Raw genomic sequence first — 56,632 nt, forward strand, 5'->3', positions numbered from 1 at the left:
GATTTCCGGCAGCAGCGGCAGACGATGCGATTCGGCCAGGATGGCCAGGAAGCGCGAGTAGGTCTCGCCGTGGGACACCGGCGCCAGCAGGGCGACGGCGTCGTCACGACCCAGCTCCGGGTTGGCGAGCAGGGCCGCCACGCGCGGGTCGGCGGCGACGTGGGCGGAGAACGCCAGGGCGTCCGACCACGGCGCGAACGCGCCTTCGTCGCGCGCGGTCGCGAACGCGGCGCGGGCGTACGGGCGGGCAAGCGTGAGGGCCTGGCTCATCCTTAGATCTCCGAGGCCAGCTCGTCGAGCAGCGCTTTGTGGGCGTTGGCGTCGATTTCGCGCTTGAGCAGCTTTTCGGCACCGGTCACGGCCAGCGCGGACACCTGCTTGCGCAGATCTTCACGGGCACGGTTGGCGGCGGCGTCGATTTCAGCCTGGGCCAGCTCCTTCTGACGGGTGGCTTCGGTGATCGCTTCGTTACGGGCAGCATCAACGATCTGGTTGGCACGCGCGTGGGCCTGATCGATGATCTCGTTGGCCTTGGTGCGGGCTTCCTTCAGCGCTTCGTTGACCTTCTCCTGCGCCTGGGCCAGATCTTTCTGGCTGCGGTCGGCAGCAGCGAGGCCTTCAGCAATCTTCTGCTGGCGCTCTTCGATCGCGTTCATCAGCGGCGGCCAGATCTTGGTCGCGATGATCCAGATCAGACCAGCGAAGGCCAGCGCCTGCGCAAGAAGGGTGAAATTGATATTCATGGTTAGCTCGATCGCTGGTTTCGGGGTGGACGCGCCGCCGTAGCGGCGCATCCGGCCTTCATCCGAAACCGGGTGCAGCAGCACCCGGTCGTCTCAAACCGCTGTATCAGCCGGCCAGAGCCTTGGTGACGGCGCCAGCAAAGGCAGCCGACAGCGGGTTGGCGAAGGCCAGCAGCAGGCCAACGGCGACCGAGATGATGAACGCGGCGTCGATCAGGCCGGCGGTGATGAACATGCGGACCTGCAGGACCGGGATCAGTTCCGGCTGGCGGGCGGCCGACTCCAGGAACTTACCAGCCATGATGGCCAGACCCAGACCGGCGCCCAGCGCGGCCAGGCCGATCATGATGCCGACGGCAAGGGCGGTGGAGCTCTGAATCTGCGCGAAGTTGGTCAGGACGGCGAAGTACATGGTTATCTCCAGGAACTTAAGTTGCTAAGGGTGATGAAACGGATGAAGGTTGAAACGCGTTGAAGCTTGAAACTCAGTGAGCGTCTTCCGACAGGCTCAGGTACACGATCGACAGCATCATGAAGATGAAGGCCTGCAGCGGGATCACCAGCAGGTGGAACAGCATCCAGCCAAGGCCGAACGCACCACCGGCAATGGCACCGAAGAAACCGGCACCACCCAGCACCCAGATCAGCAGGAACACGATTTCGCCGCCGAACATGTTGCCGAACAGTCGCATCGCCAGCGAGATCGGCTTGCTCAGCCACTCGACGATGTTGAGGATCAGGTTGAACGGCATCATCCACTTGCCGAACGGCGCCGTCAGGAATTCCTTGATGAAGCCAAGCAGGCCCTTGGACTTCAGCGCGAAGAACAGCATCAGGAAGAACACGCTGATGGCCATGCCGAGGGTGGCATTGACGTCAGCGGTCGGCACCGGCTTCCAGTAGTGGATGCCCGCCCATTCCAGCGGCTTGGCGATGAAGTCGGCCGGGATCATCTTGATCAGGTTCATCATCAGGATCCAGAAGAAGATCGTGATGGCGATCGGCGTGACCAGCTTGCTCTTGCCGTGATAGGTGTCCTTGGCCTGGCGGTCGACGAACTCCAGGCAGATCTCGACGAAGGCCTGCCACTTGCCCGGCACGCCGGCAGTGGCCTTGCGGGTCCCCAGCCAGAACGCGACAACGATCACCAGGCCCATCAGGACCGCGGTGAGGAAGGTATCGACGTGGATATGCCAGAACATACCCTCACCCTTGCCGACCGGTGCGGTCAGGTTGTGCAGGTGATGCTGGATGTAGCTGGTAGGGGTTAGAGCCTCGCCCGCCATGTGTCCGGAACCTTCAGTTAATTGAATTCTGTCAACGCCTGGCCATAGCCAGGACCTGGAACATCAAGCCGACGGCGATACCGGCCAACAGCGCCAGTGCAGGCAGCTTGAAGACCAGGAACCCCACCAGCAGGACGCCGAAAACCACCACCCACTTGGCCACGATCGCAATGATCAGGCGCGCCATCGCCGATCCTGCGGCCACCGCCCCTCCGCCCAGTGCCATCCGTGCCGCCACCCAACCACCGGCCGAAATGGCCACACCGGACGCCAGCGCGCCGAGGGCATATTTCGGACCCACCAGCAGGAAGGCCAGGGCCAGGACAGCCACTGCGGCCAGCGGGTAGACCGCGGCGCGCAGCATCAGTCGCCGACCCGCATCAACGGAGTTCAGCACAGGACGTCCCGCGTGGTTGCAAGTGGAGGGCTGAGGCGGCTACAGCAGGGGGGCCTCATCGAGCCGCCAAATTATAGCAATGGGACAATTTGCGAGACAACCGCTCCCTGTTCATCCCAGGAGGCCGCAAGTTGCGGTAACGGTTACATTTTTGCGTGCCACCCAGGGGACAATGACGTCCGCATGATGCTGCACTGCAGTATTGAACTTTGGTCGCAGGCCGCGGAACTTTCGCCGCAGGCGCCGGTCCGATCTTTCGACCTGCCTGCAGCAACCTCGTCGACGCTCCGCCCCGCAGGTCCCACGATGGCCCCGAAGCCCGGCTCCGGGGCCATCTCTTTGCATCATCGCGACAGCGCTGAACCGTGCACACCCTGTGGACCATACGTTCACGGATGGTGGACGGGCCTGTCCTGCACAGTGATCTTCATTCTGATGAACCACTGCAAGGACTCTTCGATGCGCTCCGTACCCACCCTGCTCGCCCTCTCCCTGCTCGCCACCGGGGCTTCGTTCGCCACTGCCGCCCATGCCGCCGAAGGCGATGACCGCTTCGCCCTGCGCCTGGGTGCAATGAACATCGACTCGGACAATACCCTCCGCGGCAAGACCAACGTGGCCGGCCAGGACATCGGCTTCTCCGAGGACTTCAAGCTGGGTGGCAAGGAATGGGAGCCGCGCATCGACGGCATGTTCCGCATCAGCAACCGCCAGCGCCTGCTGTTCAACTACTTCAAGTACGACAAGGACCGCCGCGAGACCCTCGGCCAGGACATCTCCTTCGGTGACGTCAACGTGCCGTCGGGCAGCTTCGTCAAGGGCGAGCTGAAGTACCAGGTCGCCAGCCTGGTCTATGACTACTCGGTGGTGGACACCGATACCTTCGACCTCGGCCTGCAGCTGGGCGCCGAGTACGCCAAGGTCAGCACCAAGGCCTACGCCGATCTGGGTACCGTCTACGAAGGCCAGTTCCTCAACGAGAAGACCGACGGCGTGGCGCCGGTGGTCGGTGCGCGGCTGAGCTTCACCCCGTCGGAGAAGTGGATGATCACGCTGCAGGGCCAGTACCTCAACACGCGCTGGGGCAGCTTCGATGACTACAAGGGCGACCTGAGCCGCGCCAACGCCATCGTCGATTACCGCTTCACCAAGAACTTCGGCGTGTTCGCCGGCTACGACTGGTTCAAGCTGGACGCGGACAAGAAGGGCAGCGACGGCACCATCGGCCTGAAGCAGGAATTCAAGGGCCCGGTGGCCGGCGTCAGCTTCGTGTTCTGATCCCCCACCCCTTCCACGGCACTCTCTCCTGGCGCGGCCTCCGGAACATCGGGGCCGCGCTTTTTTGTGCTGTTTTTCCCTGCGTGCAGGAGCAAGAGCAGCTGGGTCGAGCGCCGGAGGGAGCGGGGGCTGCGTGCGAATGTCCCCCGGCGCTGGCCTGCGGCCGGCACCTCCTCCTTTGCTTCGCCCCCAGCCCCCGCTCCCTCCGCGTTTCAGGCATCCAGGCGGCCTGGGCAGTGGCGACTGTCCGCCTGCCACCCGCGCAGCGGCCCAGACCCTCGCGATGTGCTGCCGAAGGTATCCCCGCAGCCAACAAAAAACCCCGGCAGAGGCCGGGGCTTTTTGTACGGAATGGCGCGAACGCCTTACTTCTTCTTCGGCATGTACAGATCGGTGATCGTGCCGTCGTAGATTTCCGAGGCCATCGCCACCGATTCGCTCAGCGTCGGGTGCGCATGGATGGTGTGGCCGATGTCCTCGGCTTCCGCACCCATCTCGATCGCCAGGCCGATCTCGGCCAGCAGGTCACCGGCATGCACGCCAACGATGGCACCACCGATGATGCGGTGGGTCTCTTCGTCGAAGATCAGCTTGGTGAAGCCCTCGGTGCGGCCGATGCCGATCGCGCGGCCACTGGCGGCCCACGGGAACTTGGCCACGCCCACCTTCAGGCCCTTGGCCTTGGCTTCGGTTTCGGTGACGCCAACCCAGGCGATTTCCGGGTTGGTATAGGCCACCGACGGAATCACGCGGGCCACCCATTCCTTCTTGTGGCCGGCTGCCACTTCAGCGGCCAGCTTGCCTTCGTGCGTGGCCTTGTGGGCCAGCATCGGGTTGCCGACGATGTCGCCGATGGCAAAGATGTGCGGCACGTTGGTGCGCATCTGGCGATCGACCGGGATGAAGCCACGGTCGGTGACCTGCACGCCGGCCTTTTCGGCATCGATCTTCTTTCCGTTCGGCGAGCGACCCACGGCCACCAGCACGCGGTCGAAGGTGCCCTGCGCCAGCGCAGGCGCCTGGCCTTCCTCGGCGGCGTCGAAGCTCACGGTGATGCCCTTGGCATCGGCGGTGACGCCCGAGGCCTTGGTCTTCAGGTGGACTTCGATGCCCTGCTTCTTCAGGCGGTCGGCCAGCGGCTTGACCAGGTCCTTGTCGGCGCCCGGCATCAGCTGGTCCATGAACTCGACCACGGTGACCTTGCTGCCCAGTGCGCTGTACACGGTGGCCATTTCCAGGCCGATGATGCCGCCGCCGACGACCAGCAGCGAGCCCGGCACTTCGGCCAGCTCCAGCGCGTCGGTGGAGTCCATCACGCGCTTGTCGTCCCACGGGAAGTTCGGCAACTTCACTGCCTGCGAACCGGCGGCGATGATGCACTTCTGGAAACGCAGCAGCTGGGTACTGCCGTCCGCGGCGGTGATTTCCAGCTCGTTGGCCGACAGGAACTTGCCGACGCCCTGCACATTGCGGACCTTGCGCTGCTTGGCCATGCCGGCCAGGCCCTTGGTCAGCTGGTTGACGACTTTTTCCTTGTACTCGCGCAGCTTGTCCAGGGTGATGGTCGGCTTGCCGAACGCGACGCCGAAATCACCGGCGTGGGCCACTTCGTCGATCACCGCAGCAGCATGCAGCAGCGCCTTGGACGGAATGCAGCCCACGTTGAGGCAGACGCCGCCGAGGCTGGCGTAGCGCTCGACCAGCACCGTATCCAGGCCGACGTCGGCGGCGCGGAAGGCGGCGGTGTAGCCGCCCGGGCCGGAACCCAGCACGACCATCTCGCATTCGATATCGGCCGGCTTGCCGCTGGACAGCGCCGGCTTCGGTGCCGCCGGTTCAGCCGGGGCGCGATGCGACGGGGTCACCGGCGGCTTGCTGGCCGGAGCGGCCGCAGCCGGAGCCGGTGCAGCGGCCTTGGCCGGCGCTTCGGCGGCGCCTTCGGCGTCCAGCACCACGACCACGGCGCCTTCGGACAGGGTGTCGCCCAGCTTGACCTTGATTTCCTTGACCACGCCGGCGGCCGAGGACGGCACTTCCAGGGTCGCCTTGTCCGATTCCAGGGTCACCAGACCCTGATCCTTCTTCACCGTGTCGCCGACGGCGACCAACACTTCGATCACCGGCACATCGCTGTAATCGCCGATGTCGGGAACCTTGACTTCAATCGTGGCCATGGTGGGTTTTCCTCGTGCCGACCGGCATGGCCGGCAGGCTGTCACTGCATCTGTTCACACGGCCGCGCCAGGGGCTGCGGCCGCACGGTGGGGGGCGAAGCGGTGCCTTACAGCAGCACGCGGCGCATGTCGGCCAGTACCTGCGACAGGTACGTGGTGAAGCGTGCGGCCAGTGCGCCGTCGATGACGCGGTGGTCGTAGCTCAGCGACAGCGGCAGCATCAGCTTCGGTGCGAATTCCTTGCCGTTCCAGACCGGCTGGATGGACGACTTGGAGACGCCGAGGATGGCCACTTCCGGTGCGTTGACGATCGGGGTGAACGCGGTGCCGCCGATGCCGCCCAGCGAGCTGATCGAGAAGCAGCCGCCGCTCATGTCGGCCGGGCCCAGCTTGCCGTCGCGCGCCTTCTTGGCCAGTTCGCCGGTTTCCTGCGCGATCTGCACCACGCCCTTCTTGTCCACGTCGCGGATGACCGGCACGACCAGGCCGTTCGGCGTGTCGGCGGCGAAGCCTATGTGGAAGTACTTCTTCAGGGTCAGGTTTTCACCGCTGGCATCGAGCGAGGCGTTGAATTCCGGGAACTTCTTCAGCGCCGCGGCACTGGCCTTGATCAGGAAGGCGAGCATGGTCAGCTTGATGCCGGCCTTCTCGTTTTCCTTGTTCAGCGCCACCCGCAGGCCTTCCAGGTCGGTGATGTCGGCCTGTTCGAACTGGGTGACGTGCGGGATCATGGCCCAGTTGCGCGCCAGGTTCGCACCCGAGATCTTCTTGATGCGCGACAGCGGCTGGACTTCGGTCTCGCCGAACTTGCTGAAGTCGACCTTCGGCCACGGCAGCAGGTTCAGGCCACCACCGGCAGCGACAGCAGCACCGCCGGCAGCCGGCACGCCGCCGCTGAGTGCGGCCTTGACGAACTTCTGCACATCACCCTTGGTGATGCGGCCACCCTTCTCGGTGCCGTTGATCTGCAGCAGGTCCACGCCCAGTTCGCGGGCGAACACACGCACCGCCGGGGTGGCATACGGCACCTTGGCCGGCAGCACGCCATCGGCGTTGAACTGCACCGGCGGGCTGGACGGGGTACCGGCCGAGGCGATCTCGCGGGCCGCCAGCTTGTCCGGCTGCGCCGGCACGGCGACCGGCTCGACCTTGGTGGCGGTCTCGGCGGCAGCCGGAGCGGCAGCAGCGGCAGCCTTGGTCGGCGCCGGCGCGGCAGCGCCCTCGGCTTCGATGATGGCGACCACATTGCCCTGCGACAGAGTGTCGCCGACCTTGACCTTCAGTTCCTTCACCACGCCAGCCACCGACGACGGCACTTCCATGGTCGCCTTGTCGCTTTCCAGCGTGACCAGGCCCTGGTCCTTCTTGACCGTGTCACCGACGGCGACCAGCACTTCGATGACCGGAATGCCGGAATAGTCGCCGATATCCGGCACCAGCGCTTCAACCGCACCACCGCTGGCAGCCGGAGCGGCCGGCGCAGCCGCGGCCGGGGCCGGCGCGCTCTGGGTGGCGGCAGCCGGAGCTGCGGCCTTGGCCGGTGCCGGCGCGGCAGCGGCCGGCTTGGCGGCTTCGGCTTCGCCTTCGGTCACTTCGATCAGCGCCACGACCTTGCCTTCGGACAGGCTGTCGCCCACCTTGACCTTGAGTTCCTTGACCACGCCGGCCACCGAGGACGGCACTTCCATGGTCGCCTTGTCGCTTTCCAGCGTCACCAGGCCCTGGTCCTTCTTGACCGTGTCGCCGACGGCGACAAGCACCTCGATTACCGGGATATCGCTGTAGTCACCGATATCGGGGACAAGTGCTTCCTTGATTTCGGCCATGGGGATAACTCCGGCAATCTGGTGTAGGGAAACGTCTATTGTGCGGCCAGCGGGGGCCAGCGCCAACCGTTACAGGTGTTTTCAGTACGCACGCAGCCGGGACACGCTGTTGCTCATGGGCTGCGGCCGCGACCAGTCGGTAGCGTATTGTCCGGACGATGTCCGCTTGATGTCGCCAGTACGTCGGCTACCGGCTGCCAGGCCTGGCGCAGGCGCGGCAGCGACCACCCTGCATTGGCCGGGCTGGTCGATGGCAGTGCGACCACCTTTGGCGGGGCCTGCAGCCGTGGCAGCACCCAACGCTGGAATGCCTGCAGCGAGGCACCGCCATTGCAGCCGATCAGCTTCAGCTCAGGCAGCGTGGCGATCAGTTCCGGCAGCGCATTGGCCACTTCCGTGCCACGCACGATGCCCGCATCCAGGCTGCCACGACGCTCGCAGCGACCGATCACATCCCACAGGCCGATGCCCGCAGCGCCCAACGCCTGCAGCCGCTGCGCGTAGGCCAGACCTGGATCGAAACCGCAGATGTCCGCCATCAGCGGCCAGAAACGATTGCGCGGATGCGCGTAGTAGCGCTGCTCCTGCAGGGACGCCACGCCTGGCATCGAGCCCAGCAGCAGCACCCGGCACTCCGCGTTCACCTGCGCTTGCAAACCCACGCACATCGTTGCCTCGCTCACATCTCCTCCAACTGCATGAATGTCGCCGAAGGCCGAAAGGCCCATGAAAACAGGCTTTCCGCTCCGGTCGCTGAACAAGGAAAACTATTTTTTAACGTGCGTCGGATTCGATTCATGTTGGGGCGACTACGGTGTGCTCGCCCCGCAACCGGGGGCCCAAAACAAGAAACATTAGGAGATACCCCCATGCGCTCCATCCGTATCCTGAGTCTCGCCCTGCTGACCTCCGCCGCCTTCGCGCCGGCCGCTTTCGCCCAGGACAGCAGCACCACCGATACCGCTTCGGGCAAGCATTTTGCCGTTGTTGGCGGCATCTCGCTGCTGGAACCGAAGAACGACCCGATCACCGGCGTGAAGAAGACCGACGGTGGACCGGCGCCGACCGTCAGCTTCAGCTACTACATCAACGACAACTGGGCCGTTGAGCTGTGGGGCGCTGCCGACAAGTTCGACAACAAGTTCAAGGGCCCGAACAACGCCCGCCTGGGCTCGGTCGAGCAGCAGCCGGTCGCGCTGAGCGGCCAGTACCACTTCGGCCAGGCTGACAACGTGTTCCGCCCGTTCGTGGGCGTCGGCTACTACCAGTCGAGCTTCAGCAACGAGAAGCTGGGCAACGGCACTGACAGCGACATCCGCTTCAAGGATGCCAAGGGCGTGATCGGCACCGTCGGCGTTGACATGAACATCAACTCCACCTGGTTCGCCCGTGCTGACGCCCGCTACATGCGCGCCCGCCCGGACATCAAGGTCGGCGGCGAGAAGATCGGCGAAGCCAAGATGGACCCGTGGACCGTCGGCTTCGGCATCGGCGCCCGCTTCTGATCCAGGCAACGCTGCTTCACTGATGTAACGCGACGGGCCCTTCAGGGCCCGTCGTCGTTTCCGTCACCGCAGGCCCGTGTAGAGTCGGCTGTGGCTCGACTCTACCGGCGGATGCGAGGGGCCCCATGCACGAAATCGACCTGCTGGTGATCGGTGGCGGCATCAACGGCGCCGGCATTGCCCGTGATGCCAGTGGCCGCGGCCTGCGCGTACTGCTGTGCGAACAGCACGACCTGGCCGCGCACACCTCCAGTGCCAGCAGCAAGCTGATCCACGGCGGCCTGCGCTACCTGGAACAGGGCCAGTTCGGGCTGGTGCGCAAGGCGCTCGGCGAACGTGAGGTGGTGCGCCGGCAGGCGCCCCATCTGGTCCATCCGCTGCGCTTCGTGCTGCCCTGGGAGCCACACCTGCGCCCGCGATGGATGCTGCGCGTGGGGCTGTGGCTGTACGACCATCTGGGCCGGCGCGGCCCCGCCTTCCCCGCGTCACGCGCGCTGGACCTGCAACGCGACCCGCTTGGCCACTGGCTCTCCCCGACGCTGCGGCAGGCCTTCAGCTACGCCGATGCGCAGGTCGATGACGCGCGATTGGTACTGCTCATCGCCCTGGATGCCGCGCAGCGAGGCGCACAGGTGCGGGTGCGCAGTCGCTGCATCGACCTGTGCCCCATGCAGGGCCGATGGCAGGCTGTTCTGGAGTCCGCCGATGGCCAGTCGCACCATGTGAATGCGCGCGCCGTGGTCAATGCGGCAGGCCCGTGGGCCGGGGGCCTGCTGGAACGGATGCAGGCGCGCAGCGGCGGCCCCGCACTGCGCCTGGTGCAAGGCAGCCACATCGTGCTGCGCCGGCCCTGGCCCGATGACAGCGCCTGCCTGCTCCAGCAACCCGACGGACGCGTGGTGTTCCTGCTGCCCTTCGCGCACGACCACCTGCTGGTTGGCACGACCGACACCGACTATCGCGGTGACCCGGCGCGCTGCAGCGTGCTGCCTTCCGAGGTGGCCTACCTGTGCGAAGCGGCCAATCGCTACCTGCGCGAACCCATCGCACCGGAGGAGGTGGTCTGGGCGTTCGCCGGCGTCCGTCCGCTGTTGGCTGACCCGGATCCGCGCGCAGCAAAACTCAGCCGCGACTACCGCCTGCAGTTGCAGGCGGACCCGGCACCGGCGCTGCATGTGCTGGGTGGCAAGCTGACCACATATCGGGTGCTGGCCGAGGAGGCAGTGGACCTGCTGCGCCCTGCCCTGCCACAGATGGGACCGGCGTGGACGGCACGCGGAGACCCGCTGCCGGGCAGCGACTGGGGTGACGCCGCACAGGCAGGCTCGCGCTTGCTGGCGCTGGCACCGTGGTTGCCCGCAGGTATCGCGCGACGCTGGGCCGGAGCCTATGGCAGTCGCAGCGCGGAACTGCTGCAGGGTGTACAGGGCGTGCACGATCTTGGCGAGGAGTTTGGCGACGGCCTGCATGCGCGCGAAGTGGACTTCCTGCGCGAACACGAGTGGGCATACAGCACCGACGATATTCTGTGGCGGCGGAGCAAGCTGGGGCTGCGGCTGGATGCTGCGCAGGTGACACGGCTGCAGGCGTGGATGTCGCAACGGTAGCGCCGGGCCATGCCCGGCGGACATCATGCAACGCAGCCGAGCATGGCCCGGCTGTACAGAGAGCAAGGTAAATTACCCTGACCGCTCTACCGGAGACGCTGCATGACGCCCCGCTACGTGCTGGCCATCGACCAGGGCACCACCAGTTCGCGCGCGATCCTGTTCGACCGTGCCGGCAACATCGTCGGCAGCGCGCAGCGCGAGTTCGCGCAGATCTTCCCGCAGCCCGGCTGGGTCGAGCATGACCCGCGCGAGATCCTTACCAGCGTGTATGCCACGCTGACCGAGCTGCTCAGCCGCGGGCAGATCGACCCGCGCCATATCGCCGCACTGGGCATCACCAACCAGCGCGAAACCACCGTGGTCTGGGACCGCGCCACCGGCCAGCCGATCCACAACGCCATCGTCTGGCAATCGCGGCAGAGCCACGCCATCTGCGAGCGGCTCAAATCCGAGGGGCATGAAGCGCTGATCCGCGAGCGGACCGGCCTGCTGATCGATGCCTATTTCTCCGCCACCAAGGTGCGCTGGATCCTCGACCACGTGGAGGGCGCGCAGCAGCGCGCCGAACGTGGCGAGCTGCTGTTCGGCACCATCGACAGCTGGCTGGTGTGGAACCTGAGCGGTGGCCAGACGCATGTGACCGACTACAGCAACGCCGCGCGCACCCTGCTGTTCAACATCCACACCCTGGACTGGGATGACGACCTGCTGGCGCTGCTCGACATCCCGCGCGCGATGCTGCCGCAGGTGCGCGACTCCAGCGCAGTCTACGCACATACCCGGCCGCAGTTCTTCTTCGACCACCCGATCCCGATCGCCGGCATCGCCGGTGACCAGCAGGCGGCGCTGTTCGGCCAGGCCTGCTTCCGGCCGGGCATGGTCAAGAACACCTATGGCACCGGCTGTTTCATGCTGATGCATACCGGTGCGCAGGCGGTGCGCTCGCGCAACGGCCTGCTGACCACCATCGCCTGGGGCCTGGACGGGCGCGTGGAATACGCGCTGGAAGGCTCGATCTTCATCGCCGGCTCGGTGGTGCAGTGGCTGCGCGACGGCCTGCGGATGATCGAACGTGCCAGCGACAGCCAGGCACTGGCCGCGCAGGTGCCCGACAGTGGCGGCGCTTACCTGGTGCCCGCGTTCGTCGGCCTCGGCGCGCCCTATTGGCGCAGCGATGTACGCGGTGCGATGTTCGGGTTGACCCGTGGCACCCGCAAGGCGCACTTCGTGCGCGCCGCGCTGGAAGCGATGGCCTACCAGACCCGCGATGTGCTCGATGCGATGCAGTCCGACGCGGGCATCGCGCTGACCGAGCTGCGCGCCGACGGCGGTGCGATCGGCAACGACTTCCTGGCCGGGTTCCAGGCCGACATCCTCGGCGTGCCGCTGCTGCGGCCTCGGCTGACCGAGACCACCGCACTGGGTGCGGCCTACCTGGCGGGCCTGGCGGTGGGGTTCTGGACCAGCCGCGAACAGATCGCCGCGCAGTGGGGCCTGGACCGGCGCTTCGAGCCGCAGATGGAGGTGGCCCGGCGCGAGAAACTGTATGCCGGATGGCAGCAGGCCGTTGCCGCTACCCTCGCCTTCCACGTGGATTAAGGCGGTGTCGACCAAGGTCGACACCCACCACAGGCATCGTCAGCGGATCGGCGCGGTCAGAACGCCGGCAGCACCGCGCCCTTGTACTTGGTCTCGATGAAGGCCTTCACCTGCGGGCTGGTCAGGGCCTTGGCCAGCTTCTGCACGCGAGCGTCGTCCTTGTTGTCCGGGCGTGCGACCAGGAAATTCACGTACGGCGAGTCCTTGCTCTCGATCGCCAGCGCATCCTGGGTCGGGTTGAGGCCGGCGTCCAGCGCGTAGTTGGTATTGATCAGGGCCAGATCGACCTGGTCCAGAACGCGCGGCAGCATCGCCGAGTCCAGCTCGCGGAACTTCAGGTTCTTCGGGTTGGCGCTGATGTCGCGCTGGGTCGACAGCGCGTTGGTCGGGTCCTTCAGCTCGATCACGCCAGCCTTGTGCAGCAGGATCAGCGCACGGCTGTTGTTGCTCGGGTCGTTCGGGATCACCACGTCGGCGCCTTCACGCAGCTCGGCCAGCGACTTGACCTTGCGCGAGTACGCACCGAACGGCTCGATGTGGACGCCGATCACTTTCACCAGGTCGGTCTTGCGGTCGCGGTTGTAGGCATCCAGGTACGGCTCGGTCTGGAAGTAGTTGGCGTCCACCTGCTTCTGCACCAGCTGGTCGTTGGGCTGCACGTAGTCATTGAACACGCGCACGTCCAGGTCCACGCCTTCCTGCTTGAGGATCGGCTTGACCACCTCGAGGATCTCGGCATGCGGCACGGCCGTGGCGGCCACCACCAGCTTCTGCGAGGGCTCGCCAGACGAGCCGCAGGCGGTCAGGGCCAGCGCAGCGGCGAGCAGGGGCAGCAACAGGGTCTTCTTCATGGGGGATTGGATTCTCGGGGGGAGTGTCAGGATTTTTCGTAGTTGCTCAGGGCCAGCTCAAGCAACGCCTTGGCCTGCTCGCGCAGCATCATCGGCTCGACGATCTCGGCATCCGAGCCGTAATGCAGCACATCCATCAGCAGCTCGCGCGAGACGCTGTACGGCACCTTCAGCTCATAGCGGCCGTCGGCCAGGAAGCGGCCCTGCTGCTTGGAATGCCAGTGCTCGTCGGCCACCCAGCGCGCGGCCTTGGCGCTGAACAGGATGGTCGCCCAACCCTTCGGCGCGCCGGAGAAGATGCCGTAGCTGGCACCAAGCTGCTCATCCAGCTCGCTGTCGGCGACATCGCGCGCGGTGCTGTCGACCACCCGCGCCTTGTGGATGCGGTCCACCGCAAAACTGCGCAGGGCTTCGCGGTCATGGTCCCAGGCATCCAGGTACCAGTTGTCGCGATAGTGGGTCAGGCGCTGCGGCGAGACGGTGCGCTTGGTCGGCTCGTCGGTGGAGCGGGCGCGGTACTCGAACGCCAGCTGACGGCGCTCCAGCACAGCCGAAGCGACGCTGCGGAAGCTGCCCTCGTCGAACTTGCGGCCACGGTGCGGGATCACCCGCACGCGGTCGACCGGCCAGCTGGATACGCCGGCCTGGGCCGCCAGCAGGCTTTCGATGCGTTGCTGCAGCGGCGCCAGCACCGACGACAGCACACCACCGCCGGTACGCGCCAGCAGGTGCTGCGAGGCCAGCAGGGCGTGGAGCTCCTCCGAGCTGAGCCACAGGCCTGGCAGCTCGAAACGGTCGCTCTCGTCAGCCTGGTAGCGGAAGCCCGCCTCGCCGTCGCCCTCGATCGGTGCCATCAGCGCATCGCGCAGGAAGGCCAGGTCGCGGTAGACGGTGGCGCGGGAACAACCGAGCTTGTCCTGCAGGGTCGCCACCGTCACCGGATAGCGCGCGGACTTGAGCAGACGATGCAGGGCGGTGATGCGTTCGTATCGGTCCATACCCCCGATTATGTCCGAGTCGCGGGTCTTGTGTGGGACGTTTGGGCTATCGTGGTCGCCCCCACCCCCATGGAATGCCCGATGCGCCGGTTGCCCGCCCTGTCCCTGCTGGCCTGCCTGCTGCTGGCCGCCTGTGATCGCGCGCCGGCGCCGGCCGCCACCAACGCCCCGGTGCCCGTCGCCGATCCGGCGCAGGCGGTGCTGGGCGCCAGCCAGCGTTTCGCGGCCCTGCGCAGCTTCCACGCCGAACTGGAGGTGCTGGGCGCACCGCAGCCGGTGCGAAGCGCCATGGACTTCGTGGCGCCCGATCGTTTCCGGGTGGACACGGCGGCGGGTCCGCAGACCATCATCGGCGACACCCTGTTCCTGCAGGGCGACGGCGCGATCCGCCAGGTGCCAACCCCGCCCGGCCTGCTCGAGCAGTGGCGCAACCCGCTGCCGGCCGATGCCCTGCCCGCCGACCTGAAGGCTGAAGACCTTGGCAGCCAGGCGCTGGACGGGGTCCAGACCCGGCACTACCGGCTGCGCGGTGCCCAGCCCGGCGAACGCCTGGAATACTGGGTGGATGCCCAGGGCCTGCCACGCCAGATCGTGCGCAGTGGCAGCAGCAATGGCCGCAGCTTCCAGCTGCGCCTGCGCTATTCGCGCTTCAACGACCCCGCATTGCGTATCGATCTGCCCTGAATAGGCGATCGTGGCAACGTTCGCTGAAGCACGCATTGGATCGATTCGGACCGCCATCACGCTTCCAGTATCATCACCGGCTGTTAACCGTTTCGGAGAAGCCTCGATGTCCCTGCGCGTGTCCCTGCTGATCCCCCTGCTGCTGTGCGCACCGCTCGCGCATGCGCAGGATGCCTCCGAACTGGCGGCGATGTCCTCGCCGTGGAGCGGCAGCGGCGGCGAGCTCGGCTTCGCTTCGGCACGCGGCAACAGCAGCACCGAAAGCTTCAACGGCCGCCTGCGCCTGCGTTACACCGATGGCGACTGGGTGCACAGCATGGACCTGGCCGGCCTGCGTTCCAGCTCCAAGGTGATCGAGACCCGCGACGACGGCTCCACCAGCCGCCGCAACAACACCACCGCCAACCGCTACACCGGCAGTGCCGGCAGCGCGCTGCAGCTGGGCGAGCACCGCCAGCTGACGGCCACGGTGCGTACCGAGCGCGATGACTTCGCCACCTACGACCGCCAGAGTTCGTTCGGTCTGGGTTACGGCACCCGGCTGTGGAACACCGAGCGCTTCTCGTTCGACGCGCAGATCGGCCCGGGTGTGCGCCGCACCCACAGCACCGAGGACGACCGCACCCGCACCGGCATGATCGGCCGCGGCCTGTTCGACATGAAGTACTCGCTGACCGACAACACCGACCTGGTCAACACGCTGCTGGTCGAATCGGGTTCCTACAACACCTTCGGCCAGAACGACTTCGGCGTTTCGGTGAGCATGAACGAGCACCTGGCACTGAAGGCCGGCTGGCAGGCCCGTTACAACAGTGACGTGGCCGAGGACAAGCGCAAGACCGATACGCTGACCACGATGAACGTGGTCTACAAGTTCAAATAAGCAGAACGGGCGCCAAGGCGCCCGTTCTTCTTCTGGATAGTGCCGGCCGCTGGCCGGCAGCACCTGGAATGCTCAGACGTTCAGCAGTTCACCGGCACCGGCATCCAGCAGCATCGTCGCCACGCGCTGGCCCAGCGCTTCCGGATCACTGGCGGGGCCGACTGCCTCGGCACGTACCGCACGGCCATCGCTGGCGCTGCCAACCAGGCCCTGCAGGTGCAGGTCGTCACCCTGCCACTGCGCGATCGCGGCCACCGGTACGTGGCAGCTGCCATGCAACGCACGGTTCATCGCCCGCTCGGCCTCCACGCAGGCACGCGTGGCCGCGTCATCAAGCTGGGCGAACAATGCCATCAGGCCCGCATTGCCGCCATCGCACTCCACCGCCACCGCGCCCTGCGCCGGTGCCGGCAGCCACTGCGGCGGTTGCAGGCGCGCGACGATGCGCTCGCCCAGGCCGAGGCGCTCCAGGCCGGCCACGGCCAACACGATGGCGTCGTAGCCACCGTTGTCGAGCTTGGCCAGGCGGGTGTTGACGTTGCCGCGCAGGTCCAGCAGCTCCAGGTCCGGGCGCAGCGCGCGCAGCTGGGCCTGACGACGCAGCGACGACGTACCGACCCGCGCGCCGATCGGCAGCGCGTCCAGCGAGGCATACAGGTTGGAGACGAAGCCATCGGCCGGATCGTGGCGGGTCAGCATCGCGGGCAGTGCGAAGGGTTCGTCCAGTTCCATCGGCACATCCTTCAGCGAGTGCACGGCGCAGTCGGCCTCGCCTCGCAGCATGGCCAGCTCCAGCTCCTTCAGGAACAGGCCCTTGCCACCGATGGCGGCGAGCGAGCGGTCCAGTACCTCGTCGCCGCGGGTGCTCATCGGCACCAGTTCCACATGCAGGCCGGGATGGGCCTGGCGCAGGCGGTCGGCGACGTGTTCGCTCTGCCAGAGGGCGAGCGGGCTCTTGCGGGTGGCGATGCGGACGGTTTCCATCCGGTCATTATCGCGCCTTCGGCGCGGATACGGCCAACGGCGGAGCCCCTCGTGGCTGGCTGGGGGATCGTGAAAGCAACAGCCGCGCTTGGCCGGGCGGTGTGGACCACGCAGGGGCCGCTGCAAGTACGTCCATGTAAGCTCGGTCGCCGCATCCATGCGGCTCACGCCCCTGCGCAGCCCACCCCGCCCGGCCTCTGACAGTTTCCGTGTGCGCCAGCCACGGAAGATCAAAAGAAAAAAGCAGAAGCAAAAGCAACAGCAACAGCCCACGGCTTCCGGGGTCAGATCCCTTTTTCCCCACCCGATAACAACAATGCCTTTGCCGTCCGACGCGGGAAAAACGAGAGGGTTGGGCCGAGGTGGGGTGGCGGGACCGTTGGCGCCATGGGCCCGAGGCATGCCTCGGGCGGGTTGGGCAGGACGCCCAACCCCGGTCTTGCCGTGTGCGCAGGACGCGCATACGAGCAAGGCGCCATCGAGCTTACAGGGATGTACTTGCAGCGTGTCCCGCCACCCCACCTCGACCCGACCCAGTACGCAGCACCAACGAGCCGACCAACCCGCCGTTGCTGTTGCTGTTGCTGTTGCTGTTGATCTTGATGTTGATCTGTAAGCAGTCGCGGCCGCAGGCCGCGCGGAACACTCACAGATGCCGCAGTTCCTGCTTCAGCGTCGCCACGCAGCGGCGGCTGACTTCCAGCGGCTGCCGGCCATGCCGCAGCACTGCCTGAACCTGCCCGCCCGAGCCGCGGCGCAGTTCCACCAGTTCGTGGCGTGCCACCAGGCAGTTGCGATGGATGCGGATGAAACGGCTGGCGAACTCTTCTTCCAGCGACTTCAGCGATTCCTCGATCAGGTCCTCGCCACGCGCGTGGTGTACCACTACGTACTTCTCTTCGGCCTGCAGGTAGTGGATATCGTCCAGCGGAATCAGCCGCAGGCTGCCACGCAGGCGTGCGCACAGCACGCTGCGCGCCTGCTGCCCGCCGTGCGCCTGCGGCTGGCCGTCGCGGCCGGCCAAAAACGTGCGTGCGCGCGCGATCGCCGCGGCCAGGCGCTCTGCGCGTACCGGCTTCATCAGGTAGTCGATCGCTGCGGCCTCGAACGCCGACAGCGCATGTGCATCGTAGGCAGTGCAGAAGACCACCGCCGGCCGCGGTTCGAAGCTGGCCAGGTGGCGGGCTGCTTCCAGGCCATCCAGCCCGGGCATCGCGATATCCAGCAGGACCAGGTCCGGCTGCAGCTCCGCGCATGCGTGCAGGGCCTGCTCGCCGTTGCCGGCCTCGGCCACCACGTCCACGCCGTCCTGCGCCGCCAGCAGGCTGCGCAGGCGCTCGCGCGCCAGCGGTTCGTCATCGGCGATGACTACCCTCACGATCGTTCCCTCACTGGATCGGCACTGTCACCTGGCAGGCATAGTAGCCCTCGCTCCAGCCAGCCGTCATCCGCGCGGCGCTGCCGAAGCGCCAGGCCAGCCGATGGCCGATGCTGTGCTGGGCATGGCCAGCCCCCCGCGCCAAGGCCAGCCCGGGCGCCTGCGGATCAGGCGCGGGATTGCGCACGCGGATCTGCAGCTCGTTGCCTTCGCGCAGCAGGTGCAGCTCGATGATGCCGCCGTCTGGCAGGCGCGAGATGCCGTGCAGCACGGCATTTTCCACCAGCGGCTGCAGTACCAGCCTCGGCAATGGCAGGTCCCACGGCAGCGGCTCGTCGCGCTGCCAGCGCACCTGCAGGCGTTCGCCCAGGCGCAGCGATTCGATCGACAGGTAGCGCTCGGCCAGTTCGCATTCGTCGCGCAGGGTGGAATCGCCCTCGCCTGCACCGAGCGCGGCACGGAACAGGTCGGACAGATCGAGTACCGCACGTTCGGCCACAGAAGGATCACGATGCAGCAGGCTGGCGATCAGGTTCATGCTGTTGAACAGGAAATGCGGGCGGATCCGCGCCTGCAGCGCATCGGCCTGGGCCCGTGCATTGGCCTGCACCTGTGCGGCCCAGCGGTCGCTGACATAGAAGTAACGCAGTGCCAGCGCGGTGATCAGCGCCGTGGTTGCTGCACTGCCGAGCGTGAAGCGCCAGAAGCTGATGCCACTGGCGAAGCTGTCACCCAGGACCGCGTACAACGCGTGCACGATACCGGCACAGACCACCGCGATCAGGGTCGCCAGTGCAATCGCAGCAACCGCCCCCAGCACCTGCGGCAGCCTGGACAGCGCCCGCCGCAGCAGGCACAGGCTGGCGGTCACCGCCAGCGCCAGCCACAGGGCGAAGCCACTGGCCGACAGCAGCTCGCCGAGGGTCCAGTGGCGGCTACCATCCGGGGCCAGGGCCAGCACCACCACCACCAGCTCGGCCAGGCCCAGCATCGCCGCCAGCCGCGGCAGGCGGCACAGTTCCGGCATCCATGGCGGTGTACTGGCCGGGGACATGGCTCAGCCCGCGCCCAGGCGTTCCTGCAGCCAGTCACCCAGTGCCTGGATCTCTTCGGCACAGACCTGATGGGCCATCGGGTAGCTGTGCCATTCCACCTCCAGGCCCAGCGCCTGCAGCGCCTGCGCGCTGTGTACGGCTACCGCCTGCGGAATCACCGGGTCGCCGCTGCCATGGGCCATGAACACCGGCACCTGCACGGCACCGTCAACACGCTTGGCGCTTTCAGCTTCGGGCAGGTAGGTGGACAGCGCGACCAGGCCGGCCAGCGGCGCGGTACGCGACAGCGCGGCGCTCAGGATGATCGCGCCACCCTGCGAGAAGCCGGCCAGGAAGATGTTCTGCGCAGGAATGCCACGCTCGATCTCACGCGCGATCAGTGCATCCAGCTGCACCACTGATTCCTGCACGCCGGCCATGTCGGCGCGTGAACGGAAGTCCATGCCGACGATGTCGTACCAGCCGCGCATTGGCACGCCGTTGTTGATCGTGATCGGCCGCACCGGTGCGTGCGGGAACACGAAGCGCAGCGCCGGCCAATGCGGCCGCACCAGCTCCGGCACGATCGGTGCGAAATCATGGCCGTCGGCGCCGAGGCCGTGCAGCCAGATCACCGACCACTGCGGCGACGCGCCGGTTTCCTGTTCCACCGTTTGCAGCATGATGCGGCTCCTTCAAGTTCGAGCCGCATTATGCCGCTGGCGCGGGGCAATCAGTACAGCGGCGGCTGCTCGGCCGCTTCCCGCCGCAGCTGCGCGGCACGCACCAGCACTGGCGGCGGGATGTTCTCCTCGGGGATATCGAGCAGGCCAAGACGGTGCAGGAAGGCGCCCGGGCCACGCGAGGACGTCAGCGCCACCACCGGCACCGCCAACACCATGCCGATCACCACCGGCGCCATCCACGCGGCCAGCGACGGCGACACCGCCCAGGCCAGCACGCCCATGAAGGCACCGAAGACGCCCAGGCCGCCATAGCCACGGATCAGCGCCAGCCAGGAGATGCCACCGTCGTCACGCTGCTGCGCGTCCCAGCCGGAATCGCGGCCGGACAACACTTCGGCCACGCCGCGCGACTGCACGTACATCACCACCGGCGCCATCAGCGCGGCCAGCACGGTTTCCACCAGCATCGAGACGAACGCACGGATCGCACCGCCACAGCCACGGCGGTCGACCGGATCCAGCAGCATCGCCAGGTAGCCGAGCACCTTGGGCAGCAGCAGTACCGCCATGGTGGCGGCGAACAGGCGCACCACCTGCTCTTCGTCCTGGGCGCGCCAGTAAACGCTGGGCGACAGGTGCAGCAGGGCATTGAAATCGATGCCTTCCTGGAACAGCGGGATGGCGATGCCGATCAGCATCAGCATTGCCCACATCGGTGCGGTGAAATAGTGGCCGATACCGATCAGCATGTGGGTGCGGCTGATCCAGTGCAGCCCGCGGCTGCCGACCACCTTGCCGTGCTGCAGGTTGCCCTGGCACCAGCGGCGGTCGCGCACCAGCAGGTCGGTCAGCGTTGGCGGGCCCTCTTCATAGCTGCCGCCCAGGTAGGGGACCATGTGCGCGGCCCAGCCGCCACGCCGCATCAACGCCGCTTCGACGAAATCATGGCTGAGCACGTGGCCGCCGAACGGCTTGCGCCCCGGCAGCGCCGGCAGGCCGGCGTGGTCGGCGAAGGCGCGGGTACGGATGATCGCGTTGTGGCCCCAGTAATTGCTCTCGGCGCCATGCCACCAGGCCACGCCACGGGCAATTACCGGCCCATACACGCGACCACCGAACTGCTGCATGCGCGCGAACAGGGTGCGGCCGCCGATCACCGACGGCAGGGTCTGGATCAGGCCGACGTCGGCGTTGTGCTCCATGCCGGCCACCAGGCGCACGATGCTGTCGCCGGTCATCAGGCTGTCGGCGTCGAGGATCAGCATCTGCGGGTAGGCACCGCCAAAGCGGCGGACCCAGTCGGCAATGTTGCCGGCCTTGCGCCCGCTGTTGTCGCCACGGCGACGGTAGAACAGGCGCACCCGGCCGTCCGGCACACGCTCGCGCAGCTCGGCGAACACCTGTTCCTCGGCGCGCGCGATGTCCTCGCGGCGGGTGTCGCTGAGCACGAAGAAGTCGAAGCGCTCCAGCTGGCCGGTCGCTGCTACCGACTCGTAGATGGCCTGCAGGCCCGCCAGCAGGCGGCGCGGGTCTTCGTTGTAGGTCGGCATCAGCAGCGCGGTACGGCTGTGCACGGCCGGCAACGGCTTGTCCGGATCGATGCCGAGGCGATAGCCACGGTCGAACACCGCGGTCAGGAAGCCGGCCAGTGCGCTGGCGAAAGACAGGGCGATCCAGGCAAACAGGCCGACGAACAGGACCAGCAGGCAGGCTTCGAGCACGCTGATGCCATTGGCCGACAGCACCCGCCACATCATCCGCGTGGCCACGGCGGTCATGCCGAGCGTGCCACCGAAGATATACAGCCGGCGCAGGCCGATCAGGCGCGGCGACGTGCGATGCCGCCGGACCTTCAGTGCGCCTTCGCGCAGGGTCTGCTCGGGCATCTGCAAGGGTGATTCAGTGGGCAACAGCGCCCAGCCGGCATCGAGCCGGGGCGTTTCTGCTTCCGCATGGATGGTCTGCACCCCCATCGTCGCCTACTCCGCGCCGCCGGCACGGCCGGCCATCCCGGCCGGGCTGCATGCACCAAGGTTCCCGGCGCGCTTTCCCGGCGCCCGCACTTGTCCTGGCTGTGTCGGCTTCAGGCCGCACAGTCGATGTCTGTCACTACCGGAACCCACACGATCTCCAACGGGGCGGAATCGAAAATGCGGCCCAGTCTAGGGCGCTGAATGTAAGCCGCGCGCGAAGGTCTACGCCGGGATTTATCCCCATTCAGCAAATAGCGGGCGATCACGCCGGGGAATGGCCAGATGTCACTGTATCGCCCCCGGCACTGGATCGTAACAAACGCGAACGGTTATCATTTCATTAACCAGGCAGGTCTCCGTTCTCGCACGGCCGCGACCCACCCAGCTGCGCCGGCCCACGCCGCGCGCCCGACGACCCACGGAAGGGTGGCTGCCTGCTGTCTGCCTGCGCCTGCTGCTTCCCCAGGGTCTCCCCACCTCCCATGGAAGCCGTCATGTCCCTGTCGTCCCGTTACCGTTCCGCGCGCCTGCCGCGCACCCGCCTGGCCCATGCCCTGGCCACCGCCTGCGTGCTGGCCCTGCCCAGCCTGGCCGCCGCAGAGGCCAGCGCCGATGCCTCCACCAAGGACCTGGATACCGTGGTGGTCACCGCCTCGGGCAACCAGCAGTGGATCAAGGATGCGCCGGCCAGCATCAGCGTGATCAGCCGTGAGGACATCGAGCGCCAGCCGGTGCCCGACCTGGCCACCCTGCTCAGCCGCGTGCCGGGCGTGACCGGTGGCCTCAGCGCGGTCGGCGAACAGTCCAAGATCAAGCTGCGCGGCATGCCCTCCAACTACACGCTGGTGCTGGTGGACGGCAAGCGCATGGGCAGCTCGGCGGCGACCAACTATCGCCCCGACCTCGGCCGCCAGGACCTGAACTGGATCTCGCCCGACCAGATCGAACGCATCGAAGTAGTGCGCGGACCGATGTCCTCGCTGTACGGCTCCGATGCGATGGGCGGGGTGATCAACATCATCACCAAGCGCATCGGCGACGACTGGAACGGCAGCGCCACCCACAGCTACACCCGTCCCGGTGATGGCAAGCGTGGCGACACCCAGCAGATCGGCGCGACCTTCTCCGGCCCGCTGGGCGAACGCTTCGGCCTGCGCATCGGAGCCAACAGCATGCGCCGCGATTCGGACCAGTCCAATGGCGGTGTCTATGGCAATGCCTATGCCGGCGAGAAGGACCGCAATATCGATGCGCTGCTGCAGTGGAAGCTGAGCGACGCCCAGCAACTGTCATTGGAAGCCGGCCATGGCGTGCAGCAGGCCTTCATCGATGCCGCGCTGGAAAAGCAGGACGAAGGCGCCTGGGGCGCCAGTGAGCTCAAGCGCAGCTCGTTGGCGCTCAACCACGAAGGCCAGTGGAGCTTCGGCACCTCCAGGCTCAGTGCGTACTGGACCGAATACAAGAACGATATCGGCGCCACCGGCCGTTCCGAGGCCACCGATACGATCATCGAAGGCAGCCTGACCACACCGTTCACGCTGGGCGTTGAACACCAGTTCGCCGTGGGTGGGCAGTGGAAGCGGCAGCAGCTGACCAACACCGACACCATCGGCCGCGCGCCCATCGACTACGCCGGCAACGCGGTCAGCGGCTCCAGTCTGGAAGTGGATACGTGGGCGCTGTTCGTGGAAGACGAACTGAAGCTGCACCGCACCCTGGCCCTGACCGTGGGCGCGCGCCTGGACCACCATGAGAAGTTCGGCGGCCACGTCAGCCCGCGTGCGTACCTGGTCTGGCATCCAGCCGAGCAGTGGACGATCCGCGGCGGCGTCTCCAAGGGCTTCCGCGCCCCCAGCCTGACCGAGAATTCGGCCACCGCTGCCACCCAGTCCGGCGGCCGCGGCTGCACCTCGCTGATCCCGCTGGGCTATACCCGCGGCGGCTGCTACATGGCCGGCAACCCGGACCTGGATCCGGAAACCAGCACCAACCGCGAGATCGGTATCAGCTTCGACAATGACCTGATCGATGCCGGCGTGACCTACTTCCATACCGACTTCCGGAACAAGATCGAATACGCACCGCTGGGCAGGTTCAATGGCATCTGGTGGACGCGCATGAGCAACGTGCAGCGCGCGCGCACCAGCGGCATGGAAGGCAACTTCAATGTCCGCTTCGGCGAGCAGTGGCGCTGGCGCACCTCGGCCACCTGGATGAAGGAAGCCAGGAACCTGACCACCGGCCGCAACCTGATCGATACGCCGGAATTCTCCGGCTACTCGTCGCTGGACTGGACACCGAACACGGTGTTCTCCAGCAGCCTGTCGGCGCAGTACACCGGCAAGCAGACCGGCACCGCCACGACCTTCCTCAAGGCCTACACCCTGTATGACCTGACCGCGGCATGGAACGTCAACGAGGTGCTGACCCTGCGTGGCGGCGTCAGCAACCTGGCCGACAAGAAGCTGTATGCCGAAGGCTCCACCGACTACTTCGTGGCCGGGCGCAGCTACTTCCTCAGCATGACCGCGCGGTTCTGACCGGCGGCGCGCACCATGATCGCGCTGGCGGCAGGCCAGCGCGATCGTCGGTGTTGCGGATTACTCGCTTTCCAGCGCGGCCGGTGCCGCATCCCGCGTGGCGGCCGTGCGTGCACGGTCCATCGCCACCGCCAGTTGCTGGCGCGCGAGCAGTTGTTGTGCCTGCACCACTTCAGGTGTCGGCAGGAGCACCGGTCCCGGTGCGTTTTCCGGTGTAGCAGGTGTGGTCATGCAACCTCCATGGACATCCCGCCGACGTCCGGGTCCAACCGGGACGAGAGCGGAACTGCGCACCCTATCCTAAAAACAAGGCGGGCGGGTGACGGTGCGGCATCCGGCCACAGCATCCGGAACAAGGTAGGCGTCACATTTTTGACGGTGAAGCATGGATCCTGAATGGGACTTGTCCTATCATGAAAACGTTTTCTCACAGGGATGTTTCCCCAATGAATACTACTGACCTGTCCCAATTCAGCCCGAAGTGGCAGTTCCGCTTCAATTTCTTCCGCCAGCACGGCGCCCCCAAGAATCCCGGCTTCAAGCAGGCCTGGAAGGCGCTGTCCTTTGGTGACCGCCTGAAGATCAACCTGAACTTCTTCGCGTTGTTCTTCGGCGCCATCTACCTGTTGATCCTCGGCATGTGGCGCAAAGCCCTGGTGGTGATCGGCATCAACATCGTGCTGGCCATCGTCACCATGTTCCTTCCGGACATCGTCGGGCGCATGCTGTTCATCGCCATGAACCTCCTTGTCGCCTCCAGCACCAACTACAGCTACTACCTGGAGAAGGTGGAAGGACGCACCAGCTGGAACCCGTTTGAAGGAATGTTCTGAGCCAACCGACCTGCGCCGGATGCGCGGCGAGGATGCACCCGACGCCCGGCCCCCGCCGGGCGTCTTCGTTTCCGGGATCACGCCGCGCGGCGGGCGGTGGCCTCCGGCTCGGCCTGCAGGCGGAAGCGCGACACCGCCACCGCCAGCTGCTCGGCCTGCTCCTCCATCGCGCGGGCGGCGGCGCTGGCTTCCTCCACCAGTGCGGCGTTCTGCTGGGTGGTTTCGTCCATCTGCACCACGGTCTGGTTGACCTGCTCGATGCCGGCCGACTGCTCGCGCGAGGCCGCTGAGATCTCGGCCATGATCTCGTTGACCCGGCCAACCTGACCGACGATTTCCTGCATGGTGCGGCCCGCGCCGTGCACCAGCTGTGCACCGGCACCGACCTGCGCCACCGAGGCGTCGATCAGTGCCTTGATCTCCTTGGCCGCACCGGCCGAGCGCTGTGCCAGCGCGCGCACTTCACTGGCGACCACGGCGAAACCACGGCCCTGCTCACCGGCGCGTGCCGCTTCCACTGCCGCGTTCAGCGCCAGGATGTTGGTCTGGAAGGCAATACCATCGATCACCGAGATGATCTCGGCGATACGCTGCGACGACGCCTCGATCTGTTCCATGGTGTGCACCACCTGGCCGACCACCTCGCCGCCTTCGCTGGCCACGCCCGCTGCGGAACCGGCCAGCGCGTTGGCCTGCAGCGCATGGTCGGCATTCTGGCGCACGGTGGATGTCAGTTCCTCCATCGACGCGGCCGTTTCTTCCAGGTTGGCGGCCTGCTGTTCGGTGCGCCGCGACAGGTCACTGTTGCCCGCAGCGATCTCGCCAGCGGCCAGGCGGATGCTGGCCGCCGACTGCTGGATCTGGCCGACGATCCGGGTCAGCTGCTGCACGGTGCTGTTGGCATCGTCGCGCATCACCGCGAACACGCCGTGGAAGTCGCCCTGCATGCGGGCAGTGAGGTCACCGGCGGCGATCGCGCGCAGCAGCGTCGACAGCGCAGCCAGGTTGTGGTCGCTGACCTGCATCATCGTGTTCAGGGTCTCCACCATGCGGCGGAAATCATGGTCGAAGCGCAGTGCATCACCGCGCACGGCGAAGTCACCGGCGGCGGCAGCGGCGGCCAGCTGCTGGATCTGCTCGTTGATCGCAGCCAGGTTGCGCTTGGTGGTCGCCATCGCAGCGGTGAACTCCGCCTTCTCGCCCGGAAGTGCTTCCATGTCCACGCTGAGGTCGCCCACGGCATAACGCTGCATCACTTCAACCAGGCGCTGGGTGACCGCGTTGCTGGAGGCCACCAGCTGGTTGCTGTCGGCCACCATGCGGCCGTACTCGCCCGGGAACGCCGCGGCATCCATGCGGTAGCTGAGTTCACCGGCATCGTGGCGGTGCGCCATTTCGGCCTGCGCGGCCATCACCGCTTGCAGCTGGCCACGCATGCCCTGCATTGCATCCAGCAGGCGCCCTACTTCGTCGTTGCTGCGCGCCGGCAGCGTACTGTCCAGCTTGCCGGCGGCGACGTCGCCGGCCACTCGCACCGCTTCGGCGAGCGGGCGGATCGCCAGGCGGCGCAGCAGTACATAGACACCGGCGCTGAGGGTCAGCGCCGCGATCACGCCGACCAGCAGGGTCAGCCACAACAGCTGGCGCGCTTCGGCCACGATCACCGCATGCGGCATCACCACGCCCAGCGCAAAGCGCTGCGGGGCGTTGCCCACGCGCAGCGGCACGTACGCGCGCACGTTGCCGGCCGCATCGGGGCTGAAGGCCTCGAACGGACGATCAGCGGCGATGTCGGCCAGCATGCTGCGGGTCAGTGCATCGTTGCGCGGCTTGCCGATCTCGGTGGCATTGGCCGAGGCCAGCACCACGCCCTTCGGCGACAGCAGTTCCACCCGGCCGGCCCCCATCGGCTTCAGCGTGGCCAGGTGCTTCTGCAGTGCCGCCAGCGAGAAGTCCACGGTGAACACGCCCAGGAACCTGCCGTTCTCGACGATCGGCGTGCTCAACGTACTCATCAGCACCTGCTGCCCGGCGATGTCATAGGCGTACGGTTCGCTGACTTTCGGCAGCTTGTCGCGACTGGGGACCATGTACCAGTCACCGGAACCGCTGGCAGTCTCGGTGTAGTCGGTCATCACCGACTGCTGTGGCTTGCCGTCATGCCATGCCCAGTAGCTCATGTAGCGGCCGGTGGCATCGTGCGCTTCGGTGTTGACGAAATCGGCATCCTTGCCATCGAAGGCATCGGCCTCCCACATGGTGCTCTTGCCCAGCCATTCCGGATGGGCGCGCAGCTGCTCACCCAGCACGGCGGCCAGGCTGGCGCGATCGGTGACATCACCACGGGCGCGCTGGGCCAATACGCTTTCGACCATGGCATCGTTGCTGGCGAAGGCCGTACCAAGATCGGCCGCTACCCGGCGTGCTTCGGCGGTGGCCTCGCTGGTCATGGTCTGGCGCGAGGCGCTGATCAGGCTGGCGCTGGCCTGTCGGTAGATCAGGAACGCGGTCAGGCCGAAGCACAGCAGCGCGATCACGGCGGTGCCCAGCATCAGCTTGTGGGCGATGCTGCCCGGGCGGCGGGCAGCGGCGGAACGGGAAGAAGGCATGGGAGGGTCCGCAAGGCAGTTCAGGACGACCGGCGCCACCAGGGCACCGCGCAGGCCACCGGCCGCCGGGACGGGCCCGGCGCTGGAAGCGCACCGGGTTAGCGGCCGCCCGCCAACGAGGTTGAGGCGGCTGGCCTGCACATTCCTGAATCCGCTCAGGGTCGGGGCAGCTGCCCATCCTTTGCGTCGGCCTCACTCGGCCACGCGGTCCTTGATCCACTGCGCGCGCGGCAGGACCTCGATGCTGCCGACGGCGTACTGCTGCAGCACGTCGTCCGGCCCGAAGCACGGCTGCCAGCCCAGCACCCTGCGCAGGCGGGCACTGTCGTAGACACGGTCGATGCTCAATGGCAGCGGCCAACCTCGGCGTTCGAATTCGGCCAGCAGTTGCGGCGCGCGACGGGCCAGTACGCTGCGCGGGTGGGTGGCCAGCTCCAGGCAGTCCTCGCGCCGGAACGGCGTCGGTGCGCAGGCGAGGTAGCGGGCGAATCGGGCGCCTTCGTCGAGCAGCAGTGCAGCATGTGCGCTGGCCACATCGCGGGCATCGATGCCGCGGTGCAGGCGGAACATCGCCATCCGTTCGGGCGGTTCCGGGAAGCACCGGCCCATGCGCAGCACGCGAACGCTGAAGCCCGGCGTGGCGGCAGCTTCAGCCAGGGTCTCGGCCTGCAGCTTGGTGCGATGGTAGATCGTGCGCGGCAGCGGCTCGGTGTCTTCGTCGATCCAACGGCAGCCACCGGCTACCACGGCATGACCGTACAGCGCCGTGGTGCTGGTCAGCACGAAACGCCGTGCGCCGGCTTCGCGCGCGGCCTGCAGCAGGTGCGCGGTTGCCTCCACGTTGATCTGCTGGAACACCGCGTCCGGCACCAGCCCGACATGCGGGGCATGCAGGGCCGCGGTATGGATGACCGCGTCGACGCCCTGCACCGCACGCGTGACCGCCTGGCGATCGGTGACATCGGCAATGATGCGCGTGGTGGCGAACGGACTGCGATCCAGCCCCACCACTTCGTGGGCGGCCGCCAGCGCACCGAAGATCGCGCGCCCGATGCGCCCGGAACTGCCGGTCAACAGAATCTTCATTGAGTCCATTCACTCGAAGCGCCCGGGAACTACCGGGATGCTTCGATTCTAGGCATGCAATCGCGCATCTGCGATAGGACAGCCATGCAATCGTGCGTTCATCTTGACGACTTCGCAGGCGCCAGCAGTTGCCGCGCGATGAACAGCGGATCGTCGCCACCGGCCACATCAGGCCTCACGCCGGTACGTTCCCAGTTGCCGCCGGTGCGCAGGTTGATCGGTTGCCGATCGGGAATACTGATCTGATAGCCATCGGGCAGCAGCACAGGATCGCCGAACATATGCGCTGCGCCCCCGCTGCGCGTGCCGACAATGCGCGCGCGCCCCAAGGCCTGCAGCGAGTAGGCGACGAACTCGGCCGCCGAGCCGGTGCGGCGGTCGATCAGCACCACCAGCGGTTTCAGGTAGGCGGGCAGGTTCGCCGGTGGCAGCGGTACCGGCGTGCGCCGGCCGCGCTGGTCCAGCTGCTGCACTGTGTCGATCTTCGCGTCCAGCAGCGTGCGTACCAGCAGATCGGCACTTGCATCATCACCTCCCCCGTTCTGGCGCAGGTCCAGCACCAGGCCATCAGTGTCGGCCAGCAGCATGAAGGCCGCCGCCAGCTTCGGCCGTGCCAGATCCAGCGGATAGAAGGTACTCAGCCGCAGGTAGCCAACGTTGCCCTCCAGCACCCGCACCTCGCGCACGCCGGCGCCATTGCTGCGGGCATCGGCACGCCAGGCCATCAACCAGTCGTCCTGGCCGACCGCCGAATCTACGCGTTCAACGTGGAAGTGGCCATCGAACGTGTCCAGGTCCTGGTTCAGGCGTGCGCTGAACGCAGCAGGATCCGAGCAGCTGTCCGCATAGCGCAGCTGCGTCGACCAGCTGCGCAGGGCGTCGGCGATGCGGGCGCCCTCCGCCTCGTCCAGGTACTGCGCCTGCACGGCGCTGGCCGCCGCCTGCAGGACTCCGTCCTGCGCGGGGCAGGCTGCCGCCAGCAGCACGCCGAGCATCCAGGAGACCGCCATCATCCACCCCCGCATTGAATATATATAAGTGCTTATATATCATTCCGGTCATGGATCTCCAACACGCCACGCTGGGCACCCTGCTGCGCGCCCTGCTCGACCAGCTGGACCCGGCTGTGGAGCAGGCCTACCAGGATCTGCAACTGGACTACCGGCCCCGCTACACGCCAGTGCTGCGCACGCTGATGGCGCAGGGCCCCTGCCGGATCAAGGACCTGGCGCTGGCCTGTGGGCTCAGCCACTCGGCGCTCAGCCAGACAGTGGCGGCGATGTTGCGCGCTGGCTGGCTGCTCGCAACCAGCGGCGATGACGGGCGCGAACGCATCCTGCACTTGAGCCCACGCGCGCGACGGGCGTTGCCTGCGCTGCAGGCACAGTGGCAGGCCACCGCACAGGCAGCGCGCAGCCTCGATGCGGATCTCGGCCAGTCGCTGGAGCAGGTACTGCGCGAAGCACTGGTGGTGCTCGAACAGCGGCCCTTCGCACAGCGCCTGCAGGACGCCCGTCGGCGCTGAGGCGTTGCTGCTCAGCGGCCATCTCGACTTCGCTGAGGAAGATCCAGCTGCCATCTGCCACGCGCAGCTGCAGCGTGTGGCACTGCACAGCCCAGCAGTGCGAGCCACCCGAATGTGCTCATGCTGTTCTGTCCTCTCTGCGTGGCCATCGCGCATGGCGGCCCATGCTCGCCAAGCCGCGCAATCCGCGCAATCCGCGCAGCAGCGTAGCTGCGCCGTGAATGCCAGTGCGGTGCGGCGTGAAGGCAGCGATGCCGGTGCGGACACTTCCTTAGCCGGGCTCCGGCAAGGATGAGCGTCCCCTCCATGCAACGGGAGCCTTCACATGGCTGACCAGCATCACGGCACCTCCCCTCGTGGCTTCGCTTCGATGGACCAGGACAAGCAGCGCGCGATCGCTGCAAAGGGCGGACGCGCCGCCCATGCGTCCGGCAATGCACATGAGTTCAGCCCGGCCGAGGCACGCGTGGCGGGACGCAAGGGCGGCGAGGCAATCAGCCGCAATCGCCAGCACATGGCGGCGATCGGCCGTGAAGGCGGGCACGCACGCCACGCCAATGCACGGCAGCAGCAACAGCAGCACGCGGCCGATGCCGCGCCAACGACGGAGGAGGGGCCGCAACGCCAGCAGGGCTGACTGCAGCGCACTCAAGCGCGCTGGCGCTGGCGGTACAGGCCCAGCGCTGCCAGCAGGGCCAGCACGCCGGCGACGGCCATCGCCCAGCCGAAACCGCTGGCGATTGCGCCGCGGTACCAGGCCAGCGTCTGCGCCCCTGGCAGCAATGCCGACGGCTGCAGGATCAGCGCGCGCGCCTGTGCGGCCACTGCGGGTTGCCCTGCCGCCTGCGCGGTCGCAGCGAACTGCCGCACCGCGCGCAGGCCCATCAGGCTGCCCAGCAGCGCGATGCCCAGGCTCATGCCCGCCTGGCGCAGCGCGTTCATCGTGGCCGACGCAATGCCAGCCCGCTCCACGGGGACACAGGCCATCACCGCCATACCGGTCGCCGGCACCGCCAGGCCCATGCCAACGCCCAGCAGCGTCAGCAGGGCGCTGGCGTGGCCACGCCCCGTGCCCGGCGCAAACGTGGCGATCGCACACAGGGCCACGCCGGTCAGTGCATACCCCGACACCAGCGCGGTATGCAGCCCGATGCGTGCCACCAGGCGGCCGAACAACAATGACACCACGCCCATCAGCAGGAACTGCGGTACCAGCTGCGAACCCGCCTGCGCCGCATCGTGGCCCTGCGCCTGCTGGAAGAACAACGACAGGAAGAACAGGCTGGCATAGGCGGTGAATCCAAGGACGAACGAGGCCAGGTTGAGCATGCCAAAGCCAGGCATTGCCAACAGGTCCACCGGCAGCAGCGGCCGCGCCACGCGACGCTCGACCCACGCAAACAGCGCCAGGCCGAATGCCGCGATGCCGAGTGCCAGCAGCGTTGCAAGTGCCAGCGGGCCGTGCTCGCCGATCGCGATCAGGCCGTAGCTCAGCGCACCCAGCGCAACAATGCTGAGCAGCTGCCCGACCGGGTCCAGCGCGGCCTGCTGCGGATGCCGCCGCTCCGGAATGCCCCAGGCCCCCAACGCCAGGGCAAGCAGGCCCAGCGGCAGGTTGATCAGGAAGATGCTGGGCCAACCGGCGCGCTGCACCAGTTCACCGCCCAGCAGCGGCCCCAGCACCAGCGCCAGCGCGCTGAACGCCGACCAGCCACCGATCGCGCGTGCACGCGGGCGTGCTTCGGGAAACGCATGGCTGAGGATCGGCATCGCACTGGGAATCAGCAGGGCACCGGCCACGCCCTGCACCGCCCGCCCCGCCACCAGTGCCGGCAGGCTGCCAGCGCAGGCACACAGCAGCGAGCCCACGGTGAAGATCGCCACGCTGAGCAGCCACATGCGGCGGTGGCCGTAGCGGTCACCCAGCGGTCCCGCCGACAGCATCACCGCCGACAGGGCGATGGCATAGGCATTGATCACCCACTGCAGCCCCGCCATGTCGGTGTGCAGTGCCTGCTGCAGTGTCGGCAGCGCGACGTTGACGATGCTGATGTCCAGCGAGGCAAGGAAGGTGCCCAGATAAGCCGCCAGCACCAAAGCCGGCCGTCGGAAGCGTTGCATGTACGGATCCCGGGGGAGGATGTGGGCGCATCGTAGTTGACTGACTGACCGTCGGTCAATGACTGGCGGTCAGTCAATGCGGGAGGACGGCTAGAATGAGCACCGTCGCACCCGGACCCCGCCCCATGCAGATCCCCGCTGCCGCTAGGCCCCGTACCAAACCCGCTGAAACCCGCCAGGAAGAGCTGATGGACGCCGCGCAGGCGCTGTTCCTGTCACAGGGCGTGGAAGCGACCACCATCAGCGACATCGTGGCCGCCGCCGACGTGGCCAAGGGCACGTTCTATACCTACTTCGCCTCGCGCACCGAGATCCTGCAGGCGCTGGCACAGCGCTACACGCAGCAGTTCATGGCCGAGGTCGACCACGCCGTGCAGCAGCAGCCTGCCCACGATGACGTGGCGCGCCTGCGCGCCTGGATCCGCGCCAACATCGAGATCTATGTACGCACGCACGCGCTGCACGACGTCGTCTACGCCAACCATCACCACCACCAGCGCGGCAATGCCGAGCGCAACGCCATCCAGCAGCAGCTGCTCAACATCCTCGAGGCGGGCACCCGTGCAGGCCTGTGGCAGCTGCCGGCACCGCAGGTCACGGCCTCGCTGATCTATGCCGGCGTGCACGGCGCCACCGACGATCTGATCGCGGCACCGGCACAGGACGCCGAGACCTTCATTGCGGCGGTGGTGGCCGATTGCCTGCGCATGGTCGGCGTGTCGCCGGCCCCGAAACGTGGCGGCACGCGGCGCTGAAGCGCTCGCCGTCGCTCAGGCGTGGGCGAGGATGTTCAACAACCGACCGAACGGGTCGCGGACGAAGAAGCGCCGCACGCCCCAGGGCTCGTCGGCCGGGCCATATTCCAGCGCGATGCCCGCCGCGCGCATGCGCTCCAGCACCTCCTGCAGGTTGTCCACTTCGATCGACAGGTCCGGCACCGGTGTGCCGGAACCCCCTTCGCTGGCGAAGCTGACCTGTGCCAGCGCACTGCCCTGCCCGCCATGGGTGACGATCCAGCCATGGTCCATCACCACCGGCATGCCGAGCAGTTCGCCGTAGAACGCTGCGGCACACGCGGGGTCGGGGGTGGCGATGTTGGCGACGACACGCTTGACGGCCATGGACCACTCCAGCAGGAAGAATGCGTCGAGACTGCCCGACCCTGCGCACAAACAGAAGAGCCCCGTCACAGACGGGGCCCGCCCTCAGCCGTACACGGCAGGGCTTACACCGCGCCGCAGCGCTCCATGATGCATCGATCGTATTCGTACTGGCATTCCATGGCATCACCACCACCGGATACACACGCCTGATAGGCCTTCCAGCAGGGCAGATCGCAGGGCTGAACCGGTCCGGCCACGGCCACCGAGCCGCTGCAGGCCAACGCAAACACGGCACCGGCGATCACTTTCCCGAAAGTACGCATCGACATCGCTCCTTGATAAGCCTGGTGAGCCCAGGCCAGGCCACGGTAAAGGGGCCAAGGGGAAACCAGGTGAACGTGTGCGTCACACATAATTAACGCGTTCATAAAATTCCCTTCACATCACTGGGGGATACCGCCACGCCTTGGCGTTAACGGCCTTGTTGTCCGTCAACCAAGGAAGTTGTCTGATGAATCACCCGCTGTACGGCCGTTCGTCCCGCTCCCTGTCGCACCGCCCGCTGGCGCTTGCCGTCGCCAGTTCGCTGCTGCTGGCCACCGCGCTGCCCGCCATGGCTGGCGAATCACTTGATGCCTGGCAGCAGCAGCGCCAGTTGCAGGCTGCATGGGCGCAGCCCGCTGCCAACACGCCGCCCGCAGCCACGGCTATTGCACCTGCCGCCGGCAGCACCGCCGTCCTCGGCAACCCGGGCGATCCGGCCAGCTGGCGAAGCGATGAATTCAACGCCGATTGGGGCCTGGGTGCGATGGGCGCCGACTACGCCTATGCACGCGGCCTGACCGGCAAGGGCGTACGCCTGGCGCTGTTCGACTCGGGCTCCGCGCTGGCGCATCCGGAGTTTGCAGGACGCAATACCTCCAGCATCACCATCGGTGCCGACTGCGCGACGCCGGGTGTCGTCGCAGGTACCGGCGCCTGCGGGCAGACCCGCGGCGAACAGCCAGGCTTCAACTACTACGGACTCGGCGCCGGCGTTCCGGCCTCACTGGCGGCACGCCTGATCGCGGCTGGCCTGCCCTATGGCTTCAGCTATGCCGATCATGGCACCCACGTACTGGGCACCATCGGCGCCAACCGTGATGGCACGGGAATGCACGGCGTAGCCTTTGGTGCGGACCTCACCGCCGCCCGCGTGTTCGGCGACACGTACTACGAATGGCGCCTCGACCCGGATGGCTACTACCGCCCGCGCGCGGTGTACCGCACCGATCCGGATGATGCCGCTACGCTGGACATGTATGCGCAGATCCAGGCGCAGGGTGTACGCGCCATCAACCACAGCTGGGGCATTTCCACCCGCAACATGACCGCCGCCGCGCTGGACCAGCAGTACGCCAGCATCGGTGCCGACTACGGCGTGTACGGCAGCATCTACGCCAGCAACGGCGATACCCCGGGCTCCACCCTCATCCAGGTGTGGTCGGCCGGCAACGGTAGCGGTGCGGTTGCCGGCATCACCGCCTCGATGCCGCGCTGGAAACCCGAACTGGAACCGTACTGGCTGGCGGTCGCCAATGTCCGCCGGCCCAATGCCGCCGCAGGCGAAGCCGATTACGTGATCGATGGCAGCTCCAGCATCTGCGGCGTTGCCGCCAACTGGTGCATCTCGGCCCCTGGCACCGACATCCTCAGCACCATCGTCTCCGGCGATATCCAGGGCCGCATCGAGAACACCTCCGCCTACGTGCGGCTGATCATCGACAGCGAGAACACCAACTACGTCTACGGCACCAAGACCGGCACGTCGATGGCCGCGCCGCACATCACGGGCGCTCTCGGCCTGTTGATGGAGCGCTTCCCGTATCTGGACAACGCCCAGGTCCGCGACGTGCTGCTGACCACCGCACGCGATCTCGGCGCGCCGGGTATCGACGCAATCTACGGCTGGGGCATGGTCGACCTGCGCAAGGCCATCGAAGGCTACGGTTCGCTGCGCGTGGATACCAACGTGGTGATGAACCAGAAGGCCGGCGGCCTGAAGGTCTGGGAAGGCGACGCCTGGGACAACTGGACCAATGACATCGGTGGCCCCGGCAAGTTGACCAAATCCGGTATCGGCTGGCTGCGCTTGAGCGGCAACAACAGCTTCAACGGCGCGGTAGTGCAGGACGGCACGCTCGAGTTGAACGGTGCGAACACGCTCACCTCGGCGGTCGAGGTCCAGGGCGGCCGGTTCCTGCTCAACGGCGGCCTGGTCTCCACCGCCTTGACCACCACCGGTGGCGTCAGCACGGTCAGTTCCAGCGGCGTGCTGAACAACAGCAACCTGGTGGTCAACGGCGGCGTGGTGTCCTTCAACGGCACGCAGACCGGTGGCACCACCACGGTCGGCGCCAATGGCCTGCTGAAGGGCGTCGGCACGCTCGGCAACACCCGCGTGGACGGCATCATCGCGCCGGGCAACTCGATCGGCACGCTGACCATCAACGGCAACTACGTGCAGGGCGCTACCGGCGTCTATGCGGCGGAGCTGGCACCGGGTGGCCGCAGTGACCAGCTGCACGTGACTGGCACCGCCACTCTCGGCGGCACCCTGGTCGCGCTGCCGGAACCGGGCGTGTACTACCTCGGCGAACAGTTCAACTTCCTGCGTGCCGACGGAGGCATCAGCGGCCAGTTCGCCAAGACCGACTTCAGCGCGTTCTCGCCCTTCCTGCAGTTCAGCCTGGCCTACGGCGCCAATGGCACGCGCATCGATGTCGCCCGTGGCGCCTCGCTGACCACGGCTGCCAGCACCCCCAACCAGCGCGCAGTGGCGGCGGCTGCCGACCTGCTGCCGATCGCCCAGGGCCTGCCCAAGCCGCTGACGCAGCTGTTCCCGCAGCAGGTCGGCGGCGTGCTCGACGGTCTCAGCGGCGAGCTGCATCCGGCCACGGCCATCGCCCTGGTCGAGGGCAGCCGCTACGTGCGCGATGCCGCACTGTCACGCCGTGCCGGCGCTGCGGCACCTGGCACCGACGCGGGTGATGCGACGGGTGCATGGGTGCAGGCCATCGGTGGCAACAGCAAGCTGGACGGTGATCTCAACACCGCCCGTACCGAAGCCAACAGCAACGGCCTGCTGGTCGGCATCGACCGCGAGTTGTCCGGCTGGCAGGTCGGCGTGCTGGCCGGCACCGGCCGTACCGACGTCAAGCAGCAGGACCGCCGCGCCAAGTCGAAGATCGACAACACGCACTTCGGTGCCTATGCCAGCCACACCTGGGGCGGCTTCGGCCTGCGCGGTGGCGTGGCGTGGAGCAAGCACGAGGTGAAGAGTACGCGTGACGTTGCCTTCGCAGGTTTCAGCGACAGCCTGAGCGCGCGCTACGACGCGCGTACCCGCCAGGCCTTCATCGAAGCCGGTTACCGCTTCGGTGGCCCGGAAGCGGGGCTGGAACCGTACGTGCAGGTGGCGCGCGTGGAAGTGGACCTCAAGCGCATCAACGAACGCGGTGGAGCAGCGGCGCTGCAGGGCAAGGTGGACGACACCGGAACCACGATCGCCACCGCCGGCGTGCGCTTCGACAAGGGGTTGAAGGCTTCGTTCCAGCAGGAAAGCTGGCTGCACCTGCGCGGTGGCGTCGGCTATCGCCGTGCCTCGGGGGATCGCAGCCAGGTCGCCAACCTTGCCTTCGCCAACGGCAGCACCACATTCGCGGTCAATGGCGCACCGATTGCCAACAACGCGGTGGTGGCCGAACTGGGCCTGTCGGCCTGGCTGACCCCGCGACAGCAGCTGGAGCTGGGCTACAGCGGCCAGTTCGGCAGCGAGAGCCGTGACCATGGTGCGAATGCACGCTGGTCAGTACGTTTCTGATTCCAAAGCAGCATGCGCTTGACGGATTGGGGCGGCCTCGCGGCCGCCCCTTTTTTTACGTGTGTCCCAACGAGCGCAGAAGATGGCCGGGGCAGCATACTGCCCCGGCCGTGGCGGCCCGGGGAGAAGGTCGCCTTGAACCGTCAGGCCGCCTTCATCGCATGCTTGCGCGCACGCATCACGTTGTGGCACTCCTGCACTTCCGGCAGCAGCTGGGTCACTTCCTGGCGCACGGCGGGCGGCAGCTCGTTGTCCTTCAGCACATCCTTGAACGCGCCCAGCAGGCGGTCTTCGGATTCTTCAAGTTCGGCCACATAGCCATAGTTGGTGTCACCGAAGGCTGCACGGACCTTGCCGTAAAACTGCTGCATGGAACCAACCACAGTGCCGTGCTCGGCCGGCTTGCCGCCGCTGGCGGCCACCGAGCCGCTCAGCGCCGCCACGATGCGGCCCTTGACGCCGGCAATGCGGGTGAACAGCGCCGACAGCTCGGCGTCCTTTACCTTGGTCGCTGCCTCTTCATAGAACGACTTGCCATCACGGGCGATCTCGATCAGGTCGTTGAGGCGATGTTCGATGGTGGACTGGGTGCTCATGGCGTCGCTCCTGTTTGCTCGGAATTCTGCGGGGAATGGCAGCGCGGGTGCGTTGCCTTCGACACCACTGTGGAGGTTCGAATGTGCCTGTCGGGTGAGTACGAATTGATTCGCGCATCACCCTGCAGAACACGTGCTGACTTCTTCATCGCCAGCACCACCTGCCTTCACGGCATCTGAGCGTGCAGTGCGAACGTCACCAGGGCGCGATGACGATGATCAGGCTGACCAGCAGCGCAATCGCCAGGATCACCAGCAGCACGTGCCATTGCTTCCAGCTGGGTTTCGGCTTGCCAGGCGTGTTCATCGGCGGCCTCCTGTGTGTGCCGGGAAAGGAGCTGCCAGACTGAAGCGCAAGCGCATCGCACAACGTGGACGGCATGTGCACTCCCCGTGTAGGGCGGTGGCCGCAGGCACGCGAAGACGCCGCATTCACAGACAGCGCCGTCGCGGGAGGTGGAGCATCACACCGGTTCGGCCTCACTCACAACCGTCGCACGCTTGGCGCTGTACTCGGCGAATACCACACCGGACACTGCGAGCACGCCGCCGGCCAATACCCAGCCACTGAGCGATTCGCCCAGCAGCAGCACGGCTAGTGCAGCGGTCACGATCGGCACCAGGTTGAAGAAGCCGGATACACGTGCGGCTCCCAGCCGCGAAAGCCCCGTCATCCAGGTCAACGGCGCCAGGATCGATGCGCACACCGCGGCAAAACCGATACAGCCCACCGCGGTCAGGTTGTTCACCCCCGTGCCGGCCATCAGCTGTACTGGCAGCAGGATCAGCGACGCCGCCGTGGCCTGCAGGAACAGCGACTCCAGCATCGACAGCGGAATCTTCCAGCGCTGCATCAGCACGTTGTAGGCGGCAAAGGCCAACGCACCGATCAGCATGATCGCATCGCCGCGGTTCAGGCCATGCGCCGCCAGCCGTGCCAGGTCGCCCTGCGATACCACCGCCACCACGCCGGCCGTGGAGATCAACGCACCGACGATAGCGGCGCCACGCACCGGGTGGCCCATGAACACGCGTGACAGCGCCAGCGCGATCAGCGGAATCAGGGCCTGGATCACCCCCATGTTGGTGGCCGAGGTGAAATGCGCCGCGTAATAGGCCAGGCACTGGTACATCACACCGCCCAGGCAGCCCAGCACCAGGAAGCGCCCGAGGTTGGCACGCACGGTCTGCAGGTTGTGGCGCAGTTTCGGCAGCGCGAACGGCAACAGGACAACGGCAGCAACCAGCCAGCGGAAGAAGCCGATGTCGATGGGGCCGACCGAGCCCGAGGCAAGCTTGGTGACGATGGTGTTCGCGCCCCACAACAGGCAGGCGAGGATCGGAAAAAGATAGTTCACGGAATGTGGGTGTACGTGGGAGGTTGCCCAGCGTAGGCTTGGCGCATATCAAGGACATCCTGAAAATGCGCCACTCCGACCCGGGCTTGCGGCAACCGATGGAACCCATCCCCACCTTCCGCCAGCTGCCCGGCCCGATCTACTTCCGGCAAGGCGCAATGGAACCCAACGACTGGGGTACGCACAGCCATCCCTGGGGTCAGTTCAACTTCGTTGCGCAGGGCGTGATGGAAATGAAGATCGAGGGCGAGTGGATGGTGTCGCCACCGCACTACGCGCTTTGGATTCCACCCGGCGTGGCCCATTACTCGCGCAACCGCTCGGTGCTGGCCTATCGATCGGCCTATCTGTCACCAGCATTGTCACGCCGCTTGCCCGCGCGGTGCCGGGCGCTGGAGGTCACGCCCCTTCTGCGCGAACTGCTGCACGAACTGGCGCGCCAGGGCGTGACTGATCCGCAATCACCGGCACAACGCCGGATGGCGGCCGTAGTGATCGACCAGATCGTCAACGCCGCCGTACTGCCCAGCTTCCTGCCGATCGCCAGCAGCGACGCATTGAAGCAGGTGATGACATACATGGAAAAGCATCTGCACGCCGCCGAAACGGTCGCCGACATCGCGCAACGGCACCACATGAGCGTGCGCAAACTGGAGCGCCTGGCGCGCAGCGAGCTGGGCATGTCGTTGGGTGACTGGCGCGGACGGATGCGGTTCGTCAGGGCCACCGAAGCGCTGTGCACGCGACGGCCGATCAGCCGCATCGCCGAGGAGCTGGGGTACTCAGGGGTCAGCGCCTTCGCCGAGATGTTCAAGCGGCATGCGCAGTGCACGCCCGACCAGTATCGGAAGCTGCATCGAGCGGGGTGAGGAAGGCCTAGAGAGCGACCAGCAGGTCCACGAGCAGCTTCGGCAGCAACAACGCTGCCGCAACGCCCGCCAACAGGATCAGTAGCACCTTCGCCGTCAATGGGCGACGGCGCGGATTGCCGAAGTACAGACGCAGGTCGCGCAGTTCACTTTCCAGCCCCTGCCGCACGCCAGCGCTCTGTGCACCGGGCTCGAGCAGCTGCCGTTCAAGCGCTTGCAGGCGTTTCATCAGTTCGCGTGGCGGTGTAGCCCGCATGATCTGCTGATTGAGTTCCTGCAGGCGGCGCGCCTGCGGCATCAGCGCCGCCACGAGGTCATCCGGCGGAAGCTGCGACACCAGCCGCAGAGCGTCCGCATCCATTTCAGCCTGGAGCACATCGCGTTGCTGCTGCAGTTCGGCCAGGGAGGCGCGGCGCTGCCACATGGGGAGGTATAGGGTTGACAGGTAATGGACAGTGTATCGCCCGGTGGCCCGGGAAGGCTGTCGATTTCCCGCCCCGTCGTTCGTCGAAAGGGAAAAGGCGGGCCCTTCGGCCTGCAGGAGTATCCCGATGTGCCCGATCCTTACCGCATTCGCCACTTCCCCGGACCGCGGCCAGGGCCTGGCCCGTGACATGCGCGTACGCTGGGCGCTGGAGGAGCTGGACGTGCCCTATGACGTGCAGTTGCTCAGCTTCGCCGAGCTGAAGCAGCCTGCACACCTGGCGCGCAATCCCTTCGGGCAGATTCCTACCTGGCAGGACGGCGATCAAGTGCTGTTCGAATCCGGCGCGATCGTGCTGCACCTGGCCGAGCAGCATGCCGGCCTGCTTCCTGCTGATCCGGATGCACGCATGCGCGCGATCATGTGGGTGTTCGCTGCATTGAATACGGTGGAGCCACCCATCGTCGAGCGCTCGATGGCCTGGGTGCTGGAGCGCGAGCAGCCCTGGTATGCACAGCGCCTGCCGATGCTCGAAGAGCGTGTGCGTATGCGGCTGTCACAACTGTCCGCCTGGTTGGGCTCGGCGTCGTGGCTGGATGGTGAATTCAGCGCCGGCGACCTGATGATGGTTTCGGTACTGCTGCGCCTGAAGAGCAGTGGCCTGCTCGACGAACACCCGCAGGTGGTCGCCTATGTGGGCCGTGCAACACAGCGCCCCGCCTACCAGCGCGCCTTCGCTGCGCAGCTGGCCGTGTTCCAGAACGCCTGATGCTACGCCCTGTGGGCAGGCCTCAGCGTAGACCACGCCGGCAGGCGGCCTGCACCAGCATCAGCTGTGCCACCAGGATCAGCATCGCGCAGCCTGACAGCAACCACGGATCGATGTACCACTGCGTGTTGAAGCTGAAGTCGCCGGCGGAAATGCGCTTCCAGCCGTTGAAGTGCTGCATCGCCGCGACCACGAACGCGAACCCACCTGCGGTGTAGGACAACCAGGGCACGATGAGACCGCCCGGGCGCGCGAACAGCGTCAGCAGGCCCAGCACGCCGATGCCCGTGCGCTGCACGCGGCAGTACGGGCAGACATAAGCCATCCCGCTCCATTCCACCGCCCAGGCCAGCAAGCTGACCAGCACCGCGGCGCCTGCTGCGATATAGAGCATTCTGGTCGGGATTGTCATGCTGCCATCGTGTGCCACGCAGCGCTCCTTCGTTCAAAGACCCAGCCAGGGTAGCAACGCGGCAGGGTCAATCCTTCTTGAATACCGTGCGCTTGCCGATCGGGCTGCTCTTGCGCGCCGTCGGCCGTGCCAGCCCGGGAATCAGGAAGTCGGTAACCTTGTGGCCCTTCTGCACCTTGGACGCCAGCCAGCGCGGCATGCGCCCACGGCCGGACCAGGTCAGTCGCTTGTACTCTGGGTCGCGGTACTTGGCCGCCACCTTGCCGGCCCTGCGCCGTGCGGGTTTGCGGCTGGGTGCGGCCGCTTCGATGGCCTCTGCGCCAAAGAGTTCTTCAAGGGTGTAGCCAGCTTCGGCCGCAGCGGCTTTCAGCATCCGCCGCACGGCGCTGGCCGGACGCCGGCTTGAAATGAGCTGTTTCCGCTGTTCAGCGGCAACCACCAAGGCGCTCAGCTCCCGAAGGCTGAGCGATTCAATATCGATCGTCATGCGGGAAAGGTCTACTGCCGCGCGGCGCCTGTCAAGGCGCCTTGCCTTCCGCGTAGACACGGGCTTCACTGCCGGTGGGCTCCGATCGCCTTCGTCGGCCATCCCCGAGGACATCCCTGTGAGCACCTCATCGCATTCGCTCGCCTACCTGCTTGCACGCCTCCTGCTGATGGCGCTGTTCCTGGTGTCCGGGCTGGGCAAGCTCGGCGATCTCAACGGCACCCAGGGCTACATGGAAGCGATGGGCGTGCCCGGCATCCTGTTGTGGCCGACCATCGCCTTCGAAATCGGCAGCGGCCTGTGCCTCCTGCTCGGCTTCCAGACCCGGCTGGTGTCGGTCGTACTGGCCGGCTTCAGCCTGGTCACCGCGTTCATCTTCCACCACAACTTCGCCGACCAGACCCAGCAGATCATGTTCCTGAAGAATCTGGGGCTGGCCGGCGGGTTCCTGCTGCTGGCCTGCACCGGGGCGGGGCGCTACAGCATTGATGGGCGTGGGCGGCGCGGGTAAGCCTCGATCCGTGGTGCGTACGCGCTAGCGGCGAAGTCCGGCCTCCGGCGCCAGCGTGTGGATCACTCTTCCCTGCGCATCCAGGAACTCGATGGCGCCGTAACCCTCGGCCGTGATGGTCAGGCGCAGGCGCGTGCGGTCGGCCGTGTCATTCAACGCGATGGCCGGCGTGCCGTCAGAGCCGACCACCAGGCCGATTCGGGTCGGTGCCTGCACGCCGGGAATCAGCTTGTTGCCCAGCGCAGGCTCGCGGATCAGCTTCGGCGCCTGGTTGATCGAAAAGCTCACCGCACCGTCCGGCGATACCCGCCAGCCAATCGCATCCATCGCCGGGTGATCCAGTGCCAGCACCGCCATGCCACCGTCAACATCGGCAGTACCGAAGCCACCACGCTCGCTGCCCGTGTCGTCGTACAGCACCATGCCAGCCACGTTGAACGCGCGCTTGTACTGCAGGCCATCGATGATCGGCGCCGGCGTCTTGCCGGACAGCGTCATGCGGATCACGCCCGTGTCATCGACGATATCGATACGCCGTGCAGTGATGCGCTCGTGGTCGGGTGTTTCCACGCGCGTCTGTGGTGCCCTGTCGACGATCAGGCGTTGCAGGGTTTCAACGGACGGGCGCTTGGGTGAGTCGGAAGGCTCTGCTGCAGCGGCAGGCAATGCCGCAAGAGCAGTCAGGACGACGAACGTGCAGGCAATGCGCTTCATGCGGGCTCCTTGTCGTACGGGTCGGCGGATGTCGCATCTTGCCACCTTCTGCACAACCACCGTCTGCACAGGAGCCCATCGGGCGTATCCGCCGCGCGTCTCCTGGAGCGGATCGTACCCGGCCTCATGCTCCACTGATCGCTCCACCCATTCTGGATGTCCACTCCAATAGAACCTGGAATGCACCCGCTTCGGTGTATCGCCATCGCGCTCGCCGGACGCGCCCGATCCTTGCATGCAGTCAATCACGCTTGGCAAACATCCAAGCGGACGGGGCCATTGTTGCCTCTGATTGCGTCAATCGCATCAATGGCCCCGATGCGCTAGTGCCGGCACATCCCGCCACCCACCACGGCCTGTATCGGCGGATTCGGCGGATTCGAGTACACGAACACGTGGCGCCAATCCTGCGGTTGAACCCAGTCTTTCATGTACGCATACAGGAAATGGCCCGTGATCAGCTTGGCATCCGCGCGCAGGTCACAATACATGGGCAGGCTGCTGCTGTTGACGATCACGCATCGCGCTTGAACGGGTGTGTAGGTGCAGCTCATGTTGACCTGGAACCACACTGGCCCGGGCTGGGCTCGGGTAGGAGTGACGAGCAACAGCAGCACGGCTACAGCAATCACTAAACGAAGCATAGATCCCCCTGGACTCTATTCGTTTGGAAAGGCTGGAACGCAATGTCGGGTTGCGGAAGTCCCGCGGGCAGATAATCGCGCACTTCAGCCGGGTACGGAATCCCTGAGTCACCTGCGCCGGTGCCCCCCAGCAGTTCCATCGAGAATGTCCGCGTGAACCTTGAGGCGGCCGGCCCTTCCCTTTAGCGCTCACCCTGCACCTGCCATGCCGGCTCAGGAGGCCCATCGACATCCACCGCGGGAGAGAGAAGGGCATCTTCCCGCCCAAGCACAAGGTTGGAGGCGTTGGATTCGCGCACCCAGGAGCGCTTCGCAGTGAACGCCCTAGGACGCAGGGGCAGCCCGCGACCAACGGCAACGGTAGCGGGGCGTGGACGCTCACCGAGCGGTCATCGGGCCGCGTCGGTTTGACGAAGGAGGCACTGCGGATTGTGGGCGGAAGCATCAATTGGCCACATGTTCGCAGCAAAAGTTGGCCGCAGCTAGAAATAACAACCACAAGCGCCAATAAACACGTTGAAATACCTAGGCAAGAAGGCGTCGCAACCCAGAAGGGTCCAACCTCGGCCTGGAGCATTTACACGATTTGACCGCAAGAGCCGAGCATTGCGGAGCAGCCCTATGCTGGTCATTGTAAGCCATTGAAAGGATGACCTAGGGCCGCAGCACCTCTGTGAACAGATCCGATACCACCGAGGCCAATCTAGCCGCCCTTGGTTTAGTGCACATCTTCATTTGGAAATCCCACAGTCACGGCCTTGGCTCGCGCTTGGCCAAGGCAGTCGGTGTGGAACACGACCAGATGCACGCTCCTCAAGCTAGTCCCGGGCTCGGAAGGTCGGAAGGACCGCTGGATACTTAGCAAAGCTTGCCGCCATGCTACAAAGCCGCTCCATCCGATCATACATCTCTGAGAAAAGCATGAACGGGTCCGCCTGGTCGGGTTGATTGCCGAGCTCATGCCGCGAGGCGCCCAGTCGAATCGTCTCGACTACGCCTCTCGAGGTCGAATGGGAGTGGAGTCTAAGTAGACGCGTGTGGGGATCTATTGCCATCGGTTGCCGATGGATAAGTTTATTTCTCATGTCTCCCAGCTCACGCAGCCACTTGGGATCAGCCTTTTTTCCCCAGTTGGCGAAAAGATTACGCGCTAGTGGTTCCATAACCTCATCCGCCTTCGCACCAACTGCGCTCTCCAGCCGGGCCATACTGTCGATAGATTCCTTAAGCCCCAAATGAATTCCGGCCAACTTTGCAAGGTAGTCCCTCGCCCCGCATAGATCTGTCGCTAAGGCCTGAAAGTCACGATAGATGTCACTCAGAAGGAGATTGGAGAAGCCCGATTCTGGCTCTCTATCCTGAACTGCACCGCAAAGCTGCTGGTGATGATGAATCGACAGGTCCCGAACTCGATGTCCCGCACTCGTCAAGGATGCACTCACACTTTCAGCTCCACGTGCATAGATTTCATCTCCTGATGCGTCGGAATTGGCGGAGATGGCCCCCCAAAGATCTGCCGCGAAGAGGCCCTTGGAGAGACGACCGATGCCTGGATTCCAGAACGCTTCAGAGGCTCCCTTGCCCTCAAACTCCTGATTGTATCCGACGAACCTACTACCACACTCCCGTGCCAATGCATGTAATGCCGGCCAAGTGAGATCGCAAAGGGCGAGCACATCCCCTTTTCCGCGCAGAGGTAGTAAAGCCAATCCCCTATTAGCCGTCTCAACGGCCCGCAGCCCGCCTGTGAAGTACAGGACATTCGTGGCTCGGACTGATCCGATCTCCATGAACTCGACTTCGTTGTGCATCTTCCCTCCAGTGGCGATTCCAAAGCATGCCAGTCAGGCTAACCGACCGCCTACAATAATTCCGAATGACGGGACTAAAAGGCCTTTACGGCAACTCGGCAAGAACACGCTCAAGAACTAGAGACCCAAGCCGCTATCGATCTACCGATACTGCATGGAGGCGCGATGGGAACGGTCGCAAGCTGGAACGAGATTGCTACATTAGCCAGTGCTGTTGTGCCCATCGTGGGCATTTCATTAGTCTCGCTCTACCTTTGCTATAAGTCGGGCACGCTCCACCCACTCCGAAATCGTCTCACGCGCCTCTTTGTTAGCCGCGAGGATATTGAGCCAGGGCCGATAAGAAACAGCTTCTCTGATCGCTCCGCAGTCGTTTCCTTTGCCATGATATACGGCATCCATCTAGACACTGCGCCAGAGGTCGAAGCTTTCATTGCTAAGGCTCAGTCTCGCAACATCCCGCTCCATCTAATTGGCATCGCCGGGAGTGCGTTCGATCGATCAGAATTTTCTGTTAGGCCCGATAGATCGCCCCGCAGGTGGGGAGACGGAATGGTCGGCATTGGACTTCTGGTCAGCTACATAGCCGCGGCATGCTTTCTCGCCGGAACTCTTGCGGACGACATCTTGATCCGGGTTCGAGCAACCAATACGGTGCTTTGGGTGGAGGCCAAAGAAGGTGAGGGTACTGCGCGCGGAATTCTCAGGGATAGGAACATGGCGTTCTCGCAAGCGGAATGCGAGACGTTACCCGCAGCTGAAACGATTGGTCCTTTCATCGGCGACGAACATCGCTATAACTTGTCAGTGCTATGCGCGATCTGGACCTCGCCTTCGGAGAGGAAGGAACTCATCGATGCACTCCCACAACAACGTATCGCGTTCAGCGCTGTGGGACTGCTATTCCTGACCATTCTAGTTGCCTTCCTACAGGCCCTGATCAGGCGAAATGCTATTCGCAAGCTAGAACGACGAGTACTCGCTAACTCCTCACCAGCGTCAGAAATCCCGCGCCCCCGCCGCAGTCGGCGGTTTGTTCTGCGAATCGGGAAGTCAGTCCATCTGAGCTACGGAAGTATCGAGGCCGATGGTCGGATTCGTGCTAAGCATTAGCAGATGCACACTCCACGGATAGAGCAATGCAGGAATCTACAGGAATCTATCCTCGCCTTATGCAAGGACCCTGAGGAACTACGAGTCCTCCATTCAGAGCGAGACGCCGACCTAATGGAAGGAAAGGCTCCAGACTGATGACCGAGGGCCGAGCTCCCCATGGAATGCGTTCCACTGGGCCGTAATCGAAGGACCGCATCATCTTTGAGGGATTGCTGCGGAGCTAGGAATCATCACCAGCAACTCGTAATAATTTAGAACGAACGGGAAGCGCATCGCACATTTTTATGCAAAGAACGCCAATATCAGACAAGCATTGCTTCGTGCTCAGGTAAGGCTGCAGAATCCACGCCATGATGTAGGCTAACCATAGCAGGAAGACCATGGCCGACACAGTACGAGTCAATCTGTGCTACCGCCCGTTGCGTATTGGTTGGGCAATTCGCTCTAATGACCTAGAGGGGTTTCGAAGAGCTGTACGTTACTCCCATGTCCTCTGGGGCGGCCGCTTCAATCCGATCCTAATCGTCGACAACCAGGAAGAAGCTCGGCAACAGGTCGAACTATTCCGCCTGGACGTCGTGTGGCCAATGGGCGACAGCCAAGAAGTCCGGGAGTTCGTCGAGAGCTTCCCTCATCTTAAACCTCCGTTTCACGGCGAGTCCATCTTCGTCAATCAGGCGCCTTGGCGAGGCTTCTCGTGGGTACTTGATATCTTCAACACTGCCGCGCATTGGCACACAAAGCCAGAATGGTCCAGGTTCAAGGATCTGGGTCTGTGCAAGTACCAGTGGCGTGACGAGGATCCCCTAGCGGACGTGTTCCTGATGCAGCTTGGCAGATACCCGGATGCTGAGGAAGTCGGCGTCGACTACGATGCGATGGTCACAGAGCTGCTGAGCCCGATCACAGTTGCAGTGCAACAGGACGAACCGATTCCAGGCGATCTCATCCGGCGCCCGAGCCTGTCATCGGTGTGTAGATTTGCTGTCGAACGTCATTACACGGTGCGCCCCGGTTGGGAGACGCCCGGCTTCTTCCTTGGCAGTGCGGGAAATCTTGAGGACTTGATCTGCTTCTGGAACATCCGCGCCTGCGACATCCCAGTATGGTTTCTCGACACCGCTTACCTGCCTCGCTATAGAGATTTGATACCCCGAATAGACACCATCATCCAGGAGATGGCGCAGCGTAGTATGGACGCCACCGCGGGTCTGGGTATTTGGTCACGCGGCGATGTCGCGCAAGTTGACCAGCTGTTCGAGAATGAACGGCTGACAGTACACAGCATTCGGGAGGGATTCTGGTGTGGGGACGCCGTCGTGCCACCGGTCATGCGCCTCGGTGAAGCATCTACCCTAGGTGTCATCGGAAGCGAACGCGGCGTGCCGCGCGTGAACTTCGCACTGAACGATAGGCCGTGTAACGCACATCCTCAATACATGCAGCAGCATCTCGTTGCCTCAGTGTCGTTGACCGGCGCCCTCTTTGGAGATGAGCACCACACGTTCGACGTTCCGTACATTCCGGATCTGAATCAATTCTACGCTCAGACAATGCACTTCGAGCATGGCAAGCTGCGTGCTGAGCCGGAGCAAGTCGGACTAATAATCAATGCCGCCGACCATGACACGTTTCTCAATGCGATGCCGGTCAGCCAACTGATCGGACGCATGTTCGAATTGGCGGGTTACAACAGCACACTGAGCAATAGCGGACGTATCGCCCGACAGCTGCTTACGCAATTGGGAGGCCTGCAGGGCGCGCGCATATTCAAGATTCCGGGAGCCAGGGAGTTGTTAAGGTCCTTTGGCCCACGAGCAACGTTCTCCAAGAACGTTGCAATTGATACGATTTCGGGGAAGACAAGGGAGGAACTGAGGGGAACGTTCGCTGCCCATGTGGACCTTTTCCTGCGACCACGTCCGATCAGCCAGAAGCTGACACCTCCTCACGTCTTCGAGACAATGGTGGACGCGGGGTTGTTCCGCATCGGCATGGACTTGGATTGCCCTCAGTGCGGAATGAGAAGTTGGGTCGCGCTCGATGTACTCCAGCAGAAGATCAGCTGCGAACTATGCGGTCACGGCTATGACGCGACCAGCCAGCTCTTGAATAGCGAGTGGCGTTTCCGACGGTCGGGGGTGCTAGGTGCCGAGCGCAATGCACAGGGCGCGATCCCTGTAGCGCTGACGCTCCAGCAGCTGGACGCGAACCTGGACAGGACCTTCCGCTCTTGCGTCTACTCTCCCTCGCTCGACCTCAAGTCCCGCATTGATCCACGGCACCCGGACTGCGAGATCGACTTCGCGTGGGTGCAGATGAATAAGTACCCCAAGCGCACCTCCGTCATCCTGGGCGAATGCAAAGATCGCGGTGGTATCGACCCTGATGAGTTCCGGCGCGACATCGAGAACCTTAGCCGCATCGCAGATGCGTTCCCGCCGAAGAGATTCCAAACCTACGTGGCGTACATCAAGCTTTCGCCGTTTACTGAAGAGGAGATCGCGATCGCAAGCGCCTTGAACGATGAACATCGAAGTCGGGTGATTCTGCTCTCTTCACGTGATCTAGAGCCCTATCGTCTTTTCGAACATGCCGTCCCGGCCGGCCAAGGCATCGACATTCGGACAGATTCGTGCGAAGGACTGGCACTCATCACCCACCAGCTCTACTTCCACAATCCTGCTTAGTCCAGCGTTGCTATCACCCCTCCGCCCCCAACGCACGGGGAACGGGGAACGGGGAACGGGGAACGGGGAAGTGTGCTAGCGTAGTCAAAGATGAGCAACTATCTCCGCAAAGGCTGCAGCCGAATATCGGTGTGATCGAAATGATCACGCCCCTGTAGCTCAATGGGTAGAGCAGCGGATTTATATCCCGTCAGCGCCAGATAAGCGGCAAGTGCCGGTTCGAGCCCGGCCAGGGGCACCACCAGACTAATCCTTGGCGCTGACGCCTTGCGGCTCCTTACCTGCTGGAGCTGCACCGCTGATGCCTTTCCGTCAACTCAGTTCACAAATGTTCCTGTCGCTCCTAGGCGCCACTTGAGTGTGGCTATGCCGACGCGTAGATGGCAGCAGTGCGCCACCCCAGGTGAGTCAGCCTCGCAGAGAGCGCCTAATCGTTGCAGCGCTGGGCGCTAGTACCCTCTTACTGCAACAAAAGTAGCTCGACATAGCGCAACGAAAGTTGTTTTTAATCAACAACTTACAATTAAATTGCACTTGCGCACAGGCCCCAGACGTGCCTAGGATGATCCAACAAGACCGTCACGAGTGGTCATGGAATTCCAAGCACACACGCAGAGCAACTTGGAAACCTGGCTCCAGAGGGAGTACGGGCTACTGATTGATTCATCTGTGATCGCAAGAATTCTGGGCTACAGAAATGCCAACTCGTTGGCGAAGGCTCGTAGCCGCGGGGTAGTGTCGATCGACATGTTCCGGCTGCCAAACAGGCAGGGGCTGTACACCTCACCCAAGCACCTCGCCGCGTACCTACAGGCGACTCTTCCGAAGAACCACATCCCTACTGTTGGAGGCGACGATGGACAGATAGCCGCGTCCGGTCGCTGAGAAAACGAAAGCCCCGATTAGCGGTCGGGGCTTTCGTACAAATGCCATAAATCGCTCACTTGGCATCTCGATCTCAGCACCACTCCCTACGTAAGTCAACTTCCGTTCGGAGGCTATCGGCGCCGTCACGGACAGTCCTTGCCTGTCATCCAGCTATCAGCTGGCCGGAGGGTCCAATGCTGAGCTCAAAGCAGATAGAAGCGCTATTCGATTCTTGGGATATCCCTGCACTGGGACGTGACTACATAGAGCACGTGCGGTCATGCGAGCCGGCTCGCCTCGTGGGCTCTGGAAGGATGCGTAACACGCCGGAACGATTCGCCAGCCAACGCATGGGGAGGGTGATCCAAGCAGAGAGCGCCACAGTGGAAGGCGCCCTGGTACGTATGTGTGAGTACGACTACGAGATTCTGGAGTACTGGGACCAGCCAAAAGCCGTTCCCTTGGTCATCACAGATCGGCGTGGACGACGGCAGCGCACGACTCATACGCCGGACTACCTGATCATCCGTGCGACGGGCCCAACAGTCGTGGAGTGCAAGACCAGGTCGGGCGCAGAGGCACTAACCAGCGTCAGGGAGGAGGACTGGAGATTTGATGGAAACGACTTCAGCTTTGAGCCGGCCGTTTCATACTTCTCAGAACTTGGCATCAGCCATAGGGTATGGACCCCGGATGACCGCAGCCAGCTCCGCAGTAGCAACATAGATCTGCTGCTCGCCGTACGGCGATGGCCAAAGAATGACATCGGAGAGAAGTGGAGACTGCGGATAACCCGCTACCTGGCCAAGCGAATGATCGCCAGCATCTCGGACCTACACTCCGAACTCCACCTTCCAGATGCGGGCGTCGTCCTTCGAGGGATACATGACGGCTGGCTGTATGCCCCGCTGGACTTATATCTTCTGTCATGCCCTGAAGATGGCTTGGTTGCCCTGACGGCAAGGGATTTCGAGCTTGGAATGGAAACTCTCGAAGCCTATCGCACAGAGTCATGCAACCCTAGCCGATCTCGATGCATTCCCAACCTAGCCCAAGCATCAATCATGATTGAGCGAAAGAAGGAGCTTGACGGCGTATCCGAGCCCACGCGCTCAAAGCGCACGATGCGGCGCTACAAGGCACTTCTTCGCCACAGCAACGGCGACGCTCATGCACTTCTACCCCGGCCACGGCCGGGCAATCGGCTTCCGCGCTTGACAGCTGAGCACGAACACTTCCTCCAAGAATCCATAAGTGCCCACCACGCCAGCCCCGTCGGCCTGTCGGTGTCGGCAAGCTATCTTCTTTATAAGAATGCACTCGATGACAAGAAGGCCCTGGGAGAGCTGGCCGAAAGTGACTTTTCAGTATCACTCAACACTTACGCCGGCAGAGTTCGAAGACGTGACCAAGAGAGCCTAGCCTTCGCGGCGGGCGGAAGGCGAGCCGCGAACAGCGCTGCAAATCCTGTTGACCGTCGCCACGCGAGTGCCCCGACGAAAAGACCCTTCGAATCAGCGCAGGCCGACCACTACCTGGGAGACCGCACACTTGCATTGTGCAGCTCAGGCAATAGGCGCTTCACACAGAGACCTTGGGTTAGCGTTCTGAGAGACTCCTGTACCGGGGAAGTACTAGCTCTCACAGTTGGATTCCGCGCACCAGGGAGAAAGGTTCTAGCCGAGCTACTAAGAGACTGTGCGAGAAGACATAAGCGGCTTCCCGAATCGATTGCTAGCGACTGCGGATCGGACTTTGAGTCAACCTTCTACGAGTCCACGCTCGCGCTATACGGCGTCCACAAGAAGGATAGACCAAGTGGCGCCCCCAGGTTTGGCGGCGAATTGGAAAGGCTATTCGGGACACTCAAGACATCTATCCTATGGCAGCACATTGGATCAACACGCAATGACATGCGAGGTAGATCAGTCTCACCATCACATCGCAGCCATAGACTTGCCGAGCAGGATCTCATTGATTTCTATCACGAGCTGGAAAGCTCCATCTTTGAACAGCTGAACGTTCACCTGCGCGGTGAGCGACTGAACTCTCCAGACGTGATCATGGGAAATGGACTTGAGCTTTACCCCATGTCAGGAGTTCCAGTCAGTTTCGACCAAGACTTCCTGGTTGCAACCTCAATCGACGCGCCGAAGCGAATGTATCTGGTGGACAGGTCACGCGGAATCAACGTGCTTGGGAGATGGTACTGGGGCACAGGGCTCGCCCATTCGTCCAAGCGAAGGGTTGAAGTACGAATGGACTCTTGGGACGAGAATCTAGTCTATGCGTGGCTAGATGGAGGTTGGCTCCCATGTCGAAGTCGAGGCTCTCTTGAGCAAGCAATGGACAGTCTCACAGCCAGAATTTGCAGAACCACGCTCAGGTTGGATGGTCGTGCAGAGCTGGCGGAGGCAAGGCACGAAGCTGACCTATCTTTGGCAAGGCACCTTAGTGAGAGGGAGCGCGTGACGCCGTCTGAGCAGCCCACACCGTTCTCGTCAACAGCTCGCGACGCAAAGAAGAATCCTTCTCTTTTTAGCGACGATATTCCAAGCATCGCCATCAGCTGGAACTCCCAGCCGTGACCAAGACCATACCCGCGAAAGCGCTGCATCAACTGGACATCGACCATCCCCGATACCAAGAGGTCGATCGCCAACTTTTCACGCAGTTAGCCATGGGAGCACCCGGAAGTGTCGTCCTCATGGTTGGCCCCACCCGTGTGGGAAAGTCACGCCTAGTGCAAAGTGTGGCCCGTCGTCTAGTCCAGAGCCCGTTCTCAGACGACGAGCTGCCGGTGATCCTTGTTGAGGCTGCGACTACGCATGGAGGGCGCTTCTCAATGAAACATTTTACAATGCGCGCACTACAAGCACTGCGCCACCCTATGTATGGCGATCTCAGAGGCATCATTCGCCAGAGAGAGTCGGAGACAGAGCTAAGGATCAAGCTCGAGCAGGCGATCATCTATCGTAAGACCCGTTACCTTTTCATTGATGAAGCTCATCACCTACTGCGGACCAACCGTGGGGCACAGGCATCCGACATTCTTGATTCTCTGAAGTGCTTAGCCAATGCCACAGACATCATTCTAGTGTTGGCCGGTGGTTACGAGCTGTTCGCGGCAGGACTTTCCTCTGCTCATCTAAACGGACGAATGAGAGTCATCGAGTTCGGCCGCTATCGACCTACAGGTCAAGACGAGCTGAATTTTCTCGGGATTCTCAAAGGTTTGGATGCCCATCTTCCTTGGAAGAGCGGAAGTATTTTGATTATCCACTCTAGCTACATAACTGCCGGGACACTCGGATGCCTGGGGCTGCTCCTAGGCTGGGTGAATGCGGCCATGTGCGAGATGCACTCCCGTGGAGAGCGGGCGCTCCGCTTGGAACACTTCATGGAAACTCGTTATGAAGAGCAGATAGCCCTCATCGCTCGAGAAATTGCTGAAGGGGAGTCCGCAATGAGAAAGCTACCGACGCCTCCCAGCGAGACGAAGAATGGCGCTGACTCGAGTTGCCGCTCCAAGGAACAGAGGAGGCCATTTCAACGGAAGCCCAAGCGGGACCCCGTAGCCCCTGTCAGAAGGTGAGCAACCATGGCCAATTACTTCTCCGTTCCGCATCTCGGTGCAGGAAGCCTGGAGGTCGAGGGAATCAGCAGCTACCTCGTTCGCATGGCTCGGGCACATGGCTGCAGCCATTGGCAGTTGGCTAGGCACCTGGATGCGTGGTGGGATAGGAGCAACTGCAACCAACGGGTGGAACGACTTCCTAGAATCACCCAGAGTGGAGTGAGAATTCAGCTTTGTGGTGTCGGGTCTGATACCGCAAAGCTAGTCACAGCACTGGGTGCCGCAACCGGCATCACCTCCCTACGATCCGCCACCATCCTATCGCTCAAACAAGTGATTTCAAGCACATCAATTGGCGCGCTGAAGAGCTCACGTGCATGGTGCCCTGCGTGCTACGCGGAGGATGCGAGAGAACGAGGAGAGGTCTACGACCGTCTTCTTTGGGCCTTGCTTCCAATAACGAGGTGCTCGATTCATAAGACCCCGTTGCTCCAGCGCTGCCCTTCCTGCGAAAGCACTCAAGTCTACGCTTCAGGCGCTCAACTAGACGAATGCTACGTATGCCGCGCGAACCTCAGAGCGACCCCCCCTTTACACGCGCTTTTGGAGCACCCTGGTTTTGGCGAGCAGCTGTTGCATGAGTTGGTAACAGCCTGCGCCGAGAATCCGAACCTGACTCTGAATCGGGAAGGAATGCGCCTTTTCTTCAAGAGGCACCGAAGAGACCTTCCCCCAGGAGACCCATTAGTCAATGTAAGGGCTCTTGGCTCTCGGTCGAGTAAGCCGTCGCTTATGAGTGTTCTGAAGTTCGCCACCGCGTTCGGAGCATCACTGCTCGACTTTCAATCGTCACGCCCCCCTGACGTTAGTCACTGTCTCTATGATGCCGCATCCATCCCCTCCTCCAGACGATGTGGCCGGCACTCCCGAAGTGTCTATTTGAAGGTTCAAGCGGCGCTGAAGGCCGCCCTCGACAACCCCAAGTCCTCCCCCGCATTCCGCACTTTCTGCGCAAACCAGAATGTGTCTACAGGTTACGTCAGGCATAATTTTCCGATTGAAGCAAGAAGGTACGCGGATCTTCGACGCGAGTACTCCCAATGGAGACGGGAGTCGGTGACGGTGGCTGCTCTGGAGATGGCCAACTCGGGACTCATCGATGACTACAGATCTGGGCGCATCAAGCAGCTCAAAGAGCTTATCCGCGCAGTTGCCAATGCCAGCGGTGTTCAAACGCTCACCGCGCGCAAGGTAGTGGAACATTGCCTTTCTTCTCATACAACCGGACAGGCAAGCGTCAAGGATGCCCCCGGGACTGGCAAGTGAGTTGGGCCCAGAATTCCTGATAGGCCCTAGTACTTCCCACCTACGTACTCCCTGCGCAATGTCCGCTTTCGGCCAAGGGCGGAAGTTGCCAATGCACCTCGCCATGCTGCGTTTCACCCGAAAGAAAATAGACAAAGAGCTCCTTTTTGCCGGCGGCGAGTTGCGCACCCTCTTTACAACCCATCTCAGGCCTTTCTAAATAACGATCGCTGCTTTCCTTCCCGCATAGCAGGTTCTATGGATTGAATCGCACGCAATGTCTTCAGTACTTGTTCTGCCAAGTGGGCTGACTCGGTATTCCTGATCGCGGCGAGTAATCCCACAGTCTCCGGCATATCCGAAGGCCTGGCAGGACGTTCTCCAAACTGAACGAATGGTCCATCCGACTCGGTCAGCAATCGATCCTCCGGTATGAACCGAATCAGTGCATGCGTCTTCGCATTCCGCATCATCTCTGCGTTCACCGAGAAGTAGCACCCCTGCTCGATCGCCCGATGCGCTTCGGACTTCGTCCCCGTGAACCAGTGCAGCACCGGGATGCAGGTTGGATTTTTCAGGTTCTCTTCCAAGGATCCTAGCACCCACGCGACCGAGCGGACGCTGTGGATGCTCAGTATCTTGCCGCCCTGTTCGCTGCATGCCCGAAGTATCCGATCAAATAGGTGTCGCTGCTGCTGGAAGCTCGCATAGAACCTAGGGCTGGCATCTAACCCTACCTCTCCGACATAGTCAGTGCGCTCGAGCAGCCTTTCGAACAACGGCAACTCGTCGGACCGCTCTGCAACGAGTTGCGGATGCAAGCCTAATCCGACGGTCACATAAGGAGAGTCGAGGGCAAAGTCGACATTGCGTGCGAACGCCTTCGGCGTCGTTGTTACCGCGAGGGTCGCGAT

At 64.4% G+C, this 56,632-nt stretch carries 51 protein-coding genes, 1 tRNA gene and 1 pseudogene (2 of these 53 cut by a window edge); 22 read left to right on the forward strand and 31 right to left on the reverse strand.

What is annotated here, in order from left to right:
- The 5 genes from ACYKG1_RS18605 to ACYKG1_RS18625 form a co-directional block, all read right to left on the reverse strand.
- Positions 1–270 carry the 5' portion of a F0F1 ATP synthase subunit delta gene (locus tag ACYKG1_RS18605; RefSeq protein WP_100473991.1) on the reverse strand. The gene continues 258 nt to the left of window position 1, outside the view, so 270 of the gene's 528 nt are visible here — the first part of the coding sequence; its start codon is at positions 268–270; the stop codon falls past the left edge of the window.
- A 2-nt stretch (positions 271–272) separates the two neighbouring features.
- Complete coding sequence (locus ACYKG1_RS18610; protein WP_005419512.1) at positions 273–743, reverse strand: F0F1 ATP synthase subunit B; 471 nt, start codon at positions 741–743, stop codon at positions 273–275.
- 106 nt (positions 744–849) lie between these two features.
- Entirely contained in the window at positions 850–1,155 is a 306-nt protein-coding gene (gene atpE / locus ACYKG1_RS18615; RefSeq protein ID WP_005411133.1) for a F0F1 ATP synthase subunit C, read from the reverse strand.
- Between the two features lie 73 nt (positions 1,156–1,228).
- Positions 1,229–2,029 (reverse strand): F0F1 ATP synthase subunit A, encoded by an 801-nt coding sequence (gene atpB, locus ACYKG1_RS18620; protein WP_049466592.1) that lies wholly within the window; start codon positions 2,027–2,029, stop codon positions 1,229–1,231.
- Positions 2,030–2,060: 31 nt separating this feature from the next.
- Positions 2,061–2,426, reverse strand: coding sequence for a hypothetical protein (locus ACYKG1_RS18625; RefSeq protein WP_014648497.1), 366 nt, complete (start codon positions 2,424–2,426; stop codon positions 2,061–2,063).
- Positions 2,427–2,885: 459 nt separating this feature from the next.
- Here ACYKG1_RS18625 and ACYKG1_RS18630 point away from each other — a divergent pair, with 459 nt between their 5' ends.
- Positions 2,886–3,704, forward strand: a complete 819-nt coding sequence (locus tag ACYKG1_RS18630; RefSeq protein ID WP_478471089.1) for a hypothetical protein — start codon at positions 2,886–2,888, stop codon at positions 3,702–3,704.
- A 365-nt stretch (positions 3,705–4,069) separates the two neighbouring features.
- Here ACYKG1_RS18630 and lpdA read toward each other — a convergent pair whose 3' ends face one another.
- The 3 genes from lpdA to ACYKG1_RS18645 all read right to left on the reverse strand — a co-directional run bounded on the left by lpdA (position 4,070) and on the right by ACYKG1_RS18645 (position 8,387).
- On the reverse strand, positions 4,070–5,878 hold the full coding sequence (gene lpdA, locus ACYKG1_RS18635; RefSeq protein ID WP_262083508.1) for a dihydrolipoyl dehydrogenase: 1,809 nt from the start codon (positions 5,876–5,878) through the stop codon (positions 4,070–4,072).
- A 107-nt stretch (positions 5,879–5,985) separates the two neighbouring features.
- Positions 5,986–7,704, reverse strand: coding sequence for a dihydrolipoyllysine-residue acetyltransferase (gene aceF / locus ACYKG1_RS18640; RefSeq protein ID WP_478471090.1), 1,719 nt, complete (start codon positions 7,702–7,704; stop codon positions 5,986–5,988).
- 113 nt (positions 7,705–7,817) lie between these two features.
- Positions 7,818–8,387, reverse strand: coding sequence for a DNA-deoxyinosine glycosylase (locus ACYKG1_RS18645; protein WP_100473994.1), 570 nt, complete (start codon positions 8,385–8,387; stop codon positions 7,818–7,820).
- A 186-nt stretch (positions 8,388–8,573) separates the two neighbouring features.
- On the opposite strand from ACYKG1_RS18645, the gene ACYKG1_RS18650 reads away from it, so the two are divergent.
- The 3 genes from ACYKG1_RS18650 to glpK all read left to right on the forward strand — a co-directional run bounded on the left by ACYKG1_RS18650 (position 8,574) and on the right by glpK (position 12,418).
- A complete protein-coding gene (locus tag ACYKG1_RS18650) occupies positions 8,574–9,209 on the forward strand; it encodes an OmpW/AlkL family protein (protein WP_478471091.1) in 636 nt (211 codons plus the stop codon).
- Between the two features lie 125 nt (positions 9,210–9,334).
- Positions 9,335–10,816 carry a glycerol-3-phosphate dehydrogenase gene (gene glpD / locus ACYKG1_RS18655; protein WP_478471092.1) on the forward strand — a complete coding sequence of 494 codons (1,482 nt, stop codon included), beginning with the start codon at positions 9,335–9,337 and terminating at the stop codon, positions 10,814–10,816.
- Between the two features lie 102 nt (positions 10,817–10,918).
- Positions 10,919–12,418 (forward strand): glycerol kinase GlpK, encoded by a 1,500-nt coding sequence (gene glpK, locus ACYKG1_RS18660; RefSeq protein WP_478471093.1) that lies wholly within the window; start codon positions 10,919–10,921, stop codon positions 12,416–12,418.
- A 56-nt stretch (positions 12,419–12,474) separates the two neighbouring features.
- Here glpK and ACYKG1_RS18665 read toward each other — a convergent pair whose 3' ends face one another.
- Both ACYKG1_RS18665 and ACYKG1_RS18670 read right to left on the reverse strand, forming a co-directional pair.
- Positions 12,475–13,269, reverse strand: a complete 795-nt coding sequence (locus ACYKG1_RS18665) for a MetQ/NlpA family ABC transporter substrate-binding protein (protein WP_100473998.1) — start codon at positions 13,267–13,269, stop codon at positions 12,475–12,477.
- Between the two features lie 26 nt (positions 13,270–13,295).
- Positions 13,296–14,267 (reverse strand): helix-turn-helix transcriptional regulator, encoded by a 972-nt coding sequence (locus ACYKG1_RS18670; protein ID WP_100473999.1) that lies wholly within the window; start codon positions 14,265–14,267, stop codon positions 13,296–13,298.
- A gap of 81 nt (positions 14,268–14,348) precedes the next feature.
- Between ACYKG1_RS18670 and ACYKG1_RS18675 the strand changes: the two genes are divergently transcribed.
- The gene (locus ACYKG1_RS18675) at positions 14,349–14,951 is read left to right on the forward strand and encodes a LolA family protein (protein ID WP_262227912.1); all 603 of its coding nucleotides are present in this window, start codon (positions 14,349–14,351) and stop codon (positions 14,949–14,951) included.
- 106 nt (positions 14,952–15,057) lie between these two features.
- Positions 15,058–15,834, forward strand: coding sequence for a DUF481 domain-containing protein (locus ACYKG1_RS18680; RefSeq protein ID WP_100474001.1), 777 nt, complete (start codon positions 15,058–15,060; stop codon positions 15,832–15,834).
- Positions 15,835–15,906: 72 nt separating this feature from the next.
- Here the strand turns inward: ACYKG1_RS18680 and hemC are convergent, their stop codons facing one another.
- From hemC to mdoH, 5 genes are all read right to left on the reverse strand, one after another.
- Positions 15,907–16,818 carry a hydroxymethylbilane synthase gene (hemC, locus tag ACYKG1_RS18685; protein ID WP_100474002.1) on the reverse strand — a complete coding sequence of 304 codons (912 nt, stop codon included), beginning with the start codon at positions 16,816–16,818 and terminating at the stop codon, positions 15,907–15,909.
- A 646-nt stretch (positions 16,819–17,464) separates the two neighbouring features.
- A complete protein-coding gene (locus tag ACYKG1_RS18690) occupies positions 17,465–18,196 on the reverse strand; it encodes a LytR/AlgR family response regulator transcription factor (protein WP_100474003.1) in 732 nt (243 codons plus the stop codon).
- 10 nt (positions 18,197–18,206) lie between these two features.
- Entirely contained in the window at positions 18,207–19,250 is a 1,044-nt protein-coding gene (locus ACYKG1_RS18695; protein WP_202908130.1) for a sensor histidine kinase, read from the reverse strand.
- A 3-nt stretch (positions 19,251–19,253) separates the two neighbouring features.
- Positions 19,254–19,913 carry an alpha/beta hydrolase gene (locus ACYKG1_RS18700; RefSeq protein ID WP_100474004.1) on the reverse strand — a complete coding sequence of 220 codons (660 nt, stop codon included), beginning with the start codon at positions 19,911–19,913 and terminating at the stop codon, positions 19,254–19,256.
- Between the two features lie 50 nt (positions 19,914–19,963).
- Positions 19,964–21,889, reverse strand: a complete 1,926-nt coding sequence (gene mdoH, locus ACYKG1_RS18705; protein WP_100474005.1) for a glucans biosynthesis glucosyltransferase MdoH — start codon at positions 21,887–21,889, stop codon at positions 19,964–19,966.
- 494 nt (positions 21,890–22,383) lie between these two features.
- Here mdoH and ACYKG1_RS18710 point away from each other — a divergent pair, with 494 nt between their 5' ends.
- A complete protein-coding gene (locus ACYKG1_RS18710) occupies positions 22,384–24,429 on the forward strand; it encodes a TonB-dependent receptor domain-containing protein (protein WP_478471094.1) in 2,046 nt (681 codons plus the stop codon).
- 60 nt (positions 24,430–24,489) lie between these two features.
- Here ACYKG1_RS18710 and ACYKG1_RS18715 read toward each other — a convergent pair whose 3' ends face one another.
- A complete protein-coding gene (locus ACYKG1_RS18715) occupies positions 24,490–24,660 on the reverse strand; it encodes a hypothetical protein (protein WP_005419553.1) in 171 nt (56 codons plus the stop codon).
- A 215-nt stretch (positions 24,661–24,875) separates the two neighbouring features.
- On the opposite strand from ACYKG1_RS18715, the gene ACYKG1_RS18720 reads away from it, so the two are divergent.
- On the forward strand, positions 24,876–25,262 hold the full coding sequence (locus tag ACYKG1_RS18720) for a DUF2628 domain-containing protein (RefSeq protein ID WP_100474008.1): 387 nt from the start codon (positions 24,876–24,878) through the stop codon (positions 25,260–25,262).
- A gap of 77 nt (positions 25,263–25,339) precedes the next feature.
- Here ACYKG1_RS18720 and ACYKG1_RS18725 read toward each other — a convergent pair whose 3' ends face one another.
- The 3 genes from ACYKG1_RS18725 to ACYKG1_RS18735 all read right to left on the reverse strand — a co-directional run bounded on the left by ACYKG1_RS18725 (position 25,340) and on the right by ACYKG1_RS18735 (position 29,967).
- Positions 25,340–27,871, reverse strand: coding sequence for a methyl-accepting chemotaxis protein (locus tag ACYKG1_RS18725; RefSeq protein WP_478471095.1), 2,532 nt, complete (start codon positions 27,869–27,871; stop codon positions 25,340–25,342).
- Between the two features lie 192 nt (positions 27,872–28,063).
- Positions 28,064–28,957 (reverse strand): NAD-dependent epimerase/dehydratase family protein, encoded by an 894-nt coding sequence (locus ACYKG1_RS18730; RefSeq protein WP_478471096.1) that lies wholly within the window; start codon positions 28,955–28,957, stop codon positions 28,064–28,066.
- Between the two features lie 98 nt (positions 28,958–29,055).
- The gene (locus tag ACYKG1_RS18735) at positions 29,056–29,967 is read right to left on the reverse strand and encodes a S41 family peptidase (protein WP_478472773.1); all 912 of its coding nucleotides are present in this window, start codon (positions 29,965–29,967) and stop codon (positions 29,056–29,058) included.
- Between the two features lie 50 nt (positions 29,968–30,017).
- Here ACYKG1_RS18735 and ACYKG1_RS18740 point away from each other — a divergent pair, with 50 nt between their 5' ends.
- A complete protein-coding gene (locus tag ACYKG1_RS18740) occupies positions 30,018–30,482 on the forward strand; it encodes a MarR family transcriptional regulator (RefSeq protein WP_478471097.1) in 465 nt (154 codons plus the stop codon).
- A gap of 325 nt (positions 30,483–30,807) precedes the next feature.
- Positions 30,808–31,119, forward strand: a complete 312-nt coding sequence (locus ACYKG1_RS18745; protein ID WP_478471098.1) for a KGG domain-containing protein — start codon at positions 30,808–30,810, stop codon at positions 31,117–31,119.
- An 11-nt stretch (positions 31,120–31,130) separates the two neighbouring features.
- Here ACYKG1_RS18745 and ACYKG1_RS18750 read toward each other — a convergent pair whose 3' ends face one another.
- Complete coding sequence (locus ACYKG1_RS18750; protein WP_262083517.1) at positions 31,131–32,603, reverse strand: MFS transporter; 1,473 nt, start codon at positions 32,601–32,603, stop codon at positions 31,131–31,133.
- A 125-nt stretch (positions 32,604–32,728) separates the two neighbouring features.
- On the opposite strand from ACYKG1_RS18750, the gene ACYKG1_RS18755 reads away from it, so the two are divergent.
- Complete coding sequence (locus ACYKG1_RS18755) at positions 32,729–33,358, forward strand: TetR/AcrR family transcriptional regulator (protein ID WP_262083518.1); 630 nt, start codon at positions 32,729–32,731, stop codon at positions 33,356–33,358.
- Between the two features lie 15 nt (positions 33,359–33,373).
- Here the strand turns inward: ACYKG1_RS18755 and ACYKG1_RS18760 are convergent, their stop codons facing one another.
- Together ACYKG1_RS18760 and ACYKG1_RS18765 are read right to left on the reverse strand one after the other, a co-directional pair.
- Positions 33,374–33,724, reverse strand: a complete 351-nt coding sequence (locus ACYKG1_RS18760) for a VOC family protein (protein ID WP_262083519.1) — start codon at positions 33,722–33,724, stop codon at positions 33,374–33,376.
- Between the two features lie 104 nt (positions 33,725–33,828).
- Positions 33,829–34,029 carry a hypothetical protein gene (locus tag ACYKG1_RS18765; protein ID WP_262227907.1) on the reverse strand — a complete coding sequence of 67 codons (201 nt, stop codon included), beginning with the start codon at positions 34,027–34,029 and terminating at the stop codon, positions 33,829–33,831.
- Between the two features lie 188 nt (positions 34,030–34,217).
- Here ACYKG1_RS18765 and ACYKG1_RS18770 point away from each other — a divergent pair, with 188 nt between their 5' ends.
- On the forward strand, positions 34,218–37,568 hold the full coding sequence (locus ACYKG1_RS18770) for an autotransporter domain-containing protein (protein ID WP_478471099.1): 3,351 nt from the start codon (positions 34,218–34,220) through the stop codon (positions 37,566–37,568).
- A gap of 143 nt (positions 37,569–37,711) precedes the next feature.
- Here the strand turns inward: ACYKG1_RS18770 and ACYKG1_RS18775 are convergent, their stop codons facing one another.
- Both ACYKG1_RS18775 and ACYKG1_RS18780 read right to left on the reverse strand, forming a co-directional pair.
- The gene (locus tag ACYKG1_RS18775; RefSeq protein WP_005419568.1) at positions 37,712–38,164 is read right to left on the reverse strand and encodes a PA2169 family four-helix-bundle protein; all 453 of its coding nucleotides are present in this window, start codon (positions 38,162–38,164) and stop codon (positions 37,712–37,714) included.
- Positions 38,165–38,628: 464 nt separating this feature from the next.
- Positions 38,629–39,522: a DMT family transporter gene (locus ACYKG1_RS18780; protein WP_478471100.1), complete on the reverse strand. Its 894-nt coding sequence runs from the start codon at positions 39,520–39,522 to the stop codon at positions 38,629–38,631.
- A 65-nt stretch (positions 39,523–39,587) separates the two neighbouring features.
- Between ACYKG1_RS18780 and ACYKG1_RS18785 the strand changes: the two genes are divergently transcribed.
- Positions 39,588–40,391: an AraC family transcriptional regulator gene (locus ACYKG1_RS18785; protein WP_100475256.1), complete on the forward strand. Its 804-nt coding sequence runs from the start codon at positions 39,588–39,590 to the stop codon at positions 40,389–40,391.
- A 7-nt stretch (positions 40,392–40,398) separates the two neighbouring features.
- On the opposite strand, the gene ACYKG1_RS18790 is transcribed toward ACYKG1_RS18785, so the two are convergent.
- On the reverse strand, positions 40,399–40,815 hold the full coding sequence (locus ACYKG1_RS18790) for a hypothetical protein (protein ID WP_100474017.1): 417 nt from the start codon (positions 40,813–40,815) through the stop codon (positions 40,399–40,401).
- Positions 40,816–40,942: 127 nt separating this feature from the next.
- On the opposite strand from ACYKG1_RS18790, the gene ACYKG1_RS18795 reads away from it, so the two are divergent.
- Positions 40,943–41,584, forward strand: coding sequence for a glutathione S-transferase family protein (locus tag ACYKG1_RS18795; protein ID WP_262227905.1), 642 nt, complete (start codon positions 40,943–40,945; stop codon positions 41,582–41,584).
- Between the two features lie 22 nt (positions 41,585–41,606).
- On the opposite strand, the gene ACYKG1_RS18800 is transcribed toward ACYKG1_RS18795, so the two are convergent.
- A complete protein-coding gene (locus ACYKG1_RS18800) occupies positions 41,607–42,014 on the reverse strand; it encodes a hypothetical protein (RefSeq protein WP_478471101.1) in 408 nt (135 codons plus the stop codon).
- A 49-nt stretch (positions 42,015–42,063) separates the two neighbouring features.
- Positions 42,064–42,483, reverse strand: a complete 420-nt coding sequence (locus tag ACYKG1_RS18805; RefSeq protein ID WP_262083523.1) for an H-NS histone family protein — start codon at positions 42,481–42,483, stop codon at positions 42,064–42,066.
- Positions 42,484–42,601: 118 nt separating this feature from the next.
- On the opposite strand from ACYKG1_RS18805, the gene ACYKG1_RS18810 reads away from it, so the two are divergent.
- Entirely contained in the window at positions 42,602–42,994 is a 393-nt protein-coding gene (locus ACYKG1_RS18810; protein ID WP_100474021.1) for a DoxX family protein, read from the forward strand.
- Positions 42,995–43,018: 24 nt separating this feature from the next.
- Here ACYKG1_RS18810 and ACYKG1_RS18815 read toward each other — a convergent pair whose 3' ends face one another.
- From ACYKG1_RS18815 to ACYKG1_RS18825, 3 genes are all read right to left on the reverse strand, one after another.
- A complete protein-coding gene (locus tag ACYKG1_RS18815; protein WP_262227902.1) occupies positions 43,019–43,708 on the reverse strand; it encodes a hypothetical protein in 690 nt (229 codons plus the stop codon).
- Positions 43,709–44,031: 323 nt separating this feature from the next.
- A complete protein-coding gene (locus ACYKG1_RS18820; protein WP_262083526.1) occupies positions 44,032–44,325 on the reverse strand; it encodes a hypothetical protein in 294 nt (97 codons plus the stop codon).
- Between the two features lie 845 nt (positions 44,326–45,170).
- Complete coding sequence (locus ACYKG1_RS18825) at positions 45,171–46,163, reverse strand: hypothetical protein (protein ID WP_478471102.1); 993 nt, start codon at positions 46,161–46,163, stop codon at positions 45,171–45,173.
- Between the two features lie 165 nt (positions 46,164–46,328).
- Here ACYKG1_RS18825 and ACYKG1_RS18830 point away from each other — a divergent pair, with 165 nt between their 5' ends.
- From ACYKG1_RS18830 to ACYKG1_RS18860, 7 genes and pseudogenes are all read left to right on the forward strand, one after another.
- Positions 46,329–47,276, forward strand: a complete 948-nt coding sequence (locus ACYKG1_RS18830; RefSeq protein WP_478471103.1) for a DUF6216 family protein — start codon at positions 46,329–46,331, stop codon at positions 47,274–47,276.
- A gap of 383 nt (positions 47,277–47,659) precedes the next feature.
- Positions 47,660–49,969, forward strand: coding sequence for a hypothetical protein (locus ACYKG1_RS18835; protein ID WP_478471104.1), 2,310 nt, complete (start codon positions 47,660–47,662; stop codon positions 49,967–49,969).
- Positions 49,970–50,117: 148 nt separating this feature from the next.
- Positions 50,118–50,210: transfer RNA gene (locus tag ACYKG1_RS18840), tRNA-Ile, on the forward strand.
- Between the two features lie 820 nt (positions 50,211–51,030).
- Positions 51,031–53,424: a hypothetical protein gene (locus ACYKG1_RS18845; protein ID WP_478471105.1), complete on the forward strand. Its 2,394-nt coding sequence runs from the start codon at positions 51,031–51,033 to the stop codon at positions 53,422–53,424.
- On the forward strand, positions 53,421–54,431 hold the full coding sequence (locus ACYKG1_RS18850; RefSeq protein ID WP_478471106.1) for a TniB family NTP-binding protein: 1,011 nt from the start codon (positions 53,421–53,423) through the stop codon (positions 54,429–54,431). The genes ACYKG1_RS18845 and ACYKG1_RS18850 overlap by 4 nt, the downstream gene beginning before the upstream one ends.
- Before the next feature lie 6 nt (positions 54,432–54,437).
- Positions 54,438–54,890, forward strand: a pseudogene (locus ACYKG1_RS18855) (TniQ family protein); the annotation flags it as partial.
- A gap of 315 nt (positions 54,891–55,205) precedes the next feature.
- Positions 55,206–55,739, forward strand: coding sequence for a hypothetical protein (locus ACYKG1_RS18860; RefSeq protein WP_478472785.1), 534 nt, complete (start codon positions 55,206–55,208; stop codon positions 55,737–55,739).
- A gap of 185 nt (positions 55,740–55,924) precedes the next feature.
- Here the strand turns inward: ACYKG1_RS18860 and qatD are convergent, their stop codons facing one another.
- Positions 55,925–56,632, reverse strand: partial view of a Qat anti-phage system TatD family nuclease QatD gene (gene qatD, locus ACYKG1_RS18865; protein ID WP_478471107.1) — the 3' portion only. The gene runs 96 nt beyond the window's last position; only the last 708 of its 804 coding nucleotides appear in the window; its start codon lies off the right edge, out of view; it ends in the stop codon at positions 55,925–55,927.

It is taken from the genome of Stenotrophomonas sp. 85239_Sma (genome assembly GCF_056481725.1).

What these genes read in the sequence shown, in the direction of transcription:
- ACYKG1_RS18830 (WP_478471103.1), top strand. Translation starts at nt 46,329, where the DNA reads ATGGGAACGGTCGCAAGCTGGAACGAGATTGCTACATTAGCCAGTGCT.
- ACYKG1_RS18750 (WP_262083517.1), bottom strand. Translation starts at nt 32,603, where the DNA reads ATGCAACGCTTCCGACGGCCGGCTTTGGTGCTGGCGGCTTATCTGGGC.
- lpdA (WP_262083508.1), bottom strand. Translation starts at nt 5,878, where the DNA reads ATGGCCACGATTGAAGTCAAGGTTCCCGACATCGGCGATTACAGCGAT.
- ACYKG1_RS18845 (WP_478471105.1), top strand. Translation starts at nt 51,031, where the DNA reads ATGCTGAGCTCAAAGCAGATAGAAGCGCTATTCGATTCTTGGGATATC.
- ACYKG1_RS18785 (WP_100475256.1), top strand. Translation starts at nt 39,588, where the DNA reads ATGCGCCACTCCGACCCGGGCTTGCGGCAACCGATGGAACCCATCCCC.
- ACYKG1_RS18770 (WP_478471099.1), top strand. Translation starts at nt 34,218, where the DNA reads ATGAATCACCCGCTGTACGGCCGTTCGTCCCGCTCCCTGTCGCACCGC.
- ACYKG1_RS18735 (WP_478472773.1), bottom strand. Translation starts at nt 29,967, where the DNA reads ATGGCGGTCTCCTGGATGCTCGGCGTGCTGCTGGCGGCAGCCTGCCCC.
- ACYKG1_RS18740 (WP_478471097.1), top strand. Translation starts at nt 30,018, where the DNA reads ATGGATCTCCAACACGCCACGCTGGGCACCCTGCTGCGCGCCCTGCTC.
- ACYKG1_RS18650 (WP_478471091.1), top strand. Translation starts at nt 8,574, where the DNA reads ATGCGCTCCATCCGTATCCTGAGTCTCGCCCTGCTGACCTCCGCCGCC.
- ACYKG1_RS18665 (WP_100473998.1), bottom strand. Translation starts at nt 13,269, where the DNA reads ATGAAGAAGACCCTGTTGCTGCCCCTGCTCGCCGCTGCGCTGGCCCTG.
- ACYKG1_RS18860 (WP_478472785.1), top strand. Translation starts at nt 55,206, where the DNA reads ATGAGTGTTCTGAAGTTCGCCACCGCGTTCGGAGCATCACTGCTCGAC.
- ACYKG1_RS18670 (WP_100473999.1), bottom strand. Translation starts at nt 14,267, where the DNA reads ATGGACCGATACGAACGCATCACCGCCCTGCATCGTCTGCTCAAGTCC.
- ACYKG1_RS18720 (WP_100474008.1), top strand. Translation starts at nt 24,876, where the DNA reads ATGAATACTACTGACCTGTCCCAATTCAGCCCGAAGTGGCAGTTCCGC.
- ACYKG1_RS18680 (WP_100474001.1), top strand. Translation starts at nt 15,058, where the DNA reads ATGTCCCTGCGCGTGTCCCTGCTGATCCCCCTGCTGCTGTGCGCACCG.
- ACYKG1_RS18745 (WP_478471098.1), top strand. Translation starts at nt 30,808, where the DNA reads ATGGCTGACCAGCATCACGGCACCTCCCCTCGTGGCTTCGCTTCGATG.
- ACYKG1_RS18775 (WP_005419568.1), bottom strand. Translation starts at nt 38,164, where the DNA reads ATGAGCACCCAGTCCACCATCGAACATCGCCTCAACGACCTGATCGAG.
- ACYKG1_RS18835 (WP_478471104.1), top strand. Translation starts at nt 47,660, where the DNA reads ATGGCCGACACAGTACGAGTCAATCTGTGCTACCGCCCGTTGCGTATT.
- ACYKG1_RS18700 (WP_100474004.1), bottom strand. Translation starts at nt 19,913, where the DNA reads ATGCTGCAAACGGTGGAACAGGAAACCGGCGCGTCGCCGCAGTGGTCG.
- ACYKG1_RS18795 (WP_262227905.1), top strand. Translation starts at nt 40,943, where the DNA reads ATGTGCCCGATCCTTACCGCATTCGCCACTTCCCCGGACCGCGGCCAG.
- ACYKG1_RS18790 (WP_100474017.1), bottom strand. Translation starts at nt 40,815, where the DNA reads ATGTGGCAGCGCCGCGCCTCCCTGGCCGAACTGCAGCAGCAACGCGAT.
- ACYKG1_RS18610 (WP_005419512.1), bottom strand. Translation starts at nt 743, where the DNA reads ATGAATATCAATTTCACCCTTCTTGCGCAGGCGCTGGCCTTCGCTGGT.
- ACYKG1_RS18805 (WP_262083523.1), bottom strand. Translation starts at nt 42,483, where the DNA reads ATGACGATCGATATTGAATCGCTCAGCCTTCGGGAGCTGAGCGCCTTG.
- ACYKG1_RS18815 (WP_262227902.1), bottom strand. Translation starts at nt 43,708, where the DNA reads ATGAAGCGCATTGCCTGCACGTTCGTCGTCCTGACTGCTCTTGCGGCA.
- atpB (WP_049466592.1), bottom strand. Translation starts at nt 2,029, where the DNA reads ATGGCGGGCGAGGCTCTAACCCCTACCAGCTACATCCAGCATCACCTG.
- hemC (WP_100474002.1), bottom strand. Translation starts at nt 16,818, where the DNA reads ATGGAAACCGTCCGCATCGCCACCCGCAAGAGCCCGCTCGCCCTCTGG.
- ACYKG1_RS18630 (WP_478471089.1), top strand. Translation starts at nt 2,886, where the DNA reads ATGCGCTCCGTACCCACCCTGCTCGCCCTCTCCCTGCTCGCCACCGGG.
- ACYKG1_RS18695 (WP_202908130.1), bottom strand. Translation starts at nt 19,250, where the DNA reads ATGTCCCCGGCCAGTACACCGCCATGGATGCCGGAACTGTGCCGCCTG.
- ACYKG1_RS18715 (WP_005419553.1), bottom strand. Translation starts at nt 24,660, where the DNA reads ATGACCACACCTGCTACACCGGAAAACGCACCGGGACCGGTGCTCCTG.
- ACYKG1_RS18765 (WP_262227907.1), bottom strand. Translation starts at nt 34,029, where the DNA reads ATGCGTACTTTCGGGAAAGTGATCGCCGGTGCCGTGTTTGCGTTGGCC.
- ACYKG1_RS18675 (WP_262227912.1), top strand. Translation starts at nt 14,349, where the DNA reads ATGCGCCGGTTGCCCGCCCTGTCCCTGCTGGCCTGCCTGCTGCTGGCC.
- ACYKG1_RS18760 (WP_262083519.1), bottom strand. Translation starts at nt 33,724, where the DNA reads ATGGCCGTCAAGCGTGTCGTCGCCAACATCGCCACCCCCGACCCCGCG.
- aceF (WP_478471090.1), bottom strand. Translation starts at nt 7,704, where the DNA reads ATGGCCGAAATCAAGGAAGCACTTGTCCCCGATATCGGTGACTACAGC.
- ACYKG1_RS18730 (WP_478471096.1), bottom strand. Translation starts at nt 28,957, where the DNA reads ATGAAGATTCTGTTGACCGGCAGTTCCGGGCGCATCGGGCGCGCGATC.
- glpD (WP_478471092.1), top strand. Translation starts at nt 9,335, where the DNA reads ATGCACGAAATCGACCTGCTGGTGATCGGTGGCGGCATCAACGGCGCC.
- atpE (WP_005411133.1), bottom strand. Translation starts at nt 1,155, where the DNA reads ATGTACTTCGCCGTCCTGACCAACTTCGCGCAGATTCAGAGCTCCACC.
- ACYKG1_RS18825 (WP_478471102.1), bottom strand. Translation starts at nt 46,163, where the DNA reads ATGCACAACGAAGTCGAGTTCATGGAGATCGGATCAGTCCGAGCCACG.
- mdoH (WP_100474005.1), bottom strand. Translation starts at nt 21,889, where the DNA reads ATGGGGGTGCAGACCATCCATGCGGAAGCAGAAACGCCCCGGCTCGAT.
- ACYKG1_RS18725 (WP_478471095.1), bottom strand. Translation starts at nt 27,871, where the DNA reads ATGCCTTCTTCCCGTTCCGCCGCTGCCCGCCGCCCGGGCAGCATCGCC.
- ACYKG1_RS18710 (WP_478471094.1), top strand. Translation starts at nt 22,384, where the DNA reads ATGTCCCTGTCGTCCCGTTACCGTTCCGCGCGCCTGCCGCGCACCCGC.
- glpK (WP_478471093.1), top strand. Translation starts at nt 10,919, where the DNA reads ATGACGCCCCGCTACGTGCTGGCCATCGACCAGGGCACCACCAGTTCG.
- ACYKG1_RS18755 (WP_262083518.1), top strand. Translation starts at nt 32,729, where the DNA reads ATGCAGATCCCCGCTGCCGCTAGGCCCCGTACCAAACCCGCTGAAACC.